Below are 50565 nucleotides of genomic sequence, written 5' to 3'. Positions count from 1 at the left end.
TTCGACTGCGTTCTACTTTAAACTGTGCGTTTGTTTCGTGTCGCGTCATCAGCGAAGAAGGCGAACTATACGCCTCCACAAAGCCCCTGTCAACTCCTGCCTGCATTTATTTTTGACTTCCTCCTCATTCAACTGTTTTTACTAAGTTTATTTTTGGTGCCTTTGACTCAGTTTGATTACTTTTCAAACTTTCATGACTTGCTTTGCCTGTGTGTTTATTAAACAAGCTGTGTATTCATATTCGTTAGTTCTAAAAATTAATACTCTTTAGATTGCGAAAAGGTATCATTGTTTATAATTTGTATTGCTGATATAAGAATTAATGTTTGTAGATTTATTTAAATGTATGGCTTATAGATGAGGTATTTTTATACTCGTTTTTGTATTTCTATAAACAATTAGAATAGTCATTTAATTTTTTAAATGTTAATCCGGCTATTTTTATTCTCTGGATTATTGATTGATTTTTTTACTACTATTATGCCCCGTTTTTATTTACCGCCCAGTGTTTTAGTTTCAGATGCATTCTCTTTACCTGATACGGCTGCTCGCCATGTACAGGTGTTACGCTACCAGCCAGGTGAGGTAATTGAGCTTTTTGATGGGCTTGGAAAGGTCTATCAGGCTGAAATTACGTCAATGGGTAAGAAAAATGTAGATGTACTGATTTGTGGAAGTACAGATATTAATTTAGAGTCACCATTAAATATTACGTTGATGCAATCCATATCAAGTAGTGATCGTATGGATTTAACTATTCAAAAAGCTGTGGAACTGGGTGTAACTATGATTCAGCCAGTACTAACGGAACGCAGTAGCCAGCGCTTAAGTGGCGAACGGGCAATGAAAAAACTTGAGCGCTGGCTGGATATCGCTATTGGTGCCTGTGAACAATGCGGCAGAACGGTAGTACCACGAATTCAACCGATAACGGGATTGTCAGATGCATTGTGTGCTCTGGGTGTGGATGATTTAAAACTGCTGATGAGTTTAAACCAGCCCCGAGCATTAAATCAGTTTACACAGCCACAGGCAGTAGTATTGCTGGTTGGTCCTGAAGGCGGATTAAGCCAGGCTGAAGAAGAGCTGGCAATTAATCATGGCTTTAATGCAATCAGCACAGGACCCAGAGTATTACGGACAGAAACAGCATCTTTGGCAGCTATTGCGGCAATGCAGTTGCTATGGGGAGACTTTCGCGGGTAAATTAGAAAAATCCGGAACTGATAATAAAACCAGCCAGTTTAGTCTGCTATCTGGCTGGTTCTGTATTAATATTCTTCTGGTATATAACGATAGGGATAATTAGGTTCCTGATAATCACCCTTATCCTGACGTTTTGGTAATTCGACCTTTTTCCGTGGTGTCTTTTTATACGGAATTTCACTCAATATATGTTTAATGATATTCAGACGCGCTTTCTTTTTATCATTAGAATCAACCACGTACCACGGTGCCCATGAGGTATCAGTTGCCATAATCATTTCATCACGAGCCCGGGAGTAGTCATACCAGCGACTGTAGGACTTGATATCCATAGGAGAAAGCTTCCAGATTTTACGCGGGTCGTTAATTCGCCCAAGCATACGTCTATGCTGTTCTTCCATACTCACTTCAAGCCAGTATTTAAGCAGGATGATACCGGAATTAACTATAGCTTTTTCCATAAATGGAATAACTTCGAGAAATTCTTTACTTTCTTCTTCGGTACAGAATCCCATCACGCGTTCTACACCAGCACGGTTATACCAGCTACGGTCGAAAATCACGACTTCTCCAGCCGCAGGTAAATGAGGAATATAGCGCTGCATGTACATTTGTGACTTTTGGCGTTCACTTGGTGCCGGCAAGGCAATAGTTTGAAAAATACGAGGGCTGACTCTCTCAGTGACAGCTTTAATTGCACCACCCTTACCCGCTCCGTCGCGACCTTCAAAAATAATACATACTTTTTGTCCGGAGGCTTTTACCCATTCTTGCAGGGCAACCATTTCACCCTGAAGTTTTTCCAGCTCTTTGTAGTATTTCTTTTGAGATAATTTTTTATGTTTGGTATTTTTATCTTGATTATGTTTGGTACTTTTATTCGGACAAGTGTTATTCTGGCTTTCTCCCTGCTCAGTATCAGGTATTTTGGTTTCAGATTGCTGCTGGTTTGCAGTCATAATACTTCCCCTATCTGTTGTTATTAATAATTAAAGTAAATTTAATATTAACAGATTATTAATGTTAACAGTTATTTGCAACATCAGTTACATGTTTTTACAATATTATTTACTGTTCTGTATACATGAATGAACTTAGTTATTGCAGATTTGCGGCAGGAGTGCGCTGTTCATCTTTTACTGTAAACCACCATACGATTAAACCGATGATAGCAAGAGCAACGCCAACCCATGCTGTACTTGTCCATCCCCAGCCGGCGCAATGGTTAAGCCGCCTAAATAGGGTCCTAAGGCATTGGCAGCATTAAAAGCACTATGGTTGAGTGCTGCAGCCAGTGTCTGAGCTTCTTTAGCTACATCCATCAAACGAATTTGTAATAATGTACCTACAGCACCGCTCATGCCGATTAGTACAACCTGAATACATATCCAGTAAGGATGATGCACTGCAAAAGGATATAAGGCCAGCATAGCAGCAGACCAGGCCAGTAAGCATGCTAATCCACCCATCACATGGCGACCGGCCAGGCGTGGCACGATAATATTACCAAGAGTCATGCCTACACCGTAAAGACACATCACTAGTGGTACGTTTTTAGGTGACATACTGGTAATATCTTCAAGTGTTGAAGCCATGTAAGCATATATGCCAAACATGCCGCCAAAACCAATGGCTCCTATAGCCAGTGTCAACCATATTTGCCGGTTGGTCAGTGCACTAAGTTCACGCAGCGCATTGCTACCGCCTCCCTGCATACAATTTGCCGGTAAAAAAAGAGCTACCAGTATCACTGTTAAAGCAGCGAGTATGGCAACGATAAGAAAAACAACCCGCCAGTCTACTGCTTGAGCCAGCCAGCTACTCAAAGGTACGCCGATGGTAGTAGCAATGGTTAAACCGATCATCATTAATCCTACAGCCTGAGTTCTCTTATCCGGAGGCACCATAGCTGCGGCAACCAGTGCACCAACACCAAAATAGGCACCATGCGGCAAACCACTTAAAAAGCGAAATAACATCATACTGCGGTAATCTGGAGCCAGCATCGTGCCGAGATGTGTCAGAGAGAAAAATGCCATAAGCACCAGTAACAGGCTGCGCCTGCTAAAGCGTGCACCAAATATGGCAATAACCGGAGCGCCTATGACAACACCCAGTGCGTAAATGCTGATTAGATGTCCTGCTACGGGTTCGCTTATATTTAAACCACTGGCGATATAGGGCAAAACACTCATGGTGGCAAATTCTGTAGTGCCGATTGCAAAACCGCCAACAGCAAGAGCAAATAAAAGCCAGCGGGGATGAGGAATGCGATTAGGTTCTGTGTTCATAGTTGTGTGATTAGGCTGGTCAATAGTAACCAGTAAAATTGTGTGTTTATTGTGATTTAAGTCTAACTGATTGAGAAATATTAGTAAAAATTGATTTTAGTTTTTTGCATAAGTGTATTGCGGATAATTAAATGCTGTTTAGTTTTGTGAATATAAAATTTTATTTGGTTAGGGTGTAATCTATATATTGTCAGTGAATTGCTAAGCCAATATGTTTTACATATTTTCTATTTTTAAATTAAGTGCAAAGATAATTGAATATTAAGCAGATAATGGTTTTATTAGATTATGAGGTTTGGTTTCTTACGGCTTTGATGCTTTAGCAGGATATAATAGTATTAATTATGTACTTTTTATTAAAATGTTTTATTTTAAATGAATGGAATAAATAATGAGTAAACCTAGTGCTCAAACACTTGTAAATCGTCCTGATGATGCACAGTTGCTGGCAGATGAAGCAAAGTTCTGCTCGTTTGGTGATACAGTACATTATGTGAATCCGCCGAAAATCTTTGATGGCTGCGAAGGCAGCTATATGTACGATAAAAATGGTACGCCTTATCTGGACTTACAGATGTGGTATTCGGCTTGTAATTTTGGCTATGCAAATGAACGGCTGAATGCTGTGCTGAAGCAGCAGGTTGATACATTACCACAATGCGCCAGTCAGTATCTGCATCCTACTAAAATTGAGCTGGCTAAAACTATTGCTCTGGATATGAAACGTAAATTTGGTCATGATGGTCGTGTGCATTTCAATGTCGGTGGTTCTCAGTGTATTGAAGATTCATTGAAAATTATCCGTAATGCATCTGAAGGGCGTTCATTAATGTTTGCCTTTGAAGGTGGCTACCATGGACGTACTTTAGGTGCATCTTCGATTACCTCCAGCTTCCGTTATCGCCGGCGTTATGGCCATTTTGGTGATCGCGCTATGTTTATTCCGTTTCCTTATCCGTTCCGCCGTCCTAAAGGAATGACGGCAGAAGAATATGGTGAACATTTGGTGGCAGATTTTGCCCGCCTGTTTGAAACAGAATACCATGGTGTGTGGGATCCGAAAGCGGGACAAGCTGAATATGCAGCCTTCTATGTGGAACCACTGCAAGGAACAGGCGGATATATTGTACCGCCACGCAACTACTTTAAAGGACTGAAAAAAGTTCTGGATCAATATGGTATTTTGCTAGTTGTTGATGAAATTCAGATGGGTTTTTATCGCACCGGTAAATTATGGTCAATTGAACACTTTGATGTAAAACCAGATATGCTGGTATTTGCTAAGGCACTGACGAATGGTATGAATCCGCTTGGTGGTCTGTGGGCGCGGGAAGAACTGATTAATCCTCAGGTATTTCCGGCTGGTTCTACTCATTCTACTTTTGCCTCAAATCCATTAGGAACAGCGGTAGGTCTGGAAGTATTTAAGATGATGGCCGAAACTGATTATGAAAAAATGGTTATGGAAAGCGGAGCGTATTTCCTTGAGGGCTTAAAAACACTGGAACAGCGCCATAAGGAAATAGGTGAAGTAGACGGTCTGGGGCTGGCTTTACGTGCCGAAATCTGCACAGAAGACGGATTTACTCCGAATAAAGCTCTGGTAGACAAAATGGTGGATATTGGTATGTCCGGCGATCTGGACTGGCAGGGTCAGAAAATGGGGCTGGTACTGGATATTGGCGGTTATTACAAAAATGTCATTACTTTTGCGCCTTCATTACATATTACTAAACAGGAAATTGATCAGGGTATTGAATTACTGGATCAATTGATTACACGTGCTAAAAAAGAGCTAACGGCTTAGGGCTGGTAATGGCAGCCGGCTGATATTCAGGCTGGCTGCCGTATTAGTAAATTATGAATTATCTGACTCAACTGGAACCGAATGAACTGGTCGACACTTTTCTGACCAGTCCGCCTCAGGATTTTACAGCATGGCAATTAACAAGCGGGGTACCGGCATTTGCTGCACGGTTTGATTTACTGACTACCGCAGAATCTGATTTTCAGCAAAAAATTCGCCATTGGCCGTTATTTAACTGGTGGCAGCAGTTTCTGAAACCTGAAACTTGTTTTATTGGTACTACTGTATCGGAATATGCGCTGTTTACTCAACAACAATCTGTGCAGCAATTAGCTACGGAAATTAAACAGCATTATGGCAAAAAATATCCGCTGCTGATTGTGAAAGATATTCCTCAGCAATCACCATTACTGAATCATCAGGCAAATGAATATGCTGCATCGCTGATACAGGTATTGCAACAAGAAGGATTTATTGCAGTAGAAGGTCAGGCATTAGCCTGGGTACCGATAGATTTTAATGATATTGATGAATATCTAGGCCGTCTGTCTTATCAGCGGCGTAAAAACTTCCGGCGCAAATTAAAAACGCAATCGCTGGTAGAAATCGGTTGTATACACAGTGGTGATGCCTATTTTCAGAATAAGGCCGTTTTAGATGAATACTATCAGTTATATTTGAATGTTTATAATCAAAGTGAAATCCATTTTGATTTATTAACCAAAGATTTTTTTGTGCGCCTGTTACAAGACAGCAGCAATCAGGCCAGGATTTTTACCTACCATTATCAGCAAGAACTAATTGGTTACAATATCTGTTTTGTTCTGAACGGTATGCTGGTAGATAAATATATCGGTTTTGTTTATCCTCAGGCACGGGAACTGAATCTGTATTATCTGAGCTGGTTTTACAATCTGAATTATGCCAAAAAGCATGGGCTTAAAGTTTATGTCGCCGGCTGGACGGATCCGCAAGTTAAAGCATCTTTAGGTGCACAATTTACTTTTACCAAACATATGGTTTATGTCCGCAATCCTGTTTTAAGAAAGCTACTGGCAAAAATCAGTACTCGTTTCGAACAGGATAAAATCTGGCAGGAAAATAGCAATCAGCTTACTCAGGATAGTAAAAAACATGAATAAAACGGTAATTCTGGATTTTGACCACAGTACAGGATCTATACCAGATGCAGTAAGAATTGAACTTGGTCAATGGCAGGAAGTTATTCGTTTTGGTTGCTCTCAGACCAGTTTTAAGAAATTACAGGCTGAACTAAATCAGCAATTACCCGAACATTATGGTACGGTATTAACCGGCAGTGGCGACTATCATCATATTTCACTATTGTTGATTAACCGTTTACAGCAATTTTTCAGCGCCTCCAATCCGATACAAGTCATTATTTTTGATAATCATCCGGATAATATGCGTTATCTGTTCGGAATTCACTGTGGTTCGTGGGTCAGTTACGTGGCGCAATTGCCTTTTGTCAGCCATGTACATGTATTAGGTATTACTTCAAATGATATAGGGGTGGCACACAGCTGGGAAAACCGGCTGGCGCCATTATTTCAGGGTAAATTAACCTACTGGTGTATGGATGTGCGGGTTGGCTGGGCAAGAACAATTGGTCTGAAACAGGCTTTTCGGGCATTCTCCTCACCAGAAGAACTGGTAAGCGCTTTTATCCAGACACAGCAAAAAACTAATGAACCTGTATATATTTCGATAGACAAAGATGTTCTGGGTAAGGACGTAGTACAAACCAACTGGGATCAGGGGCGCATGCAACTGGAACATTTATTAACTGTGATTAACGCTATGAATCAGCGGATTATCGGCAGCGATATTACTGGTGAAGTATCTCAGTGGGAATATACCAGCCTGCTAAAACGCTTACTAAGTGCAATGGACAAACAGAAACCCATTCCAGCTACTACACTGACTGCATGGCAAGAAAAACATCATGCTGTTAATCAGCAATTGCTTGCCGCTCTGGCTCAGAATCAGCGCACAGCATCCTGAATAACTTTACATATCCGGGAAAATTGAGCATCAGTAAGCCACAGGCTGTTGGTAATAGTTAACATACGTGCAGCAAAATCTTCAGCATTCGGCATGGATGAAGCTGGTACAATCGGCTGCAAATAATCGTATTGAGACAGTGGGTGAATAAATAACCGCGTTACCCCCAGCGGACTAGTCCATAGCTGTTTTAATACAGCATCGCGATGTTGGTATGCAGGCAATAACACCATTAGAAAAGGCCATACACCCCGACCATGCTGATCGATGATCACCTCTATTCCGGAAATACTCTGCAATTGTTCAATACGCTGGTAGGCCTGCTTTTGCAACATATCTAGAAATGCCGGTAAACGCAGGAAAGCATTAGCAGCTACATGCTGACGCCAGCGACTAACCCGATGCATTGGAATATCAAAATCAAAATCATCTCCAACGGCTGCAATCCATTGCTGCCGGCGCAATGCCTTTCTCCTGCCTTGCCCATAAACAAAATGTAAACCGGCAGGATTATACAAAGCAGTGTATCCAAATAATTCCAGGGTTCTCAGCAATTCCCATTTGCACCGGCGTGGCAATAATTTCTTGGACATAGCTTGTAAATTACTGCGTAATTGCATATCACTGGCGGTTAACAAACCGCCTTCATACATAGTTAGCCCTTTACCGGCCGCCAGACTGAACAGCACAATATCGCCTTGCTGCCCTACTTCTGCACCCAATGCCTGCGCTGCATCCTCTATCACACTAATCTGATAGGACTGAGCCAGTTGTTTAACAGTACTGACATCTGTCACCCGGCCACCCAAGTGTGTAGGTATCACTGCCAATACCTGTTCATTTAACAGAGTACTTAACTGAGCGATATCCATATCGATACTACTGGGTTTTAAATCACATAACTGTAACTGTAAACCACAATGATGAACGGCCAGCGCAACCAGCGGGCAGGTATATGCCGGTACAATTACGGTTTTACGCTGTGGCTGTTGCTGTGCCAGTGTTGTTAACGCAATAATCAGTGCTGCAGTACCTGAACAGGTAAGCTGTAAGGGCGGCAGATGCAATTGTTCGCTGACTCTGCTCGTAAGTGACTGACCAGCCGGCCACCAGTCAGACCACTTTAGTGGTAATCCGGCAGTAGGCGGGTTCTCATAGTAGTATGACATATATAATACTAATCTTCTGAACCGAAAAGGTTAACACGGCTCATCATCTTTAGTATGCTCCTCCGTTTCCATGATCTCTTTTTCAGCCAGTGCTAAAAAGATAATACCAGCCACAATAAATATCGCGCCGAGGATACGAATATTTGTAATGTGCTCATGAAACAGAAAAGTTGAAACCAGCATTACCGTAACTACTTCCAGATGCGATGCAGCAAATGCCGGACCAACCGGTGCTTTTTTCAACAGCATCATCCAAGTAAAAAAAGCGCCAATATAACCGGCAATAGCAATATATACCCACGGCTGAGTAAATACACGGGAAATCCAGTCCCAATCCGCAGCAAGTGGCTGCGCATGAATAGCAGTTAATTTAAAACTGCTCTGCCCCAATGTATCAAACAATAATAAGAGCGCAAAACCAACTATATAAAATTTCCGCATTAGGACGCTCCTACCAGTACTACTCCGATGGTAATACAAAACATACCGGCTAACCGGAAACGGGTAAGCTTTTCCTGAAACAAAACCCGTCCTACCAGCATCAGGACGATAATGTTAATTGAGCCAAGCAAAATACCCTGTGACAATGGTACCTGACTTAAAAATGCCAGCCAAAGCAAAAATTCAGCGACATAGGAGCCAATTCCAATCCACAACCAGTAATTACTGAACAGATCAACCCAGTAATACCAGCCATTGCGGTTATCTGGCGCAATGGCTGCATATTTAAATGCTATTTGCCCGAGCGTATCAAAACAGATATTGGCAAACCATAAAATGAATACAAGCATCGTCATATAATATTTCCTTTACTACGAGATAGATATTCACTTACGCTGTTTGCGCTATATGCTCGAAAAAGGCAACTGATTCATTGATTACTTCGCGCCGCTGGCGATCAATGGTAATCAGGTGATAGCTGTCATCCAGAACGATAAATTTTGTTACTCCGTTGACATACTTTTCTACCAGACGCGCATTAGTTTTGATATTGGCAATATCATCATGACCGGAATGCATAATCAGACAGGGAGCTGTAACCTGTGGCAATTGTCGCCGCACTATTTTGGCCAGTGCCTGCATTTCTGCCAATGCTGGAAACGGATTACCGGCCAGGCCGGCACTGGCACTATCGCCACTGAACATGCTGGCAGCAACAGTTGCACGAATACGTTCATCTTTCAGCCCGTACGGCGGTTTCTCAATAAATGAGGTTTTCTGAAATAAATGAAATTTTTTAAAAAACGGTAATAGCACAAAAGATTGTTTTGCCCAGAATGGAATAGACCAGCCATCATAACTGAATGTTACGCCATAGATACCTACACCCCGTACCAGCTCGGGCTGATCGGCCGCCAGTTTCAATGCCAGCAGTGCACCCATTGATAATCCTGCTACAAACAGACAATCAACTTTTTGCTTTAGAAATTGTGCAGCCTCCTGCACACTGGCATACCAGTCACGCCAGGTAGTCTGACATAAATCAGCTTCATCACCGCAATGACCAGCCAACTGCATGGCATAGACAGTAAAACCTGCCTGATGCAGCCCTTTGGCCAGAATACGCATTTCATTGGGGGTACCGGTAAGACCATGTATCAGCAAAACACCATTGCGATTGCCTGGTAAAAAATAAGAAGAATCTTGAATCATAATTATAAATCGGGTATTAATGCCCTAGACCGGAGTCAGGCAGCTATTCTCAGCCGGAGCTTTAAGCAACTCAGGCAAAATGTCAGTAACATCGCCAAAATTCTTGATCGGATAATACGCAATCCGTTGTTGCTGACAAAAATCAATTAATTTATCTTTGGCAAATACCATATCTACTTTATCTGCCACACAAAAATCCGATGTACCATCACCAACATAGAAAATCTTTTGAAAACCGGTCAGTTTCCGGCGGTGCTGACATTTACAATTACCACTGGCTTTAAGGCAATGATCATTGGCATAAGGAAAATCCAGTTTCCAGCTACGCTGTTGATTATGCAATAAGCGATTGGCAAAAATCGGTAAGAAATCCAGATTATACCGCTTAAGGATGGACTGGATTGCATAATCCAGTCCGTCACTGACAATATGCACGTTTAAATTTCTGCTTTGTGCAAAACCGATAAATTCACTGAAAGCAGGATCAATTCTAATCTGTGCCAGCACACGGTCTAATTCTGGCTGACTCGCCTGCATATTAGCAATCTGCTGACGCATGCATTCCTGCGAACCAATGATACCTTCCTGCCATTGCCGCTCCAATAAGGCACATTTCGCATTACCAAAATGATTCAGTAATGTATCCGTAACATCTTTTTCACTGATAGTTCCGTCAAAATCACATAACACTGTATACTGATTTAAATTGTTAGCATAAAAAAGTGGTTGATGATATTTCCGGTAATCAGCAATGGGGAAGAAACAACTCATAGTGTTCCATATAAAAAATTATAAAAAACAATCTAGTATTGTAACAAGGAAAATGAAAGATTATTCAAAACGATTGAAATATCATAAGTTCGGTAAACCTCAACCATACGATTTTTCATACAGGCAAAGTCCTGCCTGCATGAAAATTAAGTTTAAATTTATAATTTACCGATTGGAGAGTATGGTATTATCAATATATATTGATTAATATCCATTCACTTTGGGCTGTAAATTTCAGACTAATATATCTAAGATAAACAATAAGTACACACTATCAAATTTATCGGCATATCCGTTTGAAACTTAAATTGCTTGTTTGCTACCTATATTACAAATTCTATTTATACCAAATACTGTATTTTATACAGATAGCTGATCTGAATAAAAAATTTAGCTAAATAAAGTATATATTCTAATGCATTTCGGTCAGAAATTAAACTAATTAGAATAATAGTTTCTGTAAAGCGCTATAGATGTATAAAATAGTGTTTACTGTAATCTTTACAGTAATTAAAAAATAGTCCGATTGTTAATTAAACTTAATTTTATATCCTAATCAAATTATAGCATCTTCAAATTTATTCCCAATAGTTTTTAATTTTTAAATAAATTTTATTTTAATAACCATATGATATAAATATTATTTTTTAAATAACATATCAATATATTTTCATAATAACAATCAGCAATAATCTCATTATCTCTTTTCTTTCAAATTGAGTCTTTTATAGCAAAATAGCCATAAATAAAAAAGTGCGAATTAATTCGCACTTTTTTATCAAAAAAATATAACCACTTAATTATAAATTTACTGTAAGATAAATTTATCAGTAATTAGTCTGAATCGCATTAGAATCTTGTTTTGGATCCTGAGTAACATCATCCAGATCATGGCCGGGATTCATCACCATATCACCAATTTTTAATGCTGTTGATGCATTCATAATAATAGCCGAAGATAAATTATCACTTACACGATAAATCAGCGCCAACCCAACTTCTTCAGCAGGAATACTCAAATACTTCCCTCTGTTGCGGGAATTCTTGGGATCTGTTGTTAATATAGAATTGAAATGACGACTTTTCTTATATAAGCTGACAACCGTTCCTTTATCCACACCATCCTTACTGCCTACATTAAGTGTAATTGTCTGATAGGGCCCTGCTTCTCCGACGCCATCCATAATATATACAATTTTACCTTTGATCTCAGTAGCCGGAGCATGTGGCATCATCTGAAACGGATCATGTTCATCAGTAATTTTTAATAAATAATCACCCTCATTAATTTCTGATGTCGTATTGGTGATATACATCGGCTGTGCAGTCCTTGTCGGAACTTTAAACACTAAATTTTTACGTGAATAATACTCATCCTCAGGTAAATTGGCAGCTTCATTTGAACTACGCTCAGCTAGTGCACTATTGCGTCCGGCAAGCGTTGCAGCTTCGCCACTAAAGCGTACCAGCTGACCCAGATATTTATGTGTATCAGGATCTTTAATATTCTGTTCTATGCGGTAAATCAGATAACGGCCCGGTTCAAGTGTTTGATCTGCATACACACGATCGCCTGTACTGAACATAACCCGATTTTCATTTCCGGCAATCAGACGAGGTGCTTTAGCGGTCTGCTCTTTGTCAATTACCTGCGGATGTTGTGTAAAGATGCGGTAAAAATCAATATTTAAAGTACTGATACCATAACCAGAAGATAAATCACGTACTTGCGGACGTACTTTAATAGTCGGGATACCACTGTTTTGGTCAAAGCCCAGACGTGGCTGTCCGTTAACATAACGCAGAGTTAAAACCTGGCCCGGGTAGATTTTTTGCGGATTTTGAATCTGAGCCCGGTTAGAGCCCCAAAGTTGAGGCCATTGCCAGGGACTGTAAAGATACTTACCGGATATGCTCCACAGAGTATCACCACTTTTCACTACATATTGTGCTGGTGCATCCGGACGTAATTTTACTTTAGCCATTACTGGTGCAGATATTGCCATACCTAGCGTACACAGCAGAGTTATAATGTGTTTATGCATGTAAAGTATCCTTAGGGAGATTGCTATTTTAAATGATTGTTATATGACATGGTATGGATATTAATAACAGTTTACCTGAATCCATATCAACAATCTTTAAAAAATCCATATTGCCATCATGTAATCAGGTCAGATAGTTGAACAAGGAATTAAACACACAATGGCCCTCTTAAACATTTTACAATATCCTGATGAGCGTTTACATACTGTTGCACAGTCTGTTGCCGAATTTGACGATAGAATTCGTACATTGGTACAGGATATGGCTGAAACCATGTACCAGGCACGAGGTATCGGACTGGCAGCAACTCAGGTTAATGTTCATGAACGCGTAGTAGTAATGGATCTCTCCGAAGAACGTAATCAGCTGCGTGTATTTATTAATCCGGTCATTACTGCCAGAGAAGGTGATACCGAGTACGAAGAAGGCTGTTTATCCGTTCCCGGTATTTATGAGATGGTACACCGCTCTGAACGTATTACCGTTGAAGCTTATGACGAACATGGTGAAAAATTCACACTGGAAGCAGACGGCTTACTGGCCATCTGTGTTCAGCATGAGCTCGATCACCTTGCCGGCAAGGTATTTGTCGAATACCTGTCGCCACTGAAACAGAACCGTATCAAAACCAAACTGAAAAAACGCGCACGCGAAAAAATGTAACGAAATTTATTATCAGACTTTTTATTTATATAGCTATTTGAAAACAATAGCTATTATGCCTGTTGTGGATCTATTACATGAAGCCTTCTGTTATTTTCGCCGGAACCCCTGATTTTGCTGCCGCTGCACTCAATGCTATTGTTACAGCCGGTTTTAACGTGCCTCTGGTACTAACCCAGCCAGACCGCCCTAGCGGGCGCGGGTTAAAGTTAAAACCCAGTGCAGTTAAAAAAGTAGCACTGACACACGGTCTCACCGTAATGCAGCCAACCACATTAAAAACGGCCGAAATTCAGGCAATATTGGAAAATCAGCAGGCTGATGTCATGGTTGTAGCTGCTTACGGGCTACTGCTGCCACAGGCTGTGCTTAACATTCCCAGATATGGCTGTCTCAATATTCATGCATCTCTATTGCCACGCTGGCGTGGTGCCGCGCCGATTCAGCGTGCAATTGAAGCCGGCGATCAGGAAACCGGGGTGTGTATCATGCAAATGGATGCCGGTCTGGATACCGGTTCAGTAATCAGTCGTCATAAATATACTATTAAAACAGACGATACAGCTAGTGAAGTACATGATGCATTAATGCAGCTGGGTGCAGATGCAATTGTTGCTGATTTACAACAAATAGACCAGCTACAGCCAATTCCACAAAGTGAAATAGGCGTTACTTATGCTCATAAATTAAGCAAAGCTGAAGCGCAAATTGACTGGACCCAGCCTGCTGCAGAAATTGTACGAAAAATTCGTGCTTTTAATCCGGTACCCGGAGCATGGACTGTCTGGCAGGATAAACCGCTTAAAATCCGGCGTGCTAAGGTAATTTCATACACAGGCATACCGGGAATGGTTTTACACAGTAATGAACATGAGCTGATTGTAGCCTGTGGCAAAGACTCCATCAGTATTGAAGAAATTCAGAAAGCGGGTAGCAAAGCTATGTCTGTAACCGCATTCCAAGCCGGTAATATCTTGCAACAGGGTACATTACTCGCTTCAGCGGAGACTGATGCATGAGTATGGCTCGCGCCCAGCAATTAGCAGCAAATATCATCGGCGAAGTCCTAAACGGATGTAATCTCAATGAAATTTTGATTACGGTAATACAGCAACATCCTGAACTATCAGCCTCTGACAGAGCTGCATTGCAAGATCTTACTCATGGTAGCCTGCGTTATTTAGGTCTGTTGCAACAACTTGTACAGCAAATGACCACAGCTTCACCACCAGCAGATATTCGCCATCTTCTTATCATTTCTTTATACCAATTACATTTTACTCGCAATGCACATCATGCCGTCGTGAATGAAGCTGTAAATCATGCACGCCGATTGCACGGTGGTCGTTACCAGAAACTGGTTAATGCTCTGTTACGGCGCTTTTTACGCGAGCATGAGGACTTATTAGCAAATGCACTTAAACAGGATACAGCCCGTTTCAATCTACCAGCATGGTGGTTAAACTATCTTAAAAAACATTATCCTCAGCATTGGCATAATATGGTTACAGCAATGGCTCAGCATCCACCTATGACATTGCGAGTCAATCGTCGCTATACTGATGCTGAGCAATATCAAACCAAACTGGCCGCAGCCGGTATATCAGCCAGAATTCTTGATACACACAGCATTATGCTGCAACAGGCAGTAGCCGTATCAAAGCTGCCGGATTTTGCTGCAGGACATGTGTCTGTACAGGATTTTGGTGCTCAGCAAGCCATTTCTTTACTGAATCCGCAATCCGGTGAGCGTATTCTAGATGCTTGTGCGGCACCGGGCGGTAAAACCGGACATATACTTGAATGGGCAGACTGTGATGTAACGGCATTAGATATTGATTCGCAGCGTCTTAAGCGTGTACAGGATAATCTGCAACGCCTGCAGCAGCAGGCGCATTTGCATTGTGCCGACGCAAAAGATCTGCACTCATGGTATGATGGCAATACTTTTGATGCCATTCTTGCTGATGTTCCCTGTACGGCTTCAGGTGTAGTAAAACGTCACCCAGATATCAAATGGTTGCGTCAGCCACAGGACGGACAGAAAACGGCATTACAACAGGAAATTTTACTGGATAATCTGTGGCTGACATTAAAATCAGGCGGGCGCCTGCTTCTGGCCACCTGTTCAATTTTTATGGAAGAAAACCAGCAACAGTTAACTCGTTTTTTAAACCGACATGCGGATGCCCGCGAGCATCAATCCCGTATTTTGTTACCGAATAGCAGACAAGATGGCTTTTTTTACGCGCTTATCGATAAAATCTAGTCTACTTTTTGCCTGTCTCCTTTGCCTGAGCATCGCTGTAGCATTGGCAGAAGGCATCAGTACCATACGTGCTCAGGCTAGTATTGCCAGTAATGGTCAGCTTTCTATCAATACACGTTTTAATACACAGCTACCAGATCAGCTCAAGCAGGCTCTGACTCAGGGTGTGCCATTAAATTTCAATCTGAATTACCAGTTAACAGCCCCGACACTTGCTTCTTACCGTAATCGGATTAATAACCTGATTGGCGGTGATAGTCTTATCCAGTATAAGCTGGCCTATCATCCGCTTACTAACCGCTACCGTGTCAGCATGGGTTCCACTTTCTCTACAGAATACAATAGTCTTGACACTGCACTGAGAGCCATTGGCGCTGCAGCCAACTGGCGTGTACTGAACACCGGCACACTCAGTGGCGTCTCAGCAGGAGAGGTTCGTGCTGATGTTCGCCTGAGTCTGAGCATCAGTCAGCTACCTAAGCCATTCCAGATCAATGCACTCACATCTCATAGCTGGCAACTGGATTCCGGCTGGCATCGTCTCACAATTAACGCGGACTGAATACAATGAGACGGCTGATTCTGGTCATGGCAGTACTCTGTGTAGTCACCTTGTATGTTTTGGCGGTTGCCACCGGCAATGCTGGTGTTTTATCACAATATTTCTGGTTCGCTTTTGGCTTTGCCTCACTACTGGTACTGGCACTGACACTGATGGCCGGTTCTTACTGGTGGAAATTGCTGCAAAGCCGGCACAGGCAGGAGTTCGGTTCCAAAATTGCATTGCGTCTGGCTTCCATGTTCACCCTGGTAGCTGTATTACCTGGTTTATTTCTGTTCGGAGTATCTGCACAGTTTATTTCACACAGCATTCATTCCTGGTTTGGTAATGATACTGAAGAAGCACTAAACCGCAGTATCAGCCTGAGTAAATCAGCTCTGGATTATGAGCTGGACAACACTGTTCGCCGGGCGGCCAATATTCAGATCGCCCTGATTGCTGCCAGTGGTCTGGAACAGCCTCTGTTACCTGTTCTTGAACAAACTGGCAAAAGCAAACAGTTCAGTCAGTTAAATATCCATAATTTAAACAATAACCAGCTTGTAGCTGAATACAATCCTCATCATCTGTCTGCACCTGATCTGAATCAAAATCTGCTTCAGCGCTTACATACCTCAGGTTCTGTACGTGAGATTGAAAGTATTAATAATATTCTGTATGCACAGGGCTGGCTAATTTTACCCGGACATAACAGCGATAACGTTCTGTTTTTCCGCCAGCCAATTCCCGCCAAAGTAGCACAAGATGCAACCCTAATTGAAGCAGCACGAGCAAAATATGGTGAACTTAGCTTCACAAAAGAAAGTTTGCAGACTTTTTTTCTGGCCACTCTGCTAATGGCTACTTTGCTGGCGATTATTCTGGCGCTGCTGGTGGCATTGTATTTTGCCCGCCAGTTTGTTGCACCGATTCTGTCACTGGCAGATGGCGCCCGGGCTGTTGCAAAAGGTGATCTGGACGTACAACAAACTATCTATCGTAACGATGAACTGGGAAAATTAACTGACCTGTTTAACCATATGACTATTCAGCTGCGCCATTCACGTGAGCAACAGGAAGCGGCCAGACATTATCTGGAACATATTCTTAATAGCCTGACTACTGGTGTAGTTACTCTGAATCCAGAAAGATGTGTGATTACTTTCAATCATATGGCAGAAAACATCCTCGGCCAGAATCTGTCTCCGGCACTCGGGCAGAATATTAGCCAACTTACAGAACAAAATCTGCAAACTGCAATGCTGGCAGATGTATTTCAGCAAATACTGGCTACAGAATATCAGAATAAACCAGCACAAATTACCTATAATCATAAGGATGAAACCTTAATATTACTCGGGAAAGCCACACCTCTGCCTAAAGACAGTGGAGGTGGTACTGTACTGGTGTTTGATGATGTTACGGCTCTGGTCAGTGCACAGAAAGAAGCTGCCTGGGGTGAGGTTGCTCAGCGACTAGCACACGAAATCCGTAATCCGCTTACACCAATTCAATTATCGGCAGAAAGACTGGCATGGAAACTTCAGGATAAATTAAATGAAGCAGATGCACAGATCCTAAGCCGTGCCACTAATACCATTATCCGGCAGGTAGCAGCAATGAAAGATATGGTTGAGGCATTTCGTAACTATGCCCGGGCACCAGCATTAAAATTCACAAATCTTGATTTAAATGAATTAATACGCGAAGTTTTGGTACTTTATGAAGGTAGTAATTGTACATTTACGGTTAATTTGAGTAAGATAGTAATGAATGTTAACGCTGACAGCGGAGCATTACGTCAGGTTATTCATAATCTGCTTAAAAATGCAGTAGAAGCAGCTGCAGCATCTGCCTCACCTGAAGTAAGCATACTGACCGAGTTAAATGGCGAACATATTCTTTTCTACGTAAGTAATAACGGTAAAACATTTAGTCAGGAGATGTTACTACATGCATTTGATCCATATGTAACAGATAAACCCGGTGGGACCGGACTGGGATTGCCAGTAGTAAAAAAAATTATTGAAGAACACGGTGGGCGGATCCAAATCAGTAATCAGAAAAACGGACTGGCTTGTGTCAAAATAACCTTACCATTACAGGTGAATAGAAATGCGAAGCAGTGATATTTTAATTGTTGACGATGAAGTAGGTATCCGTGATTTATTATCGGAAATCCTGCAAGATGAAGGTTATACCGTCACCACAGCCGAAAATGCCGATACTGCCCGCCAACTACGCCAGCAAACCCGTCCTGCTATGGTATTGCTGGACATCTGGATGCCAGACTGCGATGGAATTACCCTATTGAAAGAGTGGGCAAAATCCGGGCAATTAACTATGCCGGTAGTGATGATGAGCGGTCATGCCAGCATTGATACTGCTATAGAAGCTACGAAAATTGGCGCACTGGATTTTCTGGAAAAACCCATTTCTTTGCAAAAACTGCTGAGTACTGTAGACCGTGCTTTAAAATACGGGCAGATGCAGGCAGCTTCTAACCTGACACTGGATAAACTCGGTCACAGCCCTGCAATTAAAGAGCTGAATCAGCAACTAGAACGCATCGCAAAATTCAGTACCCCGGTATTACTGACCGGTGAGCTGGGCTCCCCTTTTGAGCTGGTCGCACGTTCCTTTCATAAAAATGCAACGCCTTGGGTAGAACCATCCAAAGTAGAACAAATTGTTGACGCTCCAATAGAATTATTGCAAAAAGCTACCGGTGGTATACTCTATCTGGGTGATATAGCTCAATACGGTAAAAGTACTCAGCAAAGCATTAGTTTTATCCTGACCAAAGCAGATCGCTACAATGCACGTATTATCTGTGTTTGCAGCAGGTCAATCAAAGAAATGATTACTGATCCGCTACAGGATACCAAACTACTTAATACCCTCTCATCATTAATTGTTGCTATTCCTCCATTACGTTTGCAACTGGATGACATGGTATTTCTGGTAGAACAAATCACCACTGAGCTGGCAGAAAGCCAGAAAATTCCACCCGTAAAATTCACAACCGCAGCTTTGAATGAAATGCGTCAGTATAATTGGCCGGGTAATCTGGAACAACTGCGTGGTGTCGTTAAAAGCCTGATGCTCACTGCAGAAAATAATGAAATTGATGTGAATGCCGTCAGTACTATTCTGAATCAGTTCAAACATAATCAGCCTCATGAAATCATGAATGGCTTTAATTTTGATCTGCCTTTGCGCGAACTCCGTGAAGACCTGGAGCGGCGCTATTTCGAATACCATATTGCTCAGGAAGGCCATAATATGAGCAAAGTAGCTCAGAAAGTAGGTCTGGAGCGAACTCATCTTTATCGTAAACTCAAACAGCTTGGTATTCAGTTTTCTCGCCGTCAGGCAGAAAAATAAATCTAAAATCTGTTTAGAATCTAATTATGAATTTTATTCATATTATTCAGCGGATTTTTCAAAGAAAATTTGCAATAAAACATTGATTGAGCATGTCTGAAACGTTATGGTTAGATATCTAACCATAACTGACGGAGAGGCTGTTTAATCATGAGCTTTACAAAGCTGAGCTTTGAATTTTTCCCACCGCGTACCGAAGAGGGGCGGCGAAAACTGGCTGTCACCCGCAAACAGTTAAGCCAATATCAACCTGAATATTTTTCATGTACTTATGGAGCAGGTGGTACTACCAGATCCGGTACACTGCAAACAATTACCGATATTATGAATGATGGAGTGGCTGCTGCGCCTCATCTGGCCTGTATCGGAGCCAGTCGTGAAGAAATGATTAGCCTACTTCAAACCTATAAAAACATGGGTATCCGCCATATTGTGGCGTTACGCGGAGATGTTCCTTCCGGCGTGGGCTTCGGACATCAGGGTTTGCGTTATGCAAATGAACTGGTTACTCTTATCCGTCAGGAATTTGATGACTGGTTTCATATTGAAATTGCCGCTTACCCCGAGTTCCACCCTCAATCTCGCAGTGCGGAAGATGATATCAATCATTTTGTACGTAAATGTCAGGCTGGTGCTGACTCAGCTATTACCCAATATTTTTTCAATGCTGACAGCTATTTCTGGTTTGTAGACGAAGTACAGAGCAAAGGAATAGATATTCCAATTATTCCCGGCATCATGCCAATTGCCAGCTTTTCTAAACTGGCCCGCTTTTCAGAAACCTGTGGCGCAGAAATTCCCCGCTGGTTGCGTCTGAAACTCCAGTCTTATGCTGATGATACGGCATCAATCAAAGCACTTGGACTTGATGTAGTAACTGAAATGTGTGACCACCTGTTACAACAGGGAGCGCCCAGTTTACATTTTTATACCCTGAATCAGGCAGGGCTCGTTTCTACTATCTGTCAGCGCTTAGGCTATTAGATCAGATAAAACTTAAATGTCTAATTACTGCCCAAATTACAAAAGCCCTGATCACACCAACGATCAGGGCTATATGCATGCCGTTAATTAACTAATATAAAAAATTGATATCTGAATTAAAACAATCACGACACAGTCAATAATACTAATGTGTTAATAACTGGTTCAGAAACTGTTGAGCGCGTTCATGTTGCGGACGCAGGAAAAACTCTTCCGGTGTAGCCTCTTCAACAATTTCACCATGATCAATAAATACTACCCGATCGGCCACCTCTCGGGCAAAGCCCATTTCATGTGTGACCACCATCATCGTCATCCCACTAAGTGCCAGATCCTTCATTACCTTCAGCACTTCACCTATCATTTCCGGATCCAGAGCAGAAGTCGGCTCATCAAACAGCATTACTCTTGGTTCCATAGCCAGTCCTCGGGCAATGGCAACCCGCTGCTGCTGCCCGCCTGACAACTGCTGCGGAAAAGCATCGCATTTATGTTCCAGCCCTACTTTAGCCAGCAGTTCCTTAGCTTTGGCTTCAGCCTGCACGCGACTTTGTTTTTTCACCTTCATCGGCGACAAAATAATATTTTCCAGAACTGTAAGATGCGGATATAAATTAAAATGCTGAAATACAAAACCAACCTCAGTTCGTACCCGATTTAAATCAGCTTTCGGATCAGCAACATTAATTCCGTCAACCCAGATTTCACCCTGCTGGATTTTTTCAAGCTGATTTACCGTACGAATCAGCGTAGATTTACCGCTGCCAGAAGGACCGCATACAACTACGACTTCCCCCTGGCTAACAGTCAGATTCACACCATTAATAACATGCAAATCTTTAAACCATTTATGAACATTCTTAAATTCAATCATGTATTCCCCACATCCTGTAACTGTCTGCATTAATCATTCAGACAGAAGCGCCATTGTGCAACAAATGATTACTTAATGCCACATAAAGCTCTGGCGTAATCCTTTCTGGCCGGCTGCCGGGATCAATACCTACAGCCATCAATGCTGCATCATCTACTGATTCTTTCAGATTATTATGAATAGTTTTACGTCTCTGTTGAAAAGCTTGTTTGACTAATGCTGCAAAATGATTAAAATCCTCAGCAATACCAATGCGACCACGCTGCGGAATCATTCGTACCACAGCTGAATCTACCTTTGGTGCAGGTATAAAGGCCCGAGGCGGCACATTAAGTAAATTTTCCATCTCAAAAAAATACTGCAGCATGACACTTAAACGCCCGTAATCATTACTGCCTGCCACTGCCACCATACGTTCAACCACTTCTTTTTGCAGCATAAAGTGCATATCTATAATATCATCAGCATACTGACCAAAACGAAACAATAACGGCGTAGAAATATTATACGGCAAGTTACCAACAATCTTTTTTTTACCGGGTACAGTATTAAAATCGAATTGCAGGACATCACCCTCATGAATTAATAGCTTTGATGCAAATGGCAGCGTACGTAATCGAGCTACAATATCACGATCAATCTCAATCACATGCAGTTTATTTACGGTCATAGCAAGAGGTTCTGTAATTGCTGCCAGACCGGGACCAATTTCAATGACCGTATCTTCAGGCTGTGGACGAACTGCACGCACAATATCCTGAATGATACTTTTATCCTGCAGGAAATTCTGGCCAAAACGTTTGCGGGCACGATGTTCTTTCATATCAATTCCTTCAATTTTGCCCAATTATAAGATAAAACCGGCAGCCAGATTAACCGGCACAATTCCCTTTGATTAAACCACCAGCAACTGCATGTGTTTAATTTGCCAGATAATGTAAAGGATTAACCGCCTTACTATTTACTCGAACCTCAAAATGCAGTTTTACACCAGTAGTTCCGCTATCTCCCATTGTTGCGATTGTCTGTCCGGCCTGAACTTTCTGCCCATTAACAACTTTCAAGGAATCATTATATGCATAGGCTGTCATCGTACTGTTACTATGCTTAATCAGCACCAGCTTGCCATATCCGCGCAACTCCTCTCCGGCATACTGTACTGTACCCGCTGCAGCTGCTTTAACCGGCGTACCACGGCTACCGGCAATATCAATACCCTTTTGCGTCTGACCATTAAATGTACTGATTACTTTGCCTTGCACCGGCCATCGCAAACGAATATCAGGAGCAGCTGTTGTAGTCGTTCCGGTATCCGGTTTAGGTGCAACACGACCAGGCTGCCGTTTAACACTGGAAGAATTGCCTGAGCCTGAGGCAGTAGTTGGTTTACGTACGCGAATCAACTGCCCTACTTCAATAGCATGAGGATTGGCCAGATTATTCCAGCGAACTAAAGTATTCACATCCTGATTAAAACGTAAACCAATGCGATATAACGTATCTCCGCGCTGAACCCGGTAATAACCATTTTGCGCACTACCATTCATTACTGGTGCCTTAGCCGGATTACTGTTACTGGTACATCCGCCCAGCAACAAACTGCCGCCCAGCAGCAAAGATAAACCAGACCGCCATAATATTCCGTTCAGTTTCCATACCTGCATCATTTAATTTATCCAGACTCCGAAAAATGCATAAAGCATAATTTTAAATTACTTTGCAGTTGATATTAACATAGCTTTTACCTTCTAAGTTGTCGGCAAATATATCCATTTTGTGATTGCCATATTGAATTCCCCGCTCCTGCAACCATCTGTAAAAATTGTTATAGCTAAAAAGGGAAACTTACATGCGTTACATAGGCTGGGCATTACCGATACTGGCGGCACTGGAAGTTATTTCCATTATTCTGGTTAGCAATCTGATTGGTGGTGGTTGGACACTGTTTATCATTTTACTGTCGATTTTCTGCGGTATTTTTATGCTGCGCAATATAGGCCTATCCGGCTTATTTCTTGCCATGGCCACCATTCGTACCGGCAACAATGTATCGCTTTACCAGCTATTATGGCCTGTTCGATACATACTTGCCGCCATTTTGCTTATTAGCCCCGGATTTGTTTCCGATATATTTGCAGCCCTGTTATTATTACCCATTAGCGGCAAATCTCAGACTGGACCAAACCATTCCTTCTCCGGTTCATCACAAGCCGGACAAGAAGACATTATCGAAGGTGAATTCACAGTTGAAACCGATAACGAACAAACCCGTCATTCCAGCACACAACAACACCTTCCGCCCGAATAACTATAAATCAAAAGCCGCACGGAATTTATCCAGCGGCTTTTTCATTACGTAACAATAATGCTGATTACTCTAAACGCATTTGCGGAAACAGAATAACATCACGTATCGTTTGAGCATCTGTGAGCAACATTATCAGACGATCCATACCAATACCACAGCCACCGGTTGGTGGTAAACCATATTCCATAGCACGAATATAATCCGCATCGTAATGCATTGCTTCATCATCACCGGCGTCCAGCTGTGCTACCTGAGCTTTGAAACGCGCAGCCTGATCTTCAGGATCATTTAATTCTGAATAACCGTTAGCCAGCTCACGTCCGACCACAAATAGTTCAAAACGCTCAGTTAAGCCCGGTTTGGTATCTGATGCACGCGCCAGCGGTGAAACTTCTACAGGATAATCCACAATAAATGTCGGCTGCCATAATTGTGCTTCCGCGCATTCCTCAAACAATGCCAGCTGCAAACTACCGACGCCCTGAGCAACAGGCAAAGCCCCGCCCAATTTCTTTATTTCAGCTTTCAGCCATGCCTCATCTGCCAGCTGCTCATCTGTATACTGCGGATTAAAATGTTTAATTGCTTCCACAATAGTCATACGAGCAAACGGCTGGCTTAAATCTACCTCTTTACCGTTATAACTCACTACCGCACTGCCTGTTGCTTCAATAGCCGCGGCACGAATTACCTTTTCCGTCATATCCATCATGCGCCGGTAATCACCATAAGCCTCATAAAACTCCATCATAGTAAATTCCGGATTATGACGCGTACTCATCCCTTCATTGCGGAAATTACGGTTAATTTCAAACACACGCTCCAGACCACCCACAACCAGCCGTTTCAAATAAAGCTCAGGTGCTACACGTAAAAATAAATCCATATCCAGAGCATTATGATGCGTAACAAACGGCTTTGCCGTAGCACCGCCCGGAATCGGATGCATCATTGGCGTTTCTACTTCCAGATAACGTTCACTTACCATCACATTTCGTACTGCCTGAATAATCCGGCTCCGTTTCACAAAAGTGGCACGCGTCTGCTCATTGGTAATCAAATCCACATACCGCTGCCGATATTTCTGCTCCTGATCAGCCAAACCGTGAAACTTGTCCGGTAATGGCCGCAAAGACTTAGTCAGCAGTCGCAGACCGGATACTCGCACTGTCAGCTCACCGTGATTGGTTTTCATCAGTTCACCTTCAGCACCGACAATATCACCCAGATCCCAGTGCTTGAAAGCATTATGAGCCTGTTCACCAATCCCCTGATTATTAATATACAGCTGAATACGTCCGGTCATATCCTGAATGGTGGCAAAACTGGCCTTTCCCATGTGACGTTTTAGCATGATACGTCCGGCCACTTTTACCGGAATTGCCTTTTCTGCCAGTATATCTTTATCAAACTCATCATAAAGCTGATGCAAATCTCCGGCAAAAGCATCCCGCTTGAAATCATTCGGAAAAGCAACCCCTTCGGCACGAATTGCCGTTAGCTTCTCACGGCGGTGTGCCATAATCTGATTTTCATCCAGTTGTTCTTCTTGCGCGGCAGCTACCGGCGCATTCTGCTGTTCACTCATATGTATCCTCATACTATATGCAGTTGTTATCAACAAGCAACTGCCCGCCTGACACCATTGAGCATAGTATAAAATTCAGGCAATAATAAATTAGAAATAACCGTCTATTCTAAGTCAAAACAGGCAGTTTGACATCTAAAACACATGCCCCAGTTACAACAATCCAACATTGCCCGAAGAAGTCCCGGCGGACAATTACAACAACTTAACACCATCAAGTAACAAAAACTGCAAATATTATCCTAAACAGATAAATCATTACTCATCAATAACCACAGCATAATAGCCCGCTCAGACAAATTGACAACGGCAATATTGCTTAGCAACTAAAACAGCAAAATAAGCCTGCATAAATCTTAAATGAGCAAACAATAGTCAAGATAAAACGTGGTGAGATATTTATAATTTAAATGACATTTAATTAAAATATACAATTATCTCCATTCAGATATTTAAACCTTATCCTGTAGTGTATACAGGTAACTGTACGAAATATCAGCAGACAATTTTTTGATTTAATAATAATTACATGAAATACAACTCATTAACCTACCGGTGGCGAATAATAAATTTAACAGCAAATACATTAACTTTATCGCAGTACCACCAATCAAACCAAACATTCCTTCTCAGGAGACGAGCATGTATCAGCTGCACTTATATGATACTCCCACCGCGATGAATACAGCTCTGGCTACAGCCATCACCGCCAACCTACAAAATGCAATTAATCTGCGTAATTGTGCTTCACTGGCAGTTTCTGGCGGTCCGGCACCAGTCGAACTGTTTCAGATACTGAGCAAAACACAACTGGCGTGGGATAAAGTGTATATCACCCTTGTAGATGAGCGCTGGGTAGATAAACACCACGAAGACAGCAATGAACGGCTCATTCATACTCATCTACTCCAGAATAAAGCCCGGACAGCACACTTTATCAGTCTCAAAACAGTAGCTGAGAATCCTTATGACGGAGTAGACGAGATACAAGCCCGTTTACAACAATTCTTACCCTTGCCTATAGATGTACTGGTATTGGGTATGGGAGATGACGGACATACTGCATCGCTTTTCCCTCATGCCGAAAACCTGACCAAAGGTCTGGATATGCATTCGGACAGAATGGTAATAGACATGAAACCGCTAACAGCACCGCATGATCGTATTTCCCTGACTTTGCCAGTAATATTGAACAGTAAGCATTTATATTTACAACTTTCCGGAAAAAAACAACAGCATGTCCTGCAACAGGCATTGGCTGGTACCAACAGTAATGACATGCCGATCAGAGCTGTTCTGCACCAGCAAAAATGTCCGTTACAAATTTACCTGGCTCAGTAAAAACATACTCCATAAACCGGCCGGATGATTAAGAAAGCAGCAATTAAAATATAGATAAACAAATATAAAAAAACTGAATCCTGTAAAAGCAACAGGATTCAGTACCTATATACATCCCGATAAATTCCATCAAGATTGTGCAAGAAAATTATTTAAATAGCATATATTTTTATAATAATTGTATTTTGACTGATTACAGCCCTTTAAAATGCAAACGCGCAGCGTGATCTAAATACAGTTTTAACGGATCAGGTTTCGTTGGGTGCGCACCAGCAAGCTGATTGATTACGTCCGGATGGTCCATTTGATAGTCAGAACCAATAACCCTACCCAGGTGAGTAGCATAACGGCCAACTAATCCATTATTCTGTTTACGTTCTTTTTTGAAGAATGCACCCAATGCTACCAAAATAGCATGCGTATGATCTAGAATATTCAAACCCTCATTGACGGCATTCAATTTGATGATACCACTCCATGAATAATAGTAAACACCATTAGTTTCCAGCTCTTTACCCTATCCACCCCATGTTGCTTGCAGACCTTGCGGATATTTTTTATTAAATTCGTTTGTACCTTCGGTAGACAGGTTTTTTAGTGAACCTTTAAAATCCTGAGGTAACAGTGATTTAGTGCTTAATAAACTGATCAGTTTCATAAATAATTTAACAATCAAATTAGTACTGTTTACAATTACAGAAGTTACAAAACCTACCAATGCCGAATGCAGAACTGCAACATAACGACGGGTAGGTGAACCCTAACAATGTCCGATCAAATTAACTTTTTCAGCACCGCTTTTTCTTAGAATTTTTCTAACTTCAGCAAGTAGCTGCTCATCACGTTCTTCAGGTGTATTCGTAGCAGAAACAGCAGGAGTATATACTTCGCAACCCAATTTTCTTAAATAATCAGCAATTTAAAAAAATATGGATAACCAAGCATGCGATCAAATCCAAAAAAACAATGCACAGGTACAATTGGATATTTTATACTGAATTTGGTTTAATTGGTTTTTAGTATCTACCATTTGATTTTACTCACTACTATTTCATGTATATAAAAAATTATTTATTATTTAATAAATATGATTGAAAAAATAATTATTTTTTATTCTGCATGTATCTTTATTTAAAGTTTTGCACCTTTATCAATCGTATATACAATAACGACAAAAGTTTTATTATATTGGTAAAATACTAAATAATATAATTTATACATTAACATTATATTAAAAACCTTAACTTCATAAATTTAAATATGCCCGAATAAGAAATGTGTACTTTATTTTAAACTACTAATATAGATAATATTTTTAATCAAATAAACTGATCCTGTTCAGAAAATATTATCTAATTATTCTTTCGACATTTATTACAGAATAATGATTAAATCTATAAAGTAACTAATAATAATGGTGAAAATCTACCTATTAAATTTAAGATATAATTAAGAACATAATTTTATAAATTAATTAATAAAATATTTTCTTGATCAGATAAATTTAGCAGAAACTAAATAGCAATTTTTATTTAAATATCAAGCAGAATATACTTAATTCCGACTAAAACATAAAAAATACGTGTTTAGCCAAAAAATGCTGAACACGTATTTATCACCACAGATTAAAAATTTATTTTAGCTTAAACATAGCCATACTAATTAATCCAATATTACCATCTATGCTCAACAGACAAGTTACCGCGATAACCTTCTCGTTTAGTGCTACCAAAATCGTGCTCATAGCGTATATCACTATTAATAAAGCTATTTTTTGCCAGAGCGATTTTAAGCCCAAGACCTACTTCACCCCAGGTTTTTGCATATTTTTCACGTAAACTGTCCTTACCTATATCAACACTGCCCGGATTAATAAAGTCATGCCAAATATTACCTATAGCATAAAAAGTGACTGGTCTGGCATTTGCATTAACCCCATCATACCCCAGCCGAACGCCGACTCTGCCACGTAATGCATCCTGACCATTCTGATCAACTTGACGATATTTATCGTTAAAACTATCCAGATCGATATACTGATAAACCAGTTGAACCTGTGGCTCAATCTTCCAGCTTCCGGTGACAGAAGCTGATTTACCTAATTCAAATGCCCGTCCGGCCTCTGCTGAAAGTGCAACACCCCATCCATTCTGGCTATCCGGATTATTACCGTCACGTGCTATATATTTGTTGTGTAAATAAGATACTTGTCCCACCAAATCCACATAACTATTATTCGGCATATAGAAAGTATTCGTAACGCCAACACTAACAGCATCGGATTTACCTTTACCGGTATATTTGTCCGCGGAAATTAAGCCATTCTCTGAATGATATTCATCTGAAAAATCTGTATTACCTCTACTGTAAGCAATATAGACTCCAGTATGATTATGGCTGCCATTATCATTGAATTTATTCAGAAAATCATGCCCTATTTGAATACCGGCAATGTCCGTATCTAAGTTCAGCCGATCTTTACCGTCTTGCTTCAGATGTTTACCGTAAATTCTGCTCCAAGTCTGTCCATGAATAAATTTATCAGACTGATTTTCACAGTTAGAACAATTTTCTGCATCAGCATTCAGATATGCCCCACGACGTTCATGCAGAGTACCGACACTCGCAAAACCCTGTTCCTGATTCACACGGGGCATAGCCACATAACCAGCTACTGCATCTGCATAAATGACTTTTCCCGGTTCTTCGGTATCTTTTCTTTTAGCCTCCATGGTCCAATAATAGTCATCACCATTACCGTTTTGTCGCTTAGCCAACTGAACTTCAGTAGCTCCCGAGGTTTTTGCAGTACCTTGGAAAGCCATATGATCATCATGAACACCAACATTAATTACAGGAATAGTGTTAAGAATATGCTCGACTTGTTTAACATTACCATCAATTATATTTTCGTTTCCATCTTTATCTACAGCCACAACCTGCGTCACACCGAAAGCAGCACCTAAGATAGTTAGCTTATCTGAATCCGAATTCTCACCATCCTCACCCCCCGGAGCATTCCAAAGGATATTCATTTTTACCACAGATGAACCGTCATCACTGCCAGTGTAATCGCCGGTTATCGTTAAATGATCATCATACTTAGCATGGTTTTTATTATCCAGACTGATGATGCCGCCTTTGTTTTCAACATTTCCCTCCAAAATAAAATTATTTCCGCCACCGTCATCCCAGGCTGCATTAAGAACTGCACCGTTACTTAAGGTAAGCTTGTTAAATTTTGCTGTATTTTCTGACCCGTTTTTCTTTAAATTCCAGGTAAATCCGTCAGACAGATTCAGATTAAGAGTTGGTTCACCAGCGCTATTATCCGATTTTTGATTTTCTTCAGTTTTAACTGCACCTTTTGACACTAATCCAGTCATACTTCCTTTACCATATGCATTAAATGTCACAGAAGAAGCCTGATAGTCTTCATGTCCTTTTTCATTACCTGCTTCATCATAAGTTTTAGAAAAAAATTCATAACCGTCTGCAGTATAATTACCACTTACATTAAGAATATATCCGTTATCATTGGCAGTAAGATCAGTCTTATCACCGGAAAAATTCAAAACGGTATTTACCTGCCCCTGATCAACAAAAATTAAATCTTTTCGGCCGACTGATCCGCTGACATTGGGATCCATACTTGTACCGGTAGTAGTAAATACAGCATTTTTAAAACTGGCCATTACATTTTTTGAAGCTGCCTGTTCTAGTTTCCCGCTACTGTTCTTATCATCATGAGTCCCAATTTCCAGCGCATATCCATTGGTTTTGATGGTAGTGCTACTGTCAGCATAATCTGCTTTCAAAACAGAATTGCGTAACATTTTAATACCGCTGCCATGCAATGCATCGGTTGTATCAATATATAAATTGTGATGAGATTCCAGAATACCAGCACCGGAACCCGTGTTACGTACTTTCCCCAATTTAACAGCAGAGCTGTCCCATTGCTGATTCTTATTGTTAAGCTCATCGCCTTTTTTAATAGTAATGTAGTTATTTTCGCCATTCAGTACCACAATTGGTGTTAGTTCACCATTAGGACCTTCACTTTCAGCATCACCATGATTATTTTTATTCCCTGATACATAAATACCAATTGCGCGATTCCCGGTTAAAGTCATGTCTAAATCACCATTTACAATAACCCTGCCTGCTGAACCATCTCCTTGATGACCATTAGCGGCACCCTGAATCACTCGAATACCATTATTCAATATAGGCGTAGCTTTACCACCATTGCCTTTAGTAGTTTGATTAATTGTTAACTTATTAACTTCTATAGTAGTATATTTACCGCTAGTTGAATTAGTTTCACTAGAATTAACTGTTGAACCAGCAAGTATGCCATAAGAGGCAACACCATCACTTGAGTTATTACCAGTATAATTATCGGTGATATTTAAAGTCACATTTCCAGCAGTTATATCAACACCAGAATGTGAAGATATCCCCTGAATATTACCATTACCGTTAATTGTAAAATCCAGATTACCCGCTTCAATTTTAGCGCCGTTATAACCATAAGAATATTGATTGCCCAATCCCGTATAACTACCATTGACATTGGCATTTAATACATTATCGCCTACTTTAAGTGTCCCATGTAATTTGCTTCTGGTAAGAATATAAAACTCCGCATTACCAGATTGCTCAACGGGATTATCATTTGCAGCAATATTATTACAACTGCTATTTACCCCATTTTTATCACCGACCAAATATGATCCATTGGTGTCACTGGTACAATCATCAGCAAAAGCTGTAGTTGAAGCGGCCAGAAATGAAACAGTTGCAGTAACTTTACAAGCTCGTTTTACAAGCTCAGAACAAGCAACAGTAGTGCCTGTTAATTTATTAAATTTAGTTTGATAAATTTTATTCATGATTATCCCTCTTAACAGCAATAAATTAACATAATTTTATTTGCTGACTTTAAATAATTTCATTTTGATTTATTTATAAAATCAAAATATTTAATATAAAATTAACATTGAATTGTTTTTACTATAGTTTTGGCTTTTGATTTATGATAACCGTAATAACACAATTGATTTTTTAAAACCATTTTATATATAGATTTTGTTAATAAAACATTTTCCAATCCGAACGGACAAAAAAAAGTTAAGATCCATAATTTCTTAACTTGATCATTCTCATGATTACATTCAATAAAATTCACATAATCTAATGCCTGATTCAAATATAAATTTTCCTCCTCATTATTAAAATACGCCCAATTCATATACCCTACTGGCTTGTTATCTCTAATCACTAAAGCAAAGTTTTTTGATTTAATAATCGGTAATAAAACCCCTAAAGCACTGTCTAATGCAGCCCTTTGATAGTCAGTATTTTTACTCCACAACCAAATCATAGCACCCAGAACTTCCGCATCATTCCAGGTTGAATTTGGAAAAATGCTTGGGGCTATTACTCGAATTGATTCATTCTGAAAGGCTGACATTTCATTCTTCTTCATTCAATTAGATCAAAACAACAAGGAAAAACAACAATAACATGTTAAATTTATTAACTAAAACAAATATAATTGACAATATATATCCATATTTTACCATTTAAAAACATAAATTAGATAATATTAATAATTTATATTTTATATATAATATATTGCATTAATTAATTATCAATTTATTTTAATTAAATTTATTTATTTAATATAAATAATAAATAGTTTAAATCAATAATATTAATTGAGTTATATAAATCTATATAAACAATTATTTAATATATGATTTTACCTTATAAATACCTAGCATTAAATGCTCTATGATCCTCATGATCATTTTCCTTACTGCCATTACGGTAATAGTAAAACCACTCTGTTTTATATTAATAAACTGTTGCCCCGATTAATTTTAAATCTTACAATTGCAAATAGAATTATATCAAATAACTATTTAAATAAATAATATAAATTACTAAATTCATTTTATTTCCGGTCTGAATTTCAAGCATCAATGTCTATAGAAATAATACTTATTACGCAGCCAATTAGCCAACATAACTGTATATGAACTATAACGTCAAAACTAACGCAGGTATGCTTCTGTCGGTATCAGTAAAATAACAGATAAAAACAAACAAAGGATAAATTTATACCAGATTAAAATTATTTGATTTTCTAATTAAATATTTATTCATTGATTGATAGTCCAAATGAAAATAATAATGCTAAAACTGATGCTTTTTGATTTTCAACATTAAATGATGAGGTATCTATATCAAACTCATACAAAAGCTCATTTTTATTTAGTAAAATAAAATCATAAGAAAATAATATATTTATTAAATCAGAAAATTCATGATACATTGTATCAATACTATTGATTACTTTATTTTCATAATATAAAAAAGCATATGTTGACACCAAAGATAAATATAAAAATGAGGGTTTATTATAATGTTCAAATTGAATAGATATACAAAAATCATCATTTAAATCAGTATTATCTGTTATTTTAAATAAAGAATAAATATCATGTAATATACTTTGATATTTTAATGAGTTATATGACTTCATTACAAAATGAAAATTTGGTTTTTCTAAATCTTCATATGCATTAAGAATATCGTGAAAAATTTGATTGTTTTTTGCGCACATTATTATCAATATTCCTTTCCTGCTGAGTGTCCGTGTGCTTCACCTTTGGAATCGACATGAACTCTGACTTTTGTTTATACTCCGTCATTGAGACCAGTTCCAACCCAATTACCAATTTACATATCAAATTTATCCGGTTGATTTGGTACAGGACTTTCCTGAGTTATGGTATCACGTACTAATTTATCAGTATTAGCTTTACTATCAAATACTGATGTTGGTTTACCTTGCTTTATTCTATTATTATATTGAGGCGTACCCTGAATATGCCCAGCTTGTTTTTTTGGTGATCAGTTTTATCTGTTTAATAGCTTCTGATCCGGAAACAAACTGTAAGGTTTACCTGTATTCTTCGTTGTGGCAACTTTCAATGTGGCCAGTCACGTCGTAGGGGTAATCGCTCTGCCCCTGACGGTTGTGTTTTTTACCTGCCAGCCGGTCCAGATTATCGTAGCTGTAGCTGCGATCCAGTATGATATCCGGCAGAATGCCAGCTCCGGGACGTTTAGTCTGTTTGCCGGTAAGGCGGCTGGTGCGGTCGTATTTAAAACTGGTGTGCATTCTGCCCTGACTGCGCAGGGTTTCTCGATACTTAAAATTAAAGTACTCTTCATTAGTTCCATGCACTGGCTTAGCCGTGATTGCACGAAGATAGTAATAAAAAATCGGAAGAATATAATCCATAGATTATTTCCGTTTTTACATTTATTCCTTACTAATAACTTTTAGCTACCAGCGTTTTTTCATCGTTACTATATCTAGATTCATAATCTTCAATATATTCAAGTTCTCTTGTTAATTTACAACACCATTTGTATGGTTTAAATTCATATGGATTATGAATAACAAACCCTTCAGAGAAAATATACTCTGGCAAAATTTCATCAACTGGCATATACAAATAAACGTAATCACCTTCTTTTAAGAAGATAGTTTCCCCCATATAGTTTTTTATTTCATCTGTCTGAGCCAAACCAACAATATCTGAATCTACACCCCTCTCATTATCAAAATCTGCAAATATTCTACTATTTAATCCTTTATATATTTTTTTACAACTATTATTGACAGTCATTCTTCGCTTCTCTATTTTTTTAGGAATTAGTGGATGGAACGAGAGTTAAATAAAAAAGCTGGAAAGAGAAGATTTGATTTTTTTACCCAGCTTTCTTTATCATTTAAAAAGGTAATGTCCTTTTAATAGGAGCAAATTTTCTAATATCAACATCTTGTAATTTAAAGTAATTAAAAGCATCTTCTATATTGGAAAACTCACTAAATTCTTCAGTTGCATAATCTTCGTACATTTCCATTTTATTTTCCGGTATGTGGAAAAGATAAGTATTGTATTGTTCATCCTCTTTTTTAATAGCATATTCAAATAAATAATTTTCACCATTTATATTCTTTATCTCATCAAAACCTCTAACCTTACCATTCTCTATGGCAGTAATTAATTTTTTTATATACAAATCAACCATATATAAATCAATCCTCATCGTTATCCTATCAGAACGTTTAATATCTATATGAGGCAAAGAACCATGCCCTGTACCTTCATGATCATTATGACCATATACACGACCAGTATTAGAGTCAATAGGGCAATCTTTTCTATAACGGACTATACCATCTTTTTTCTTAAATTCCTTGAGTTTATTTTTTTCTAATACCAGCAGCATCCTGTGAACCAATCCCTCTTACTTTTTTAGCATCCGGAAAAGCCTCCATCAATAATTTATATGCTCCCTTTTTGACTTAACTGTGACAATGATTCCTTGATGCTCTTTTCGAAAAAATTTCTCTTTTTAAAATATGAAATAAACTCCAGCAGACGATCCATATCAGTGGATTAGGCACGTAACAGCAAAGATTGATTTCTCCATTCGGCACAATCGGATCCGGCTAAGTAAAACGATCTGTATCCGGATACATAATACTTGAAAGTATTGAGGTACAGTACGGTTTCTCTGTCTAAATACTGCCCCTGATATCGCAGATTCTATTGTATCGGGATATGTGCTGCCTCCTGTATCGGTTTGCATCACAGCTGTTATGATCATTTCCAGACGATTTCTCCGGTTCCATCCGCCTGCTCTTCCGGCATGCTGCTTACATCGGTATGAAAAAGCTGATTATTCATACTTTTCATCATTTTATAACTCAATAAAATCTCTTCATTTTATTTCCATTAAAATTTTAATCTATTTATATAATAATGGTAGATATAACAAAGAATTGTACGCACAACTCTGTCAGACTAAACAATTAGTTAATGGGATTGAGGATGTATTTGTTTAGTGGATTGAACAAAAGATAAATAAAAAAGCCAAAAAATTTGATTTGCTTACCCGGTTTTTATTAATTATAGTAAGTGAAACCAAAAAATTATTTGGATCTAAAAATAACTGCCTTTCATTTTCCCCATCTGTGTAATTAATCTCAATAGTAGAAAACGGGATTGCCTTGTAGTCAATTCGAGTTACTTTTATTTCCTGTTCAGTCTTAAATAGTTGTGAATATATAGACATCAAAGAAAATTGGTCATCTTCTTCAATATCAAACCATTCATTTATATTTTTCAACTGATTATGGCGAATAATTCCATCATCAATATATAATTCGAAGATATTTTCATTTACGATGAAATATATCCTCTCATACATTGGGTGGAAAACTGGCAGGGTCTCAGCATCTGTATAGCCAGAAATCATAACGTCACTTATAGTACCTTGTATCATGCGGTTAAATAATTTTTTCATAGTCATTCTCTATTGAGAAAAAATAATTCCAATATCCATACCCATCCCAGACTCAATATTCGTTACAAATTCCTCTGTGCCATCAGGTGTTTTTTGGATATATAAATCATTTCTTTTCCTCTATACGTTTTCATTAGTGGCTGATTTTTTTATTGTCCCTGACCAACATAGACTAACTTCGCACTATCCCGCAACATTTCAATATTCTTTAAAAATTCAGTCCCTTTTGTCAACTTTCCATTTTGGATATTTTTGCTTAAATAATCTTCAAGGAGACCTTTGTGTCGAATAAGTGATCTTTAAAATTTTTGCCGGGTTTTCTATTGCAGCCAGTTAGTCCCAGTAGATTAATATATATCAGAGGATTCTCGACGTACTTATACAGGTTTAATCTGTCTTCCAGGCCTATCGACTCAGGTAGTAAAGTAATCTGTATTCTGATCGTAGTACCTGAAAGTATTGTAATGCAGTCCGGTTCTCTGTCTAAATACAGCCCCTGATACTGCAGCTTTTGTTGTACTGAGATATATTCTGTTTCCTGTATCAATTTACCCAACAGCTGATATGAGTATTCCCAGACAATTTCACCGGCTTCATCCGTCAACCCCTCCGGCATACCGTTCAGGTCGGTATGAAGGTAGTAGATTGTACTCTTCCTGATTGCCTGTTTGGTTTAACCGCACCAGTAGTGTAAATGAATGAGGCCAAAAAAGATTAAAGATAGCTTGCTTTAGTAAATTGAATAGAAATTAATAATTAAATAAACTGGAAAATAATAATTTTTCCTCCGTTTATTCAATGTAATTTATTTATGAATATTTAATTTCATAGTTTCCAACTATATCGAAAATATGATCATAAGTGCTAAGAATTATATGCTGGACTTCATCTTCATTCGTATCCTTTATCAAATCAAAGCATGATTTAGAATTTTTTTCATACGGATAATCATCTAAACTATATACAGTCAGTTTTTTTATGTTACTAAATAAAAAATCAACATTAACATCTAAAACACCTATAAGAGCTGGTTCACAGCAAGACAAAGATAACGATGTTCTAATGACAAAATTTAAAGGATATAAGCTGAGTTCAGTCTCTGATATAATTAAAGCATCCCGCCCGATAATCAAGCCATATTTTGTTTCAATTGGTTTTACATTCATTTTATTTACAATCTTTTCTTATCATTAATAATTTACCAGTATTTTTAGTTGAAAATCTTCTCATAAGGTCAATTTCAGAATACTCTTCTGCAGTTGCTCATTCTGATGAAATTTTGGATACAACAGCGTCTTTAACTAGCATACAGACAACTATTATCCATAGTAAATATGCGTCCTTATATGCATCTTAGATAGCAAGGGTTCTTGAATATTTGCAGGTAAATCTTTCATGCTGATTTTTCTGATTAGTTCAACCTTGTTTATATATGATTTAGTCGCTTTAAGCTTATGTATTAAATCATTAATCTTAGTTTGATTACTAAACGCAGGATTAACAATATTTTAGGAGAATAAAATAGATTTAAGGCTAACAGAAGCTAATTCAAACGGATCGATCCATAGGTGCATACCGATAAAGATTATGTCCGCCTCTCCGGCTGAGTAAAGCGAATTATATCAGGATTATAGTATCTGAAAATATTGTAGTGCAGTCCGGTTTCTCTGTCTAAATACTGTTTCTGATACCGCAGGTTCTGTTGTATCTCTCTATGAGCAATCTCCTGTATCGGTTTGCCCCATAACTGATATGAACATTCCCAGACGATTTCACCAGCTTCATCCGTCAGCTCCTCCGGCATGCCGTTCAGATCAGTGTGGAAGTAGTAGATGTGTTGTTCTTGATTACCGTTTCTGTCTATCCGCGCCAGCGGTTCATAGCTGCCTTCATCGGTATACAGATACAGGCTCTGCCGTTTGTCTGCACTGCTTTCCTGAATCATCTGCATCCTGTCCCACAGGAAGGTGGTGCGGTTGCATGGCTTGCCGTCTCGGTCCAGCCGGTGTTTTTCGATGCGCCGGCCAAGTACATCGTAGACGTAGCCGTAGCGTTCAGTATGGTTCAGCTATTCGATACGCACTTCGGTCAGGCGGTGTTCGGCATGGTAATGATAATACTGGGTACCGCTGGCAGTTTGTTTGCTGCAGGCATGCCTATGCGGTATCAGTTTAGTTTGAAGGTGGTAATAAACAGTTTACCACCTGATTTTAAATCTAAAATTTATTATTTCAGCATTGTTTTTTTGATGTTGCCAACGTTCACATTCTTATTATTGTAATTACAATTTAATTTTTTATTCAAAAATTCCTTCTTCTAAAAATCCTTCTTTTTTTAATGTTGCTATTCTTTCACGATCTTTTTCAGTAAGTTCTATTTTTTTGAATTTTTCTAATAATTCACGCCCTTTTTCAGAAAGCTTAAATTTTTTTAAATATATTGGTATTGCTCGTTCTGGCGGCAACAAAATACTTTTAGGATCATTAAACCAAACGTTTAATGATTCATCTGGAAAAGGAATATTCGGATTCTTAAATTCATCTTCACTTGGATCATAATCATCATCATCTTCTAATTTGTTAATCATTGATAAAAATTGATCAAAGGAATCTGCTACAAATCTTAAATTGGTATTTTGCTCCAGGTATCCGTTTATTACCTTCATATCCAAATACAAATCATTGACTTCATGATCCCAATGATAAATTTTGCCATTCGGATGTAAACAAAGTAAATCTCCATAATTCACAGTTGCTATAGCAATATGCTTTTCAGGTATTCTATTCAGATACCCATAGTTTGTAGCAATTAAATCTTCATCTTCTTTTTTTGAGAAGCCTAAAATAACTTCGAGCGGTAATTCTTCCCCTTCACAGTCAATACCATAACAAAATTCCATGTTATAAAAATCAATCACGTTATATTGTTTTAAAAAATTAATATAAGAACTGTGTGATTTTTTTTTCAATTTTAATTTCGAAATCAGTTTATCAATATCTTCGGGTACTGTATATTTTGATTGAAACATTTTAATTCCTTTAATGTTGTCTATAAATCAGAAATACAGGTCTGATTTTTATTCTGTCTGGGTTTACTGAATTAGTTTTAAAGCATCCTGAACAGGTGTAATTGCAAAATTAATATTCATATTTATCGCATCGGAACCGCAACGGCCATCAATCCGATTTTCTATATGTATACAATATTTGGCTTCTTAGCGGTAACACTGCTATCGCTAATGTTCTTTATTTATAAAGTCTCTGGTTAATATTCTTTTATTTTTTGCCTCTTTTAAATAAAAATTTAAATATTTTTTAGGTCTTTCTTTAAATGCACGTGTTTGGCCACCTTGATATGCTATGTCAAAATATTCATATGCTTTATCATGCTGGCCTAATTCATAATTCACCATACCAAGATCTATATATGGACTTGTATCTATATCAGAACTTACTGCTTTAAGCTGGTTCTGTGCCCAGAATTCAGCCTTTTTATAATCTTTTAAAGCTAAATAAGCATCATAAAATGAAGATGATAACCACATACTATGTGGCTCCCATTCTAATTTTGGTTCGGGTAAAAGCTCCCATGCTTTCTTATAGTTTCCTATGGCTGCAGTATAATCTTTGTTTCTAGCAAATCTGTTACCTTCTTCTCCGATGGAAACAATTTTTTTTCCTAATTCAGGATTTACATCTGATAAATCTTTTAAATTTTTATTTCGCATACTTATCTCACTTATTTAAAAAAATTTATTTTTCAGTTGACTATTTAAATTCGTCAGGATGTTTATAGATTTCTCTTAATTTCGCCCCTTGGGAACGATTATATCTGAAATACTCTAATTCATAATTATCGGGGTTTTTCATAAAATCCCTAACTTCTTTAGATTTAGGTCAATAGTATCCACCTTCAGTATTTCAGTATTTAACTGCATCAGTTTTGTGAGCCATATCTGCATCTTTTACTGAGTACCATTGTCCATAGGTTGAGCTTTTAAACTTACCGGTCTCATTATCACCCCTAAACATCCTTCTTACGCATTCGGTTGATCCGTTCTGTCGGTTGTACTTCTTTTACCCGACGTTCTTCCCATACATTGCTCACAACAACTCCATCCTCATGGATCAATCCACATCAGCGCATTGGACACATATTGATATAGATTAATGCCACCAGCTAACCCAATCGGATCTGGCTGAGTAAAGCGACCTGTATCTGTATCATAGTACTTGAAAGTATTCTAGTGGAGTTTGTTTCTCTGTCTCAATACAGTCTCTGATATCTCAGGTTTTGTGGTATTGTAATATGTTCCGTTTCCTGTATCGGTTTGTATTCCCTTCCCAGTCCAACCAGTGTTTTTCGATGCGCTGGCCTAGCGCATCGTAGACGTAGCGTTCAGTATGATTCAGCTGTTCGATACGCACTTCAGTCAGGCGATGCTCAGCATCGTAATGGTAATACTGGGTACCGCTGGTGGTTTGTTTGCTGCGGGTACATCCGTGTTCGTTGTAGCGGTAATCGCTCTGTCCATGTCGGTTGTGTTTTTTACCTGCCAGCCGGTCCAGATTGTCGTAGCTGCAGCCGCGGTCCAGTATGATATCCGGCAGAATACCCGCTCCCGGTCGTTTGGTCTGTTTGCCGGTCAGACAGCCGGTGTGGTCGTATTGAAAACTGGTGTGCATTCTGCCCTGGCTGTGCAGGGTTTCCCGGTGCAGGTAGCCGGAACCAAAATACAGTTTGTTGATGGTGCGCCTGTCCGGCAGGGTGGTGGCGATGCAGTTGCCCAGTTTGTCATACTGATGCTGCAAAACACCATATGCAAGAGGCGGGATTTGACACTGGGCGCGGCGTGATGGTGAAGGTTTCACAGAGTTGCATTGTACAGATGGCGGATGAAAACATAGTGCAGAAACTACACGATAAATTTTATCTTTCTAAACAAATGGTTAATGGAATTAGGACGGGATGTTTAGTGTGCTGAACGAGGGTTAAATAATAAAAAAGCCGGGAAGATTTGAACAGTTTCCCAGCTTTTATGTTGAAAAAACACCTTCACAATAAATATCAAACGTATGAAAGTAATCGTTTTTGAAGATATTCTAAAAAGTCACTGGCATATAATTGGCGATTATTCCCAATTGATATGTAGACTTTTTCCATATTATTAGTATCAAAAAAGAACTCCTCGCCAAAATCTGTATTGGACAGAGCAATTTTCCCAGATTCCAAATTATTATTAGCAATCGTATTTTGATAAACTATATCTCCACCGACCGCTTCATTAAACGGAAGGCAATAAATACTATATATTTCTTCCCCGCAAATATCTCCACCTCCATAATTATTTAGAAACCATTTATAATCAGCAGGAAAATTTACTAACAATACTTTTTCAGCAGCATCAATCCAATCGTTACCGGGAGTATCATCTGATGTTCCCATATTTATTAAATCGGAATATTTTTCAAAAAGCTCTATTAATTCTTCTCTGTTCATAGTAAACCACTCGCTCTGTTTATCCAATACTGCTTACGCCGTGCATTAAATACAGCTTTATTAATTCCAGAAGGAATTGTGCTCGGATTTATATATATTACTCCATGATTAGTCTTATCGAATGTCTGACTCATTTCTGCAATTAACCCATTTTGAGTTTGCAGAATATGGTGCAAATTAACTGTATTTCCAGCATATCAACAGATACACGACCCTTAGCCATTCGCTCATGTTAGTTCTCCGGAATACTTTCTCTTTATCAAACTAGGTTTCATCGAATCAGAATAGAATAAATCATCTCGTTGATATACTTTATTTACATTAAACTCTATTGAATCGTTTTTCCAAAACTTTCTATTTTGACTAGAAGCACTATCACATTTCAATCCTAACGGAGCGATTCGGTTTAACGGATTTGGCGCATACTGATACCAGATTAAAAGCCACCGGCTAATCTAATCGGGTCCGGTTGAGTAAAGCAGCCTGTATCCGGATCATAATACCTGAAAGTATCGTAGTGCAGTCCAGTTTCTCTGTCCAAATACTGTCTCCGACACCCCAGATTCTGTTGTATCTTTTTATGGACAATCTCCTGTATCAGTTTGATTCACAGCTGGTAAGCACTCCGGACGATTTCACCAGCTTCATCCGTCAGCTCCTCCGGCATGCCGTTCAGGCCGGTATGGAAGCAATTTCTGTTCTATACATAATCTTTTATTTTTTATATTTTATCTAAACTTAGTGCAGCTAATTCAATAAATAAACCCTAGTAAACCGACTTTTTAATATTTACCGAACGAATAATTAATAGATAATTACTCTAAAATCACATTACAATGCTCTTTTAATGTCATTAATATATCACTAGATATTGCCTGATAATAGCCTTCTGGAACGGTATTTTCAATTGCTTTAAATGATAAATCACTATCTTTCCAGATAATATTAATTGTTCTACCTTTTCGCGCAACATTGATCAAAAGATCTGAGACCCCGGGTAGATTCCATCCCATATACCCAAAATTTCCAAGGAAAGCATGACCCAGCTCGCAAAAAAAAGCATAGTAATCCTGAATATATTTTCCCTCAATGACGACAGTATCTTTATCTAAAGTCCGTGGAAAACCATTCTTTAAAAAACTGGCTGAAAGATATATTAATTTCAAATTTCCTTTCATATCAAGCCATACTCTTTCCTCAAGTTCACTTGCTGTTTTAAGTAAAGATAATGCCCCTCTTTTATACATTCGCCCAGAATAATATAAACCAGCATATAATACATCTTGTGATTTTATTATTTTTTGCACTGTAAATCTACCATGAAACCTATCAGCAAATTGATCATTTTTAATGGAGTATTTTTCCTCATCTATTATTAAATTAACATTTTGTTCAGACATCCCTATAAATGCGTACCAATAATAACCACTTGTTCCCAAAAAATCATAACATTCAATAAAATCATTACAAGAAAAAATCAATTGCTCAGAACTGTCTCTAACTTCATATTTATTTTTCATCGCGTCAACCTGTAAAATAACCAAAATACAATATGTAATTATTCCAAGATAACATCTCCTGTTCTATACATAATCTTTTATTTTTTTTATATCTTATCTAAACTGAGTGCAGCTAATTCAATAAGTAAATTAGTAAGCCGATTTTTTAATATTTTATAAAAATGATTATATAGATAATTACTCTAAAATCACATTGCAATACTCTTCCAATGTCATCAGGATAAAACCAGATGATGACATATCATAGCCTTGTGGAAGACTATTATCGATTGCCTTAAATGACAAATCACTATCTTTCCAGATAACATTAATCTTCTTATCTTCTGAGCAAAGATCTTCCATAAGTTTTGATACATCATCTATACAGCTTCCCATATAACCAAACTTACCAAAGAAAGCATGACCCAGCTCACAAAAAAAAGCATAGTAATCCTGAATGCATTTTCCCTCAATGACAACAGTATCTTTTTCTAAAGTCCGTGGAATTCCATTTTTTAAATAACTGGCTGAAATATATATTAATTTTAAATTTCCTTTCATATCAAGCCATATTTTTTCCTCAATATTATTTACTGCTTGGAGAAAAGATAATGCTCCTACTTTATACGTTTCTGAATACATTTCTGAATATGTTTCTGAAGAAAGAGATAAACAGACATATAAAGCATCGGATGACTTTATTATTTTTTTCACTGTGAATTTACAATAAAATCTCCCAGAAAATTGATTACTTTTAATGGAGTAAGTTTCCTCGTTCATTATTAAATGAACATTTTGTTCAGAAATTCCTGTAAATGCAAACCAATAATTATTGTTTGTCCCTAAAAAACTATAGCATTCAATCAAATCACTACAAGAAAAAATCAATTGTTCTGAACTGTCTCTAATCTCATATTTAGTTCTCATTGCTTCATCCTGTAAAATATTCAAAATATAACCTGTAATTATTCAATGATAACAGCAAATATTCTTTCATATTGGTTAATATTAAAGCTCACTTAGGCTTTACCGTTAGGAAATTTTTTGTATGTATCCTTAATTTATTATCTCCAACTATAACTTCCCATTCTACTGCACTTTTCCATCTTGCCGGCCCTTGCTTACCTATCCCTGGTAAACAATTTAATGACAAGTTGCTATCAGACAGAGAAGTTTAATTTCTCTGAAGATAATCCAGTTACACATATACCATACTGTTTATTAGCAATAAAATTTTTTACTTGATGTTGATAACAGAAGATGACATTACTAAACAATAATGCACTGTGCTGACTGGAATTAAACAGGCCGAAGAGCATTCATGAGCTAACTACATTTATAGTTAATAATCGGAATTGAAAGCAGCTGATTCAATAAATAAACCAGTAAGCCGACTTTTTAATATTTAGTGAAAGAATGATTAATAGAATAATTATTCTAAAATTACATTACAATACTCTTTTAATGTCATAAGAATATAACTAGATGATGACTGATAATAGCCTTCTGGAACGGTATTTTCAATCGCTTTAAATGATAAATCACTATCTTTCCAGATAATATTAACTGTTCTATTTTTTCGCACAAGGTCGGTTAAAAGATCTGAGATTCCATCCATATTCCATCCCATATAACCAAACTTACCAAGGAAAGCATAACCCAGCTCACAAAAAAAAGCATAGTAATCCTGAATATATTTTCCCTCAATGACGACAGTATCTTTATCTAAAGTCCGTGGAAAACCATTTTTTAAATAGCAGGCTGAAAGATATATTAATTTCAAATTTCCTTTCATATCAAGCCATACTCTTTCCTCAAGTTCACTTGCTGTTTTAAGTAAAGATAATGCCCCTCTTTTATACATTCCTCTAGAAAAATATAAACCAGCATATAGTACATTATGTGATTTTATTATTTTCTGTACTGTAAATTCATGATAAAATCTATCAGCAAATTGATCACTTTTAATGGAGTAAGTTTCCTCATCCATTATCAAGTTAATGTTTTGTTCAGACACTCCGATAAATGCAAACCAATCCTCACAATTTGTTCCCCAAAAATCATAACATTCAATAAAATCATTACAAGAAAAAATCAATTGCTCAGAACTGTCTCTAACTTCATACTTATTTTTCATCGCGTCAGCCTGTAAAATAACTAAAATACAATATGTAATTATTTCAAAATAACATCTAATATTAAGTTATAGTGGTTATCAGTAAAACTTACTTGGGTTTTACCGTTAGGCAATTGTTTAGTAAGTATCCTATAATCACCATTACCAAGTCTAACTTTCCATTCTAATACACATTTCCACTTTTCTCCTTCTATTCCTTTAAAAATCTTTTGATTACCATGCTCATCAAGACGTGGAATACCTCTACCATTAAAAATATCATGCAATCCCCTATTCATCACAGCAATATCATTTTTGTTAAACAAACAGGGTTTGTGATTTTTTGGGGTTTGGGAGGATTCTTAATTATTTCTTTTATACTACATCACCCCAAAGGATCAATTCCATCAGCACATTTGGCACATACTGATACAGATTAATACCACCCAGTAATCCAATCGGTCAGTCTGAGTAAATCGACCTGTATCCGGATCGTAGTACCTAAAGTATTGTAATGTAATCTTAGGTCTTTATGTAAATACCGTAGACTATAGCTATTTTACAATCGATATATGTTTATTTGGAATACATATAGCAAACCAATTAACTTGACGCAATCTAATATAATTATCATTTTACAAATAAAATCAAAATTTTTTAGATTATGAGAATAAAAAATCAGCAATAGTTATTTTATTTGGATTTTATTACACGTCTTTGGCTACAAAATAGGCAAAAGCATGGTTAGTTAAATAATGTCCATTTTCCCCATTAAATTTCTTTACTGCGTCCGGCCAGGCAAAAAAACGAGTTTCAGGTTTATCCGCAATCTGACCCTTTTCCCGATTAATTAAATAAACCTTCTTCGCTCCTTGTTTAAATATTTTCTATACGGCTTTTATAAATTTATCGGTTTCGGGTTCTTTTACCAAATCATAAGTAGCAGTTAACCGACCGTTCATTAAAGATTCAGGTGCATAATCAGCTATGCAGGAACATGAAAAACGGATAAAACCTTCTCCTGCTATATCACCACTATAACTGCATCCTGGATAATGTGTAACACATTCTTTTTTATAACGTTCAATCCTTAAAATTTCGGTATTTATAATACTAAAATTTATATTTTTAGCTATTTCCATATCCAGTACATCAAAAATTGGTATATTCAGATCAGGCCATGGAAATTGCTTAATAAATTTAACCGATTCAATCTGATCTTTTAAAATTTTGGAGAATTCTACTACATCCACTGCAGTCATAAAGATTTCTAAAGCAGGCAGTTTAATTTTACCAATCATATAATTTTACATTAATAATTAAATAATTAGATGAAATGCTAATCTATCATCCTCTCTCTATATATCCGCTTTCCATTTTCGATATATCAAGCGCTCCCAGACAAAATATACTGATGGTAAACTATTACTTAATGTATGAGCTGTACCAAAACTTTATTAATCTAAATACTTGAGTTATTAAGGATTAAAGATATGCGTTTTTAAAGAATTAAACATCAGGTAAAATTATATTATCAACGCATTCTAAAATTTCTTCCGTTGTATTATTTTTGTTATGTTTTTCTCTCCATTTTTCTAAATCTTTTAAGCATAATTTAATGTTTTGACGTCTAGAGTATAAGTAAATATCATCCATTGCGAATATTGCATCAAATTGATTATCGTAAATATCACTATGGATAAATACTTTAGTTAATAAAATCCATAATTCCTTAACTAAATTAGGGCTAACAATCGGCGTTGATATATAAGGTGATGAAAACACATCTCTGATAGAACCAATTAGTTCATACATATCAGAATCTTTAGTATCTATTGCGTATTTCAATTCCTGTATTTTTTTTCTTAAATGATCTTCATAATAATCATCATATTTATACATTTTTAATCAACTCCGGGAAAACTTGTTGGTTTATTAATTGGAATATGGACATCATTAATTGCTGAAGGATTATAATACGGACTATTTTCTTTAAAGATTCCTGGGGGATAGTAATTACCATTAACATCCATGCTTTTCTTTCCATCCAAAATTCTTACAACCCACCCTTGACTAGAATTAGAGCCGGGTGGTGCTGTGATATCAATATCATGAATTCGAACGACTATTGAACTTTCATTTGCATTCTGCCATTTATACTCATAGCCATAGTTTCCAGTATAGCCTTTTGGAGGAAGTAATTTACGAATCTGTGCATTACTTGGAATAGTGATGAGATTTAAACCATCAGCGCGTTTGATTGTATTACCAGATAACGTACAAGGATTAAGACCTAGCGGATCAATCCACCTTAACAGATTCGGCGCATACTGGTATAGATTATAGCCACCCAGCAATCCAATTGGATCAGTCTGGGTAAAGCGATCTGTATCCGGATCATAATACCTGAAAGTATTGTAGCGCAGCCCAGTTTCTCTATCTAAATACTGCCCCTGATACCTCAGGTACTGTACTTTGCAATTTGCTTATTTCTTGATTATCTGTGCGTACAATTATCCTAAAGAACACAAATTCAATAAGTCCAATTATGCATATAATCAAACAAGAAAAGATTTTTTAAATTATTTGATAGCTTATATCAAAGAAATATAACTAGTATATTAGTCTTCTTCACCATCCAAAAAATGATAGTGTTCCATTGAAGCACATGTAAAAGAACCAATAAATGATGGAAGTTTTTGTTTCTCATTATTTGGAATAAAAAAATTATTTTGCACAGCCCAATCATATACTCCAACATCAATTGGATATTTTGTTAAAATACCTGATAATTTATTTTTTTTTATCCACGTTTTAGCATTTTCTAAGGACAAAAATACACCTGAAGGAAAACGAGCTGTAGCTCCATTAAATATCCATATATCTGACATAATTTTATAACTTAATCATATTATCCAAAATATTAAAAACCGTAATTGAGACATTTAAATATCCTGATAACTTTGACATAAATTACTTCTATTTAATAACCTCAATGGCTTATCAATATTGACAATTAATTATTGAATCGGATTTAAAGTATTAAATTTTCAATACAATGATTTATTATAAATTTATATTAATAAACTAAATTTAACAATAATCAAAATCGCTATATCAATTTAATTATTAAAGTAATAAATCTATAGTGTTTTTAAATAATTAAAACCTTCAAGATTTTCACTATATCCAACCTTAATCAAATCATTTTTTATTATCCTTAATAAATTATTCCACTCATTTATAAATTCTAATGTTGGAACTATAAGAATAGTTCCCTCTTTATTATCACAAGGTTGATGATTAGAAAATTCAATAGTGATCCATTTAGATAATATCCTTAAATTTTCCGATTCAACTTGAATGTACCACTTAGCAGTAAACGTACTGGAAAGGAATGATATAGATAACTCCTTTTCATTTCTTTTTAATTCGTTAAGCATAAAAATAATATCATTATACATCTCACTAATATCACCACGTCTATCTAAAGGAATAACAAAATCATTCCACCATAATGAAATATCATAAGAATAATCAGAGTATGTTGAATGTATTGCCTCACTAACAGTTTCATCATCATAATCAATTTTACCTAATAATACATCGTTATTTATTTTTATTCTAAACATAGCTAATATTCTCAGTAAGTATAGCTAAATCAATAAATATTGCTGGTGGAATTATTTATTTTTTACGCCTATTTCTATTGGTGTAATATCTGCCCCTCTAAATTTAAATTTTTTAACCGCTTCACCGATAACCTTGGCTGTTTCTGTTCCTAGTACGATAATTGGCCATTTTTCTTTTTTACTGCCAAAAGCTGTTGATGAAAAAAATATTCCATTTTGTAATACTTTTCCAGTTTCATCATAGAAATCTGCGCTTGGTACTACTTGATATAGATATTGATGGCATTTTTCACAGTACTCTTCTAATTGATAAGCTGAATATTTAATTATTTGTACCGGCTTCATCAAAAATAAAGTTTTATTCTGATTGACAGGAAGAAAATCGACTTTATAATCTAGCGTTTCAATAAATTCTTTAAATCTTTGCGACACAATACATCGGTCATCATAGGTATAACTTATATCAGCTCTATTCGGTAATTTAAGTTCTTTAGGTAAGTAGTCACCATCAATACAGCATCCACATTGATCGCAAAAGACATTATCTGGAGCGTCATCAAAAAAATATGCGTGATTACATATAGCAGATAAGGTATATCCTACAGTTATTAAATTATTCATTCTTCTGAACCCTTAAGTTGATCAAAGAAATCTTTCACCACTTTTTTATATTTAGCTCCCGGTCCCTTATGGGACTCCTTTAAAGCTTGCAATCTTTCTTTTTCAGTAAAATTGTTCCTAATAGTTTTACCACTATTTCCACGCTGTGGCCGCATATGGACGTCTTTACCTTGGACATTTTTAGTTTTTTTCACTAAAAAATCATTCAAATCTTTATGCAGCTCTCTGTGAGTTTGTTCATCTAATGTAGTTAATTTTTGTTTTTTGTCCCCTCCCATAAATTTCGGATCAGAACGATGTCTATGACATGCCCATCCCCACGCATCAATCCACATCAGCACATTGGGCGCATACTGATACAGATTAAAGCCACCGGCTAATCCAATCGGATCCGGCGGGGTAAAGCGGCCTGTATCCGGATCATAATACCTGAAGTATTGTAGTGCAGTCTGGTTTCTCTGTCTGAATACTGTCTCTGATACCTCAGGTTCTATTGTATCTCTCTATGGGCAATCGCCTGTATCGGTTTACCCCACAGCTGCTAAAAGCATTCCCAGACAGTTTTACTGGCCTCACCCGTCAGTTCCTCCGGCATGCCATTCAGCTCGGTATGGAAGTAGTAGATGTGTTGTTCCTGATTACCGTTTCTGTCTATCCGCGCCAGCGGTTCATAGCTGTACTGGTCGGTATACAGATACAGTCTCTGCCGTTTGTCTGCGCTGCTTTCCTGAATCATCTGCCGACCGAGCGCATCGTGTACACTGTGTTTTTGATGTTACCAACAGCATTTCTTATGCTTCTTATTGTAATTACAATTTAACTTTTCATTCAAAAATGCCGTCTGGCAAAAGTCCTGCTTTTTTTAAGCTTGCTAAT

General features: G+C 37.8%; 55 protein-coding genes and 3 pseudogenes. 14 read left to right on the top strand and 44 right to left on the bottom strand.

Annotation, left to right across the window (positions count from 1 at the left end; translation table 11 throughout):
* Window positions 1-480: 480 nt before the first annotated feature.
* Window positions 481-1206, top strand: a complete 726-nt coding sequence (locus tag GY065_RS01490) for a 16S rRNA (uracil(1498)-N(3))-methyltransferase (protein ID WP_174832837.1) — start codon at window positions 481-483, stop codon at window positions 1204-1206.
* Window positions 1207-1271: 65 nt separating this feature from the next.
* Here GY065_RS01490 and ppk2 read toward each other — a convergent pair whose 3' ends face one another.
* Together ppk2 and GY065_RS01480 are read right to left on the bottom strand one after the other, a co-directional pair.
* Window positions 1272-2165 (bottom strand): polyphosphate kinase 2, encoded by an 894-nt coding sequence (ppk2, locus tag GY065_RS01485; RefSeq protein WP_025329815.1) that lies wholly within the window; start codon window positions 2163-2165, stop codon window positions 1272-1274.
* A 198-nt stretch (window positions 2166-2363) separates the two neighbouring features.
* Window positions 2364-3497, bottom strand: coding sequence for an MFS transporter (locus GY065_RS01480; RefSeq protein WP_202984026.1), 1134 nt, complete (start codon window positions 3495-3497; stop codon window positions 2364-2366).
* A gap of 391 nt (window positions 3498-3888) precedes the next feature.
* Here GY065_RS01480 and GY065_RS01475 point away from each other — a divergent pair, with 391 nt between their 5' ends.
* The 3 genes from GY065_RS01475 to GY065_RS01465 are packed head-to-tail and all read left to right on the top strand — an operon-like array spanning window position 3889 to window position 7329.
* Complete coding sequence (locus tag GY065_RS01475; RefSeq protein WP_174832828.1) at window positions 3889-5304, top strand: aspartate aminotransferase family protein; 1416 nt, start codon at window positions 3889-3891, stop codon at window positions 5302-5304.
* 53 nt (window positions 5305-5357) lie between these two features.
* Window positions 5358-6446 (top strand): GNAT family N-acetyltransferase, encoded by a 1089-nt coding sequence (locus GY065_RS01470; protein ID WP_174832827.1) that lies wholly within the window; start codon window positions 5358-5360, stop codon window positions 6444-6446.
* Entirely contained in the window at window positions 6439-7329 is an 891-nt protein-coding gene (locus GY065_RS01465) for an arginase family protein (RefSeq protein WP_174832825.1), read from the top strand. The genes GY065_RS01470 and GY065_RS01465 overlap by 8 nt, the downstream gene beginning before the upstream one ends.
* On the opposite strand, the gene GY065_RS01460 is transcribed toward GY065_RS01465, so the two are convergent.
* From GY065_RS01460 to GY065_RS01435, 6 genes are all read right to left on the bottom strand, one after another.
* Window positions 7311-8498, bottom strand: coding sequence for a DegT/DnrJ/EryC1/StrS family aminotransferase (locus GY065_RS01460; protein ID WP_174832823.1), 1188 nt, complete (start codon window positions 8496-8498; stop codon window positions 7311-7313). The genes GY065_RS01465 and GY065_RS01460 overlap by 19 nt on opposite strands.
* Window positions 8499-8528: 30 nt before the next feature.
* Window positions 8529-8939, bottom strand: a complete 411-nt coding sequence (locus GY065_RS01455) for a multidrug efflux SMR transporter (RefSeq protein WP_174832821.1) — start codon at window positions 8937-8939, stop codon at window positions 8529-8531.
* Window positions 8939-9295, bottom strand: coding sequence for an EamA family transporter (locus GY065_RS01450; RefSeq protein WP_174832820.1), 357 nt, complete (start codon window positions 9293-9295; stop codon window positions 8939-8941). The genes GY065_RS01455 and GY065_RS01450 overlap by 1 nt, the downstream gene beginning before the upstream one ends.
* 34 nt (window positions 9296-9329) lie before the next feature.
* Complete coding sequence (locus GY065_RS01445; RefSeq protein WP_174832817.1) at window positions 9330-10151, bottom strand: carboxylesterase; 822 nt, start codon at window positions 10149-10151, stop codon at window positions 9330-9332.
* A 24-nt stretch (window positions 10152-10175) separates the two neighbouring features.
* Window positions 10176-10922 carry an MtnX-like HAD-IB family phosphatase gene (locus GY065_RS01440; RefSeq protein WP_037475182.1) on the bottom strand — a complete coding sequence of 249 codons (747 nt, stop codon included), beginning with the start codon at window positions 10920-10922 and terminating at the stop codon, window positions 10176-10178.
* 827 nt (window positions 10923-11749) lie between these two features.
* Window positions 11750-12967 (bottom strand): LysM peptidoglycan-binding domain-containing protein, encoded by a 1218-nt coding sequence (locus GY065_RS01435; RefSeq protein WP_174832815.1) that lies wholly within the window; start codon window positions 12965-12967, stop codon window positions 11750-11752.
* A 160-nt stretch (window positions 12968-13127) separates the two neighbouring features.
* On the opposite strand from GY065_RS01435, the gene def reads away from it, so the two are divergent.
* The 7 genes from def (at window position 13128) to metF (ending at window position 20812) form a co-directional block, all read left to right on the top strand.
* On the top strand, window positions 13128-13631 hold the full coding sequence (gene def, locus GY065_RS01430; RefSeq protein ID WP_037475188.1) for a peptide deformylase: 504 nt from the start codon (window positions 13128-13130) through the stop codon (window positions 13629-13631).
* Window positions 13632-13708: 77 nt separating this feature from the next.
* The gene (gene fmt, locus GY065_RS01425; RefSeq protein ID WP_174832813.1) at window positions 13709-14650 is read left to right on the top strand and encodes a methionyl-tRNA formyltransferase; all 942 of its coding nucleotides are present in this window, start codon (window positions 13709-13711) and stop codon (window positions 14648-14650) included.
* Window positions 14647-15900 carry a 16S rRNA (cytosine(967)-C(5))-methyltransferase RsmB gene (rsmB, locus tag GY065_RS01420; protein ID WP_174832811.1) on the top strand — a complete coding sequence of 418 codons (1254 nt, stop codon included), beginning with the start codon at window positions 14647-14649 and terminating at the stop codon, window positions 15898-15900. Before fmt ends, rsmB begins: the two co-directional genes overlap by 4 nt.
* A complete protein-coding gene (locus tag GY065_RS01415) occupies window positions 15866-16462 on the top strand; it encodes a DUF4390 domain-containing protein (protein ID WP_037475193.1) in 597 nt (198 codons plus the stop codon). The genes rsmB and GY065_RS01415 overlap by 35 nt, the downstream gene beginning before the upstream one ends.
* Before the next feature lie 5 nt (window positions 16463-16467).
* The gene (locus GY065_RS01410; RefSeq protein ID WP_037475195.1) at window positions 16468-18570 is read left to right on the top strand and encodes an ATP-binding protein; all 2103 of its coding nucleotides are present in this window, start codon (window positions 16468-16470) and stop codon (window positions 18568-18570) included.
* Window positions 18557-19828: a sigma-54 dependent transcriptional regulator gene (locus GY065_RS01405; RefSeq protein WP_037475198.1), complete on the top strand. Its 1272-nt coding sequence runs from the start codon at window positions 18557-18559 to the stop codon at window positions 19826-19828. Before GY065_RS01410 ends, GY065_RS01405 begins: the two co-directional genes overlap by 14 nt.
* A gap of 150 nt (window positions 19829-19978) precedes the next feature.
* Complete coding sequence (metF, locus tag GY065_RS01400) at window positions 19979-20812, top strand: methylenetetrahydrofolate reductase [NAD(P)H] (protein ID WP_037475201.1); 834 nt, start codon at window positions 19979-19981, stop codon at window positions 20810-20812.
* 145 nt (window positions 20813-20957) lie between these two features.
* Here metF and GY065_RS01395 read toward each other — a convergent pair whose 3' ends face one another.
* The 3 genes from GY065_RS01395 to GY065_RS01385 all read right to left on the bottom strand — a co-directional run bounded on the left by GY065_RS01395 (window position 20958) and on the right by GY065_RS01385 (window position 23353).
* Window positions 20958-21686 carry an amino acid ABC transporter ATP-binding protein gene (locus tag GY065_RS01395; protein WP_100116523.1) on the bottom strand — a complete coding sequence of 243 codons (729 nt, stop codon included), beginning with the start codon at window positions 21684-21686 and terminating at the stop codon, window positions 20958-20960.
* A 37-nt stretch (window positions 21687-21723) separates the two neighbouring features.
* Window positions 21724-22509, bottom strand: a complete 786-nt coding sequence (gene rsmA / locus GY065_RS01390) for a 16S rRNA (adenine(1518)-N(6)/adenine(1519)-N(6))-dimethyltransferase RsmA (RefSeq protein ID WP_174832809.1) — start codon at window positions 22507-22509, stop codon at window positions 21724-21726.
* Window positions 22510-22606: 97 nt separating this feature from the next.
* Window positions 22607-23353 carry a peptidoglycan DD-metalloendopeptidase family protein gene (locus GY065_RS01385; protein WP_232346187.1) on the bottom strand — a complete coding sequence of 249 codons (747 nt, stop codon included), beginning with the start codon at window positions 23351-23353 and terminating at the stop codon, window positions 22607-22609.
* Between the two features lie 182 nt (window positions 23354-23535).
* Between GY065_RS01385 and GY065_RS01380 the strand changes: the two genes are divergently transcribed.
* Entirely contained in the window at window positions 23536-23994 is a 459-nt protein-coding gene (locus GY065_RS01380; protein WP_174832807.1) for an FxsA family protein, read from the top strand.
* A gap of 64 nt (window positions 23995-24058) precedes the next feature.
* Here GY065_RS01380 and lysS read toward each other — a convergent pair whose 3' ends face one another.
* Window positions 24059-25582, bottom strand: coding sequence for a lysine--tRNA ligase (gene lysS / locus GY065_RS01375; protein WP_174832805.1), 1524 nt, complete (start codon window positions 25580-25582; stop codon window positions 24059-24061).
* 642 nt (window positions 25583-26224) lie between these two features.
* Here lysS and pgl point away from each other — a divergent pair.
* Window positions 26225-26923, top strand: a complete 699-nt coding sequence (gene pgl, locus GY065_RS01370) for a 6-phosphogluconolactonase (protein ID WP_037473810.1) — start codon at window positions 26225-26227, stop codon at window positions 26921-26923.
* 193 nt (window positions 26924-27116) lie between these two features.
* Here the strand turns inward: pgl and GY065_RS12970 are convergent, their stop codons facing one another.
* The 12 genes from GY065_RS12970 to GY065_RS12955 all read right to left on the bottom strand — a co-directional run bounded on the left by GY065_RS12970 (window position 27117) and on the right by GY065_RS12955 (window position 38267).
* Window positions 27117-27362, bottom strand: a complete 246-nt coding sequence (locus GY065_RS12970; RefSeq protein ID WP_198219138.1) for a hypothetical protein — start codon at window positions 27360-27362, stop codon at window positions 27117-27119.
* A 78-nt stretch (window positions 27363-27440) separates the two neighbouring features.
* Entirely contained in the window at window positions 27441-27581 is a 141-nt protein-coding gene (locus GY065_RS12965) for a hypothetical protein (RefSeq protein ID WP_198219139.1), read from the bottom strand.
* A 1015-nt stretch (window positions 27582-28596) separates the two neighbouring features.
* Window positions 28597-31821, bottom strand: coding sequence for an autotransporter outer membrane beta-barrel domain-containing protein (locus tag GY065_RS01360; RefSeq protein WP_174832803.1), 3225 nt, complete (start codon window positions 31819-31821; stop codon window positions 28597-28599).
* Window positions 31822-31922: 101 nt separating this feature from the next.
* Window positions 31923-32402: a toxin-activating lysine-acyltransferase gene (locus tag GY065_RS01355; protein ID WP_034903912.1), complete on the bottom strand. Its 480-nt coding sequence runs from the start codon at window positions 32400-32402 to the stop codon at window positions 31923-31925.
* Window positions 32403-33092: 690 nt separating this feature from the next.
* Complete coding sequence (locus tag GY065_RS01350; protein WP_034903915.1) at window positions 33093-33560, bottom strand: hypothetical protein; 468 nt, start codon at window positions 33558-33560, stop codon at window positions 33093-33095.
* Between the two features lie 339 nt (window positions 33561-33899).
* Complete coding sequence (locus tag GY065_RS01345) at window positions 33900-34244, bottom strand: hypothetical protein (protein ID WP_174832801.1); 345 nt, start codon at window positions 34242-34244, stop codon at window positions 33900-33902.
* A gap of 31 nt (window positions 34245-34275) precedes the next feature.
* Entirely contained in the window at window positions 34276-34635 is a 360-nt protein-coding gene (locus GY065_RS01340) for a hypothetical protein (RefSeq protein WP_174832799.1), read from the bottom strand.
* Between the two features lie 103 nt (window positions 34636-34738).
* The gene (locus GY065_RS12960; RefSeq protein ID WP_202984025.1) at window positions 34739-35242 is read right to left on the bottom strand and encodes a hypothetical protein; all 504 of its coding nucleotides are present in this window, start codon (window positions 35240-35242) and stop codon (window positions 34739-34741) included.
* A gap of 615 nt (window positions 35243-35857) precedes the next feature.
* Complete coding sequence (locus GY065_RS01325; protein ID WP_174832797.1) at window positions 35858-36322, bottom strand: hypothetical protein; 465 nt, start codon at window positions 36320-36322, stop codon at window positions 35858-35860.
* A gap of 256 nt (window positions 36323-36578) precedes the next feature.
* Window positions 36579-36968, bottom strand: a complete 390-nt coding sequence (locus GY065_RS13520; RefSeq protein ID WP_371731924.1) for an RHS repeat domain-containing protein — start codon at window positions 36966-36968, stop codon at window positions 36579-36581.
* 163 nt (window positions 36969-37131) lie between these two features.
* A complete protein-coding gene (locus tag GY065_RS01315) occupies window positions 37132-37488 on the bottom strand; it encodes a hypothetical protein (protein ID WP_174832793.1) in 357 nt (118 codons plus the stop codon).
* Window positions 37489-37907: 419 nt separating this feature from the next.
* Entirely contained in the window at window positions 37908-38267 is a 360-nt protein-coding gene (locus GY065_RS12955; RefSeq protein WP_202984024.1) for an RHS repeat domain-containing protein, read from the bottom strand.
* A gap of 60 nt (window positions 38268-38327) precedes the next feature.
* On the opposite strand from GY065_RS12955, the gene GY065_RS12950 reads away from it, so the two are divergent.
* Window positions 38328-38603, top strand: coding sequence for a hypothetical protein (locus GY065_RS12950; protein ID WP_202984023.1), 276 nt, complete (start codon window positions 38328-38330; stop codon window positions 38601-38603).
* Window positions 38604-38618: 15 nt separating this feature from the next.
* Here GY065_RS12950 and GY065_RS01305 read toward each other — a convergent pair whose 3' ends face one another.
* From GY065_RS01305 to GY065_RS01205, 20 genes and pseudogenes are all read right to left on the bottom strand, one after another.
* On the bottom strand, window positions 38619-39350 hold the full coding sequence (locus GY065_RS01305) for an SMI1/KNR4 family protein (RefSeq protein ID WP_174832791.1): 732 nt from the start codon (window positions 39348-39350) through the stop codon (window positions 38619-38621).
* 207 nt (window positions 39351-39557) lie between these two features.
* Window positions 39558-40049, bottom strand: a complete 492-nt coding sequence (locus GY065_RS01300) for a tol-pal system YbgF family protein (RefSeq protein WP_174832790.1) — start codon at window positions 40047-40049, stop codon at window positions 39558-39560.
* Window positions 40050-40442: 393 nt separating this feature from the next.
* A pseudogene (locus tag GY065_RS13515) lies at window positions 40443-40553 on the bottom strand (RHS repeat-associated core domain-containing protein); the annotation flags it as partial.
* Window positions 40554-40608: 55 nt separating this feature from the next.
* Window positions 40609-41193 carry an RHS repeat domain-containing protein gene (locus GY065_RS01285; protein WP_174832789.1) on the bottom strand — a complete coding sequence of 195 codons (585 nt, stop codon included), beginning with the start codon at window positions 41191-41193 and terminating at the stop codon, window positions 40609-40611.
* A 196-nt stretch (window positions 41194-41389) separates the two neighbouring features.
* Complete coding sequence (locus GY065_RS01280) at window positions 41390-41821, bottom strand: SMI1/KNR4 family protein (RefSeq protein WP_174832788.1); 432 nt, start codon at window positions 41819-41821, stop codon at window positions 41390-41392.
* Window positions 41818-42003 (bottom strand): annotated as a pseudogene (locus GY065_RS13510) (HNH/ENDO VII family nuclease); the annotation flags it as partial. The pseudogene GY065_RS13510 and the gene GY065_RS01280, both read right to left, overlap by 4 nt.
* A 254-nt stretch (window positions 42004-42257) precedes the next feature.
* Window positions 42258-42395, bottom strand: coding sequence for an RHS repeat-associated core domain-containing protein (locus GY065_RS13345; RefSeq protein ID WP_371731923.1), 138 nt, complete (start codon window positions 42393-42395; stop codon window positions 42258-42260).
* 33 nt (window positions 42396-42428) lie between these two features.
* A pseudogene (locus GY065_RS13505) lies at window positions 42429-42503 on the bottom strand (hypothetical protein); the annotation flags it as partial.
* A gap of 133 nt (window positions 42504-42636) precedes the next feature.
* Window positions 42637-43341 carry a hypothetical protein gene (locus tag GY065_RS01260; RefSeq protein WP_174832786.1) on the bottom strand — a complete coding sequence of 235 codons (705 nt, stop codon included), beginning with the start codon at window positions 43339-43341 and terminating at the stop codon, window positions 42637-42639.
* Between the two features lie 177 nt (window positions 43342-43518).
* A complete protein-coding gene (locus GY065_RS01255) occupies window positions 43519-44271 on the bottom strand; it encodes a hypothetical protein (RefSeq protein ID WP_174832785.1) in 753 nt (250 codons plus the stop codon).
* A gap of 481 nt (window positions 44272-44752) precedes the next feature.
* Complete coding sequence (locus GY065_RS01250) at window positions 44753-45457, bottom strand: barstar family protein (RefSeq protein WP_174832784.1); 705 nt, start codon at window positions 45455-45457, stop codon at window positions 44753-44755.
* A 38-nt stretch (window positions 45458-45495) separates the two neighbouring features.
* A complete protein-coding gene (locus GY065_RS01245; protein ID WP_174832783.1) occupies window positions 45496-45735 on the bottom strand; it encodes a hypothetical protein in 240 nt (79 codons plus the stop codon).
* Window positions 45736-46323: 588 nt separating this feature from the next.
* On the bottom strand, window positions 46324-46737 hold the full coding sequence (locus GY065_RS01240; protein ID WP_174832781.1) for a hypothetical protein: 414 nt from the start codon (window positions 46735-46737) through the stop codon (window positions 46324-46326).
* Window positions 46738-46945: 208 nt separating this feature from the next.
* Entirely contained in the window at window positions 46946-47338 is a 393-nt protein-coding gene (locus tag GY065_RS01235) for a hypothetical protein (protein WP_174832779.1), read from the bottom strand.
* A gap of 2 nt (window positions 47339-47340) precedes the next feature.
* Window positions 47341-47901, bottom strand: coding sequence for a polymorphic toxin type 30 domain-containing protein (locus GY065_RS13175; protein WP_174832830.1), 561 nt, complete (start codon window positions 47899-47901; stop codon window positions 47341-47343).
* 156 nt (window positions 47902-48057) lie between these two features.
* Window positions 48058-48327, bottom strand: a complete 270-nt coding sequence (locus GY065_RS01225; protein WP_174832777.1) for a hypothetical protein — start codon at window positions 48325-48327, stop codon at window positions 48058-48060.
* A 252-nt stretch (window positions 48328-48579) separates the two neighbouring features.
* Window positions 48580-49068, bottom strand: a complete 489-nt coding sequence (locus GY065_RS01220) for a hypothetical protein (protein ID WP_174832775.1) — start codon at window positions 49066-49068, stop codon at window positions 48580-48582.
* 51 nt (window positions 49069-49119) lie between these two features.
* Window positions 49120-49689 carry a hypothetical protein gene (locus GY065_RS01215; RefSeq protein WP_174832773.1) on the bottom strand — a complete coding sequence of 190 codons (570 nt, stop codon included), beginning with the start codon at window positions 49687-49689 and terminating at the stop codon, window positions 49120-49122.
* The gene (locus tag GY065_RS01210) at window positions 49686-50183 is read right to left on the bottom strand and encodes an RHS repeat-associated core domain-containing protein (protein ID WP_371731922.1); all 498 of its coding nucleotides are present in this window, start codon (window positions 50181-50183) and stop codon (window positions 49686-49688) included. The genes GY065_RS01215 and GY065_RS01210 overlap by 4 nt, the downstream gene beginning before the upstream one ends.
* A 47-nt stretch (window positions 50184-50230) precedes the next feature.
* Complete coding sequence (locus GY065_RS01205; protein ID WP_174832771.1) at window positions 50231-50425, bottom strand: RHS domain-containing protein; 195 nt, start codon at window positions 50423-50425, stop codon at window positions 50231-50233.
* Window positions 50426-50565 lie beyond the last annotated feature (140 nt).

Origin of the sequence: Snodgrassella sp. ESL0323 (assembly GCF_013346865.1) — a bacterium.
Classification (GTDB): Bacteria; Pseudomonadota; Gammaproteobacteria; order Burkholderiales; family Neisseriaceae; genus Snodgrassella; species Snodgrassella alvi.
This window is presented reverse-complemented; position numbering and strand designations above follow the sequence as displayed.

Coding starts and splice junctions, on each gene's coding strand:
- GY065_RS01415 (WP_037475193.1), top strand. CDS start 15,866: ATGGCTTTTTTTACGCGCTTATCGATAAAATCTAGTCTACTTTTTGCC.
- GY065_RS01240 (WP_174832781.1), bottom strand. CDS start 46,737: ATGATTGGTAAAATTAAACTGCCTGCTTTAGAAATCTTTATGACTGCA.
- GY065_RS01260 (WP_174832786.1), bottom strand. CDS start 43,341: ATGAAAAATAAATATGAAGTTAGAGACAGTTCTGAGCAATTGATTTTT.
- lysS (WP_174832805.1), bottom strand. CDS start 25,582: ATGAGTGAACAGCAGAATGCGCCGGTAGCTGCCGCGCAAGAAGAACAA.
- GY065_RS01280 (WP_174832788.1), bottom strand. CDS start 41,821: ATGAACAGAGAAGAATTAATAGAGCTTTTTGAAAAATATTCCGATTTA.
- GY065_RS01395 (WP_100116523.1), bottom strand. CDS start 21,686: ATGATTGAATTTAAGAATGTTCATAAATGGTTTAAAGATTTGCATGTT.
- GY065_RS01325 (WP_174832797.1), bottom strand. CDS start 36,322: ATGAAAAAATTATTTAACCGCATGATACAAGGTACTATAAGTGACGTT.
- GY065_RS01380 (WP_174832807.1), top strand. CDS start 23,536: ATGCGTTACATAGGCTGGGCATTACCGATACTGGCGGCACTGGAAGTT.
- GY065_RS12960 (WP_202984025.1), bottom strand. CDS start 35,242: ATGCTGCTGGTATTAGAAAAAAATAAACTCAAGGAATTTAAGAAAAAA.
- GY065_RS01460 (WP_174832823.1), bottom strand. CDS start 8,498: ATGTCATACTACTATGAGAACCCGCCTACTGCCGGATTACCACTAAAG.
- GY065_RS01445 (WP_174832817.1), bottom strand. CDS start 10,151: ATGATTCAAGATTCTTCTTATTTTTTACCAGGCAATCGCAATGGTGTT.
- GY065_RS01440 (WP_037475182.1), bottom strand. CDS start 10,922: ATGAGTTGTTTCTTCCCCATTGCTGATTACCGGAAATATCATCAACCA.
- def (WP_037475188.1), top strand. CDS start 13,128: ATGGCCCTCTTAAACATTTTACAATATCCTGATGAGCGTTTACATACT.
- GY065_RS01250 (WP_174832784.1), bottom strand. CDS start 45,457: ATGAAAAATAAGTATGAAGTTAGAGACAGTTCTGAGCAATTGATTTTT.
- GY065_RS01385 (WP_232346187.1), bottom strand. CDS start 23,353: ATGATGCAGGTATGGAAACTGAACGGAATATTATGGCGGTCTGGTTTA.
- GY065_RS12955 (WP_202984024.1), bottom strand. CDS start 38,267: ATGATTCAGGAAAGCAGTGCAGACAAACGGCAGAGCCTGTATCTGTAT.
- GY065_RS01490 (WP_174832837.1), top strand. CDS start 481: ATGCCCCGTTTTTATTTACCGCCCAGTGTTTTAGTTTCAGATGCATTC.
- pgl (WP_037473810.1), top strand. CDS start 26,225: ATGTATCAGCTGCACTTATATGATACTCCCACCGCGATGAATACAGCT.
- GY065_RS01225 (WP_174832777.1), bottom strand. CDS start 48,327: ATGTCAGATATATGGATATTTAATGGAGCTACAGCTCGTTTTCCTTCA.
- GY065_RS01360 (WP_174832803.1), bottom strand. CDS start 31,821: ATGAATAAAATTTATCAAACTAAATTTAATAAATTAACAGGCACTACT.
- GY065_RS01480 (WP_202984026.1), bottom strand. CDS start 3,497: ATGAACACAGAACCTAATCGCATTCCTCATCCCCGCTGGCTTTTATTT.
- GY065_RS01455 (WP_174832821.1), bottom strand. CDS start 8,939: ATGCGGAAATTTTATATAGTTGGTTTTGCGCTCTTATTATTGTTTGAT.
- GY065_RS01220 (WP_174832775.1), bottom strand. CDS start 49,068: ATGTTTAGAATAAAAATAAATAACGATGTATTATTAGGTAAAATTGAT.
- GY065_RS01340 (WP_174832799.1), bottom strand. CDS start 34,635: ATGACTGTCAATAATAGTTGTAAAAAAATATATAAAGGATTAAATAGT.
- GY065_RS01405 (WP_037475198.1), top strand. CDS start 18,557: ATGCGAAGCAGTGATATTTTAATTGTTGACGATGAAGTAGGTATCCGT.
- GY065_RS01235 (WP_174832779.1), bottom strand. CDS start 47,338: ATGTATAAATATGATGATTATTATGAAGATCATTTAAGAAAAAAAATA.
- GY065_RS01345 (WP_174832801.1), bottom strand. CDS start 34,244: ATGGATTATATTCTTCCGATTTTTTATTACTATCTTCGTGCAATCACG.
- rsmA (WP_174832809.1), bottom strand. CDS start 22,509: ATGAAAGAACATCGTGCCCGCAAACGTTTTGGCCAGAATTTCCTGCAG.
- GY065_RS01205 (WP_174832771.1), bottom strand. CDS start 50,425: ATGATTCAGGAAAGCAGCGCAGACAAACGGCAGAGACTGTATCTGTAT.
- GY065_RS01305 (WP_174832791.1), bottom strand. CDS start 39,350: ATGTTTCAATCAAAATATACAGTACCCGAAGATATTGATAAACTGATT.
- metF (WP_037475201.1), top strand. CDS start 19,979: ATGAGCTTTACAAAGCTGAGCTTTGAATTTTTCCCACCGCGTACCGAA.
- ppk2 (WP_025329815.1), bottom strand. CDS start 2,165: ATGACTGCAAACCAGCAGCAATCTGAAACCAAAATACCTGATACTGAG.
- GY065_RS01315 (WP_174832793.1), bottom strand. CDS start 37,488: ATGAATGTAAAACCAATTGAAACAAAATATGGCTTGATTATCGGGCGG.
- GY065_RS01475 (WP_174832828.1), top strand. CDS start 3,889: ATGAGTAAACCTAGTGCTCAAACACTTGTAAATCGTCCTGATGATGCA.
- GY065_RS01410 (WP_037475195.1), top strand. CDS start 16,468: ATGAGACGGCTGATTCTGGTCATGGCAGTACTCTGTGTAGTCACCTTG.
- GY065_RS01300 (WP_174832790.1), bottom strand. CDS start 40,049: ATGCGAAATAAAAATTTAAAAGATTTATCAGATGTAAATCCTGAATTA.
- GY065_RS01450 (WP_174832820.1), bottom strand. CDS start 9,295: ATGACGATGCTTGTATTCATTTTATGGTTTGCCAATATCTGTTTTGAT.
- GY065_RS01350 (WP_034903915.1), bottom strand. CDS start 33,560: ATGTGCGCAAAAAACAATCAAATTTTTCACGATATTCTTAATGCATAT.
- fmt (WP_174832813.1), top strand. CDS start 13,709: ATGAAGCCTTCTGTTATTTTCGCCGGAACCCCTGATTTTGCTGCCGCT.
- GY065_RS01470 (WP_174832827.1), top strand. CDS start 5,358: ATGAATTATCTGACTCAACTGGAACCGAATGAACTGGTCGACACTTTT.
- GY065_RS01215 (WP_174832773.1), bottom strand. CDS start 49,689: ATGAATAATTTAATAACTGTAGGATATACCTTATCTGCTATATGTAAT.
- GY065_RS12965 (WP_198219139.1), bottom strand. CDS start 27,581: ATGAAACTGATCAGTTTATTAAGCACTAAATCACTGTTACCTCAGGAT.
- GY065_RS01245 (WP_174832783.1), bottom strand. CDS start 45,735: ATGAATAGGGGATTGCATGATATTTTTAATGGTAGAGGTATTCCACGT.
- rsmB (WP_174832811.1), top strand. CDS start 14,647: ATGAGTATGGCTCGCGCCCAGCAATTAGCAGCAAATATCATCGGCGAA.
- GY065_RS01465 (WP_174832825.1), top strand. CDS start 6,439: ATGAATAAAACGGTAATTCTGGATTTTGACCACAGTACAGGATCTATA.
- GY065_RS01435 (WP_174832815.1), bottom strand. CDS start 12,967: ATGCATAAACACATTATAACTCTGCTGTGTACGCTAGGTATGGCAATA.
- GY065_RS01355 (WP_034903912.1), bottom strand. CDS start 32,402: ATGTCAGCCTTTCAGAATGAATCAATTCGAGTAATAGCCCCAAGCATT.